This window comes from Rhizobium leguminosarum, assembly GCF_019798305.1.
Lineage (GTDB): Bacteria > Pseudomonadota > Alphaproteobacteria > Rhizobiales > Rhizobiaceae > Rhizobium > Rhizobium leguminosarum_U.
Window position 1 is genome coordinate 1 of the sequence record NZ_JAAXDD010000006.1, and the last position, 56,201, is coordinate 56,201.

The 56,201-nt window shown below is 60.4% G+C and carries 57 protein-coding genes and 3 pseudogenes (1 of these 60 running past the window's edge); 36 read left to right on the forward strand and 24 right to left on the reverse strand.

Features of this window, described 5'->3' with window-relative positions:
- Together HFO99_RS11790 and HFO99_RS11795 are read left to right on the forward strand one after the other, a co-directional pair.
- Positions 1–134 (forward strand): annotated as a pseudogene (locus HFO99_RS11790) (IS6 family transposase); the annotation flags it as partial.
- 83 nt (positions 135–217) lie between these two features.
- A pseudogene (locus HFO99_RS11795) lies at positions 218–420 on the forward strand (hydrogenase); the annotation flags it as partial.
- 253 nt (positions 421–673) lie between these two features.
- Here HFO99_RS11795 and HFO99_RS11800 read toward each other — a convergent pair.
- Positions 674–1,744, reverse strand: coding sequence for a LacI family DNA-binding transcriptional regulator (locus HFO99_RS11800; RefSeq protein ID WP_222334526.1), 1,071 nt, complete (start codon positions 1,742–1,744; stop codon positions 674–676).
- A 222-nt stretch (positions 1,745–1,966) separates the two neighbouring features.
- Here HFO99_RS11800 and HFO99_RS11805 point away from each other — a divergent pair, with 222 nt between their 5' ends.
- From HFO99_RS11805 to ppk2, 7 genes are all read left to right on the forward strand, one after another.
- Positions 1,967–2,917, forward strand: coding sequence for a sugar phosphate isomerase/epimerase family protein (locus tag HFO99_RS11805; protein WP_222361361.1), 951 nt, complete (start codon positions 1,967–1,969; stop codon positions 2,915–2,917).
- Between the two features lie 59 nt (positions 2,918–2,976).
- Positions 2,977–4,209, forward strand: a complete 1,233-nt coding sequence (locus HFO99_RS11810; protein ID WP_222361363.1) for an ABC transporter substrate-binding protein — start codon at positions 2,977–2,979, stop codon at positions 4,207–4,209.
- A gap of 102 nt (positions 4,210–4,311) precedes the next feature.
- Positions 4,312–5,199 (forward strand): carbohydrate ABC transporter permease, encoded by an 888-nt coding sequence (locus HFO99_RS11815; RefSeq protein ID WP_222361365.1) that lies wholly within the window; start codon positions 4,312–4,314, stop codon positions 5,197–5,199.
- Positions 5,199–6,083 (forward strand): carbohydrate ABC transporter permease, encoded by an 885-nt coding sequence (locus HFO99_RS11820; RefSeq protein ID WP_222361368.1) that lies wholly within the window; start codon positions 5,199–5,201, stop codon positions 6,081–6,083. Before HFO99_RS11815 ends, HFO99_RS11820 begins: the two co-directional genes overlap by 1 nt.
- Positions 6,084–6,090: 7 nt before the next feature.
- On the forward strand, positions 6,091–7,173 hold the full coding sequence (locus HFO99_RS11825) for an ABC transporter ATP-binding protein (RefSeq protein WP_222361370.1): 1,083 nt from the start codon (positions 6,091–6,093) through the stop codon (positions 7,171–7,173).
- 83 nt (positions 7,174–7,256) lie between these two features.
- Positions 7,257–8,909 (forward strand): GMC oxidoreductase, encoded by a 1,653-nt coding sequence (locus HFO99_RS11830; protein ID WP_222361372.1) that lies wholly within the window; start codon positions 7,257–7,259, stop codon positions 8,907–8,909.
- Between the two features lie 110 nt (positions 8,910–9,019).
- On the forward strand, positions 9,020–9,934 hold the full coding sequence (ppk2, locus tag HFO99_RS11835) for a polyphosphate kinase 2 (RefSeq protein ID WP_222361374.1): 915 nt from the start codon (positions 9,020–9,022) through the stop codon (positions 9,932–9,934).
- 98 nt (positions 9,935–10,032) lie between these two features.
- Here the strand turns inward: ppk2 and HFO99_RS11840 are convergent, their stop codons facing one another.
- On the reverse strand, positions 10,033–10,908 hold the full coding sequence (locus HFO99_RS11840; RefSeq protein WP_222361376.1) for an aldo/keto reductase family oxidoreductase: 876 nt from the start codon (positions 10,906–10,908) through the stop codon (positions 10,033–10,035).
- 96 nt (positions 10,909–11,004) lie between these two features.
- Between HFO99_RS11840 and HFO99_RS11845 the strand changes: the two genes are divergently transcribed.
- Positions 11,005–11,916 carry a LysR family transcriptional regulator gene (locus tag HFO99_RS11845; protein WP_222361378.1) on the forward strand — a complete coding sequence of 304 codons (912 nt, stop codon included), beginning with the start codon at positions 11,005–11,007 and terminating at the stop codon, positions 11,914–11,916.
- A 49-nt stretch (positions 11,917–11,965) separates the two neighbouring features.
- On the opposite strand, the gene HFO99_RS11850 is transcribed toward HFO99_RS11845, so the two are convergent.
- From HFO99_RS11850 to HFO99_RS11870, 5 genes are all read right to left on the reverse strand, one after another.
- Complete coding sequence (locus HFO99_RS11850) at positions 11,966–12,445, reverse strand: pyridoxamine 5'-phosphate oxidase family protein (RefSeq protein ID WP_128402907.1); 480 nt, start codon at positions 12,443–12,445, stop codon at positions 11,966–11,968.
- 66 nt (positions 12,446–12,511) lie between these two features.
- Positions 12,512–13,090, reverse strand: coding sequence for an alpha-ketoglutarate-dependent dioxygenase AlkB (locus HFO99_RS11855; protein ID WP_128409589.1), 579 nt, complete (start codon positions 13,088–13,090; stop codon positions 12,512–12,514).
- A 12-nt stretch (positions 13,091–13,102) separates the two neighbouring features.
- Positions 13,103–13,297: a hypothetical protein gene (locus HFO99_RS11860; RefSeq protein WP_003538349.1), complete on the reverse strand. Its 195-nt coding sequence runs from the start codon at positions 13,295–13,297 to the stop codon at positions 13,103–13,105.
- Positions 13,298–13,354: 57 nt separating this feature from the next.
- The gene (gene rpsU, locus HFO99_RS11865) at positions 13,355–13,591 is read right to left on the reverse strand and encodes a 30S ribosomal protein S21 (protein WP_128402906.1); all 237 of its coding nucleotides are present in this window, start codon (positions 13,589–13,591) and stop codon (positions 13,355–13,357) included.
- 39 nt (positions 13,592–13,630) lie between these two features.
- Positions 13,631–13,816, reverse strand: a complete 186-nt coding sequence (locus HFO99_RS11870) for a hypothetical protein (protein WP_222361743.1) — start codon at positions 13,814–13,816, stop codon at positions 13,631–13,633.
- Positions 13,817–14,235: 419 nt separating this feature from the next.
- On the opposite strand from HFO99_RS11870, the gene rapA2 reads away from it, so the two are divergent.
- On the forward strand, positions 14,236–14,949 hold the full coding sequence (gene rapA2 / locus HFO99_RS11875) for a calcium-binding lectin RapA2 (RefSeq protein ID WP_128402905.1): 714 nt from the start codon (positions 14,236–14,238) through the stop codon (positions 14,947–14,949).
- 165 nt (positions 14,950–15,114) lie between these two features.
- Positions 15,115–15,303, forward strand: coding sequence for a hypothetical protein (locus tag HFO99_RS11880; protein WP_105010491.1), 189 nt, complete (start codon positions 15,115–15,117; stop codon positions 15,301–15,303).
- A gap of 56 nt (positions 15,304–15,359) precedes the next feature.
- On the opposite strand, the gene tkt is transcribed toward HFO99_RS11880, so the two are convergent.
- The gene (gene tkt, locus HFO99_RS11885; protein WP_222361380.1) at positions 15,360–17,396 is read right to left on the reverse strand and encodes a transketolase; all 2,037 of its coding nucleotides are present in this window, start codon (positions 17,394–17,396) and stop codon (positions 15,360–15,362) included.
- A gap of 454 nt (positions 17,397–17,850) precedes the next feature.
- Between tkt and HFO99_RS11890 the strand changes: the two genes are divergently transcribed.
- The 3 genes from HFO99_RS11890 to HFO99_RS11900 are packed head-to-tail and all read left to right on the forward strand — an operon-like array spanning position 17,851 to position 21,106.
- Entirely contained in the window at positions 17,851–19,341 is a 1,491-nt protein-coding gene (locus HFO99_RS11890; protein ID WP_222361382.1) for a DUF4173 domain-containing protein, read from the forward strand.
- Between the two features lie 47 nt (positions 19,342–19,388).
- A complete protein-coding gene (locus tag HFO99_RS11895) occupies positions 19,389–20,093 on the forward strand; it encodes a response regulator (RefSeq protein ID WP_222361384.1) in 705 nt (234 codons plus the stop codon).
- Entirely contained in the window at positions 20,093–21,106 is a 1,014-nt protein-coding gene (locus HFO99_RS11900; protein WP_222334539.1) for a sensor histidine kinase, read from the forward strand. The genes HFO99_RS11895 and HFO99_RS11900 overlap by 1 nt, the downstream gene beginning before the upstream one ends.
- Positions 21,107–21,179: 73 nt before the next feature.
- Here HFO99_RS11900 and HFO99_RS11905 read toward each other — a convergent pair whose 3' ends face one another.
- Entirely contained in the window at positions 21,180–21,779 is a 600-nt protein-coding gene (locus HFO99_RS11905; RefSeq protein WP_222334540.1) for a TetR/AcrR family transcriptional regulator, read from the reverse strand.
- A 120-nt stretch (positions 21,780–21,899) separates the two neighbouring features.
- Between HFO99_RS11905 and HFO99_RS11910 the strand changes: the two genes are divergently transcribed.
- Together HFO99_RS11910 and HFO99_RS11915 are read left to right on the forward strand one after the other, a co-directional pair.
- The gene (locus HFO99_RS11910) at positions 21,900–22,328 is read left to right on the forward strand and encodes a Tautomerase enzyme (protein ID WP_222334541.1); all 429 of its coding nucleotides are present in this window, start codon (positions 21,900–21,902) and stop codon (positions 22,326–22,328) included.
- A gap of 94 nt (positions 22,329–22,422) precedes the next feature.
- Positions 22,423–22,863 carry a VOC family protein gene (locus tag HFO99_RS11915; RefSeq protein ID WP_222334542.1) on the forward strand — a complete coding sequence of 147 codons (441 nt, stop codon included), beginning with the start codon at positions 22,423–22,425 and terminating at the stop codon, positions 22,861–22,863.
- A gap of 199 nt (positions 22,864–23,062) precedes the next feature.
- Here the strand turns inward: HFO99_RS11915 and HFO99_RS11920 are convergent, their stop codons facing one another.
- From HFO99_RS11920 to otsB, 7 genes are all read right to left on the reverse strand, one after another.
- Positions 23,063–23,827 (reverse strand): SDR family NAD(P)-dependent oxidoreductase, encoded by a 765-nt coding sequence (locus HFO99_RS11920; RefSeq protein ID WP_222334543.1) that lies wholly within the window; start codon positions 23,825–23,827, stop codon positions 23,063–23,065.
- Between the two features lie 55 nt (positions 23,828–23,882).
- Positions 23,883–24,611 carry an SDR family oxidoreductase gene (locus HFO99_RS11925; protein WP_222334544.1) on the reverse strand — a complete coding sequence of 243 codons (729 nt, stop codon included), beginning with the start codon at positions 24,609–24,611 and terminating at the stop codon, positions 23,883–23,885.
- 25 nt (positions 24,612–24,636) lie between these two features.
- Positions 24,637–25,896, reverse strand: a complete 1,260-nt coding sequence (locus HFO99_RS11930) for a sugar ABC transporter permease (protein WP_062940469.1) — start codon at positions 25,894–25,896, stop codon at positions 24,637–24,639.
- A complete protein-coding gene (locus tag HFO99_RS11935; protein ID WP_222334545.1) occupies positions 25,893–26,714 on the reverse strand; it encodes an ATP-binding cassette domain-containing protein in 822 nt (273 codons plus the stop codon). Before HFO99_RS11935 ends, HFO99_RS11930 begins: the two co-directional genes overlap by 4 nt.
- 70 nt (positions 26,715–26,784) lie before the next feature.
- Positions 26,785–27,858 (reverse strand): sugar ABC transporter substrate-binding protein, encoded by a 1,074-nt coding sequence (locus HFO99_RS11940; protein ID WP_222334546.1) that lies wholly within the window; start codon positions 27,856–27,858, stop codon positions 26,785–26,787.
- A gap of 205 nt (positions 27,859–28,063) precedes the next feature.
- A complete protein-coding gene (locus tag HFO99_RS11945; protein WP_222361386.1) occupies positions 28,064–28,948 on the reverse strand; it encodes a helix-turn-helix domain-containing protein in 885 nt (294 codons plus the stop codon).
- Between the two features lie 201 nt (positions 28,949–29,149).
- Positions 29,150–29,929, reverse strand: a complete 780-nt coding sequence (gene otsB, locus HFO99_RS11950) for a trehalose-phosphatase (RefSeq protein ID WP_222361388.1) — start codon at positions 29,927–29,929, stop codon at positions 29,150–29,152.
- A gap of 123 nt (positions 29,930–30,052) precedes the next feature.
- Between otsB and HFO99_RS11955 the strand changes: the two genes are divergently transcribed.
- The 5 genes from HFO99_RS11955 (at position 30,053) to repC (ending at position 36,143) form a co-directional block, all read left to right on the forward strand.
- A complete protein-coding gene (locus HFO99_RS11955; RefSeq protein WP_222361391.1) occupies positions 30,053–31,138 on the forward strand; it encodes an ROK family protein in 1,086 nt (361 codons plus the stop codon).
- Positions 31,139–31,751: 613 nt separating this feature from the next.
- Positions 31,752–32,168, forward strand: a complete 417-nt coding sequence (locus tag HFO99_RS11960) for a hypothetical protein (protein ID WP_222361745.1) — start codon at positions 31,752–31,754, stop codon at positions 32,166–32,168.
- 261 nt (positions 32,169–32,429) lie between these two features.
- The gene (gene repA / locus HFO99_RS11965; RefSeq protein ID WP_064250087.1) at positions 32,430–33,647 is read left to right on the forward strand and encodes a plasmid partitioning protein RepA; all 1,218 of its coding nucleotides are present in this window, start codon (positions 32,430–32,432) and stop codon (positions 33,645–33,647) included.
- Positions 33,644–34,633: a plasmid partitioning protein RepB gene (gene repB / locus HFO99_RS11970; protein ID WP_222361392.1), complete on the forward strand. Its 990-nt coding sequence runs from the start codon at positions 33,644–33,646 to the stop codon at positions 34,631–34,633. Before repA ends, repB begins: the two co-directional genes overlap by 4 nt.
- A gap of 199 nt (positions 34,634–34,832) precedes the next feature.
- Positions 34,833–36,143, forward strand: a complete 1,311-nt coding sequence (gene repC, locus HFO99_RS11975; protein WP_222361394.1) for a plasmid replication protein RepC — start codon at positions 34,833–34,835, stop codon at positions 36,141–36,143.
- 488 nt (positions 36,144–36,631) lie between these two features.
- Here the strand turns inward: repC and HFO99_RS11980 are convergent, their stop codons facing one another.
- The 6 genes from HFO99_RS11980 to HFO99_RS12005 all read right to left on the reverse strand — a co-directional run bounded on the left by HFO99_RS11980 (position 36,632) and on the right by HFO99_RS12005 (position 42,291).
- Complete coding sequence (locus HFO99_RS11980) at positions 36,632–36,970, reverse strand: DUF2147 domain-containing protein (RefSeq protein WP_222361396.1); 339 nt, start codon at positions 36,968–36,970, stop codon at positions 36,632–36,634.
- 182 nt (positions 36,971–37,152) lie between these two features.
- A complete protein-coding gene (locus HFO99_RS11985) occupies positions 37,153–37,956 on the reverse strand; it encodes a transporter (RefSeq protein ID WP_222361398.1) in 804 nt (267 codons plus the stop codon).
- Positions 37,953–39,212 (reverse strand): alpha/beta hydrolase, encoded by a 1,260-nt coding sequence (locus HFO99_RS11990; protein WP_222361720.1) that lies wholly within the window; start codon positions 39,210–39,212, stop codon positions 37,953–37,955. The genes HFO99_RS11985 and HFO99_RS11990 overlap by 4 nt, the downstream gene beginning before the upstream one ends.
- A 129-nt stretch (positions 39,213–39,341) precedes the next feature.
- Positions 39,342–39,554 carry a hypothetical protein gene (locus HFO99_RS11995; RefSeq protein ID WP_222361400.1) on the reverse strand — a complete coding sequence of 71 codons (213 nt, stop codon included), beginning with the start codon at positions 39,552–39,554 and terminating at the stop codon, positions 39,342–39,344.
- On the reverse strand, positions 39,551–40,291 hold the full coding sequence (locus tag HFO99_RS12000) for a DUF2092 domain-containing protein (protein WP_261323137.1): 741 nt from the start codon (positions 40,289–40,291) through the stop codon (positions 39,551–39,553). The genes HFO99_RS11995 and HFO99_RS12000 overlap by 4 nt, the downstream gene beginning before the upstream one ends.
- 191 nt (positions 40,292–40,482) lie before the next feature.
- Entirely contained in the window at positions 40,483–42,291 is a 1,809-nt protein-coding gene (locus HFO99_RS12005) for an adenylate cyclase (protein WP_222361404.1), read from the reverse strand.
- A 347-nt stretch (positions 42,292–42,638) separates the two neighbouring features.
- Here HFO99_RS12005 and HFO99_RS12010 point away from each other — a divergent pair, with 347 nt between their 5' ends.
- The 8 genes and pseudogenes from HFO99_RS12010 (at position 42,639) to HFO99_RS12045 (ending at position 48,891) form a co-directional block, all read left to right on the forward strand.
- The gene (locus tag HFO99_RS12010) at positions 42,639–44,075 is read left to right on the forward strand and encodes a DUF1254 domain-containing protein (protein WP_222361406.1); all 1,437 of its coding nucleotides are present in this window, start codon (positions 42,639–42,641) and stop codon (positions 44,073–44,075) included.
- A gap of 64 nt (positions 44,076–44,139) precedes the next feature.
- Positions 44,140–45,660, forward strand: coding sequence for a DUF1254 domain-containing protein (locus tag HFO99_RS12015; RefSeq protein WP_222361408.1), 1,521 nt, complete (start codon positions 44,140–44,142; stop codon positions 45,658–45,660).
- A gap of 62 nt (positions 45,661–45,722) precedes the next feature.
- Positions 45,723–46,053: pseudogene (locus HFO99_RS12020) on the forward strand (HupE/UreJ family protein); the annotation flags it as partial.
- Between the two features lie 120 nt (positions 46,054–46,173).
- Entirely contained in the window at positions 46,174–46,443 is a 270-nt protein-coding gene (locus tag HFO99_RS12025) for a hypothetical protein (protein ID WP_222334557.1), read from the forward strand.
- Positions 46,444–46,502: 59 nt separating this feature from the next.
- Positions 46,503–46,931: a cysteine rich repeat-containing protein gene (locus HFO99_RS12030; protein ID WP_222361410.1), complete on the forward strand. Its 429-nt coding sequence runs from the start codon at positions 46,503–46,505 to the stop codon at positions 46,929–46,931.
- A 27-nt stretch (positions 46,932–46,958) separates the two neighbouring features.
- A complete protein-coding gene (locus HFO99_RS12035; protein ID WP_222361722.1) occupies positions 46,959–47,528 on the forward strand; it encodes an OmpA family protein in 570 nt (189 codons plus the stop codon).
- Between the two features lie 31 nt (positions 47,529–47,559).
- Complete coding sequence (locus tag HFO99_RS12040; RefSeq protein WP_222334559.1) at positions 47,560–48,252, forward strand: hypothetical protein; 693 nt, start codon at positions 47,560–47,562, stop codon at positions 48,250–48,252.
- A gap of 96 nt (positions 48,253–48,348) precedes the next feature.
- Entirely contained in the window at positions 48,349–48,891 is a 543-nt protein-coding gene (locus HFO99_RS12045) for a potassium channel family protein (protein ID WP_222361412.1), read from the forward strand.
- 106 nt (positions 48,892–48,997) lie between these two features.
- Here the strand turns inward: HFO99_RS12045 and HFO99_RS12050 are convergent, their stop codons facing one another.
- The gene (locus HFO99_RS12050) at positions 48,998–49,321 is read right to left on the reverse strand and encodes a type II toxin-antitoxin system RelE/ParE family toxin (RefSeq protein ID WP_222361414.1); all 324 of its coding nucleotides are present in this window, start codon (positions 49,319–49,321) and stop codon (positions 48,998–49,000) included.
- Positions 49,321–49,602, reverse strand: a complete 282-nt coding sequence (locus HFO99_RS12055) for a type II toxin-antitoxin system Phd/YefM family antitoxin (protein ID WP_003591561.1) — start codon at positions 49,600–49,602, stop codon at positions 49,321–49,323. The genes HFO99_RS12050 and HFO99_RS12055 overlap by 1 nt, the downstream gene beginning before the upstream one ends.
- Before the next feature lie 219 nt (positions 49,603–49,821).
- On the opposite strand from HFO99_RS12055, the gene HFO99_RS12060 reads away from it, so the two are divergent.
- From HFO99_RS12060 to HFO99_RS12085, 6 genes are all read left to right on the forward strand, one after another.
- On the forward strand, positions 49,822–50,814 hold the full coding sequence (locus HFO99_RS12060; RefSeq protein WP_128407504.1) for an LLM class flavin-dependent oxidoreductase: 993 nt from the start codon (positions 49,822–49,824) through the stop codon (positions 50,812–50,814).
- A gap of 24 nt (positions 50,815–50,838) precedes the next feature.
- Positions 50,839–52,188 carry an LLM class flavin-dependent oxidoreductase gene (locus HFO99_RS12065; protein WP_222361416.1) on the forward strand — a complete coding sequence of 450 codons (1,350 nt, stop codon included), beginning with the start codon at positions 50,839–50,841 and terminating at the stop codon, positions 52,186–52,188.
- A gap of 17 nt (positions 52,189–52,205) precedes the next feature.
- The gene (locus tag HFO99_RS12070; RefSeq protein WP_222361418.1) at positions 52,206–53,405 is read left to right on the forward strand and encodes a M20 aminoacylase family protein; all 1,200 of its coding nucleotides are present in this window, start codon (positions 52,206–52,208) and stop codon (positions 53,403–53,405) included.
- Positions 53,402–53,959: a GNAT family N-acetyltransferase gene (locus HFO99_RS12075; RefSeq protein ID WP_222361420.1), complete on the forward strand. Its 558-nt coding sequence runs from the start codon at positions 53,402–53,404 to the stop codon at positions 53,957–53,959. The genes HFO99_RS12070 and HFO99_RS12075 overlap by 4 nt, the downstream gene beginning before the upstream one ends.
- A 37-nt stretch (positions 53,960–53,996) precedes the next feature.
- Entirely contained in the window at positions 53,997–55,772 is a 1,776-nt protein-coding gene (locus tag HFO99_RS33795) for an amino acid ABC transporter permease/ATP-binding protein (protein ID WP_222361422.1), read from the forward strand.
- Between the two features lie 92 nt (positions 55,773–55,864).
- Positions 55,865–56,201: the beginning of an ABC transporter substrate-binding protein gene (locus HFO99_RS12085; protein WP_222361424.1), read on the forward strand. The gene runs 608 nt beyond the window's last position; 337 of the gene's 945 nt are visible here — the first part of the coding sequence; the start codon lies at positions 55,865–55,867; the stop codon falls past the right edge of the window.

Below are 56,201 nucleotides of genomic sequence, written 5' to 3' on the forward strand. Positions count from 1 at the left end.
TGCAGGGATTTCGATCTGCCGGCGGCTTGCAACGTTTCATCTCAGTCTTTTCAGCAGTCCGAAATCTCTTCGTCCCGCCGCACCAGAAACGCTCAGCCCTCGCTACCCACATTCATCGGATCCGCGCAGTGGCATGCCGTGGCCCGCGCAACAGTCTGAGGTCAGACAAAAGCCTTGTCCGGGCGTTGATGAAACAACGTGACATCGCCAACGCCCGCCTGATCCAAAATGGGTTGTCGCTTTGGGTAGCTGCGCGCGCGACGGTGGCTGCTTGCGGATAGCTACGCCGTTGTAGGCTGGGTCTCGGCAGTCATACCGGTAGATCTCCATCTTCCAGGCTGCCCGCCATCACCGACAGACATCCTCAAAGGTTTGCTCGCGCTGCTCGAACATGTGACTATGGGAACCCACGCTTCGTGATGGCAATCTTCAATGGTTCGACTTTTCCAAGCTGGGCTTATCGCAATACGGGCTCGGTTCGTCGCCGCGACAATGACGGTGCTTGCGGCTGTTCGACACCGGATCAATCCACCAACTTCACCACGTCGGTCGCGCAAGAGAGGCTCAATACCTCCGAGTACGCCGAACCGACAGTTATATCTTCCAGAATTGGCCATCTGGCATCGGCGCCTTCGACTACCGGGACCCCCGGCATTCGCCGCGGCCGGCTCCGTCAGCTCTTCGGAGCGGCGATGCTCTCCCTCGGGATAAGGCTGCTGCGGATGACGGTGCGCACCGCCGCCGTAGTCTGCGTCTGGCCAATGGCGCCGAGCAGGAGATCCACCGCCGCGCGCCCCATCTCTTCCACCGGCTGCTTGATCGTCGAGAGCGGCGGAGAGCAGAATTCGCAGACCGGTGAGCCGTCGAAGGAGACGACGGACAGATCACCGGGAATGCTTACGCCTCTCCGCTGGACACGGCTGACAAATGAAATGGCCATGTCGTCGCTGGTTGCGATGACTGCCGTCGGCCTTTCGGTCAACTCGGCGAAATCGTCCGCTGCCTGGACGCCGATGTCGAAGCCGTGCTGGTAATCGAGATGGCCGCCCGAGCGACGCACCGAGCCCTCCGACAATCCTGCCGCCTCGAGCGCCTCGAGCACGCCGCCATAACGCTCGACATCGTGATAGTTGCCTTCAGGCCCCGCAAGATAGAAGAACCGTCGATGACCCAATCGGATCAGTTCGGCCGTGACGTCGCGCACGGCCTCGCGGTCGTTCGTAATCACGCTCTGCAGGCCGGCATCGCTCATGTCGAGCAGCATCGACACGATCGGCAGGCCGGAATTTGCCAGCGAGCGCCCGTCGACCTCCGGAAGCTTCGACGACAGGATGATGGCCCCGCGCACGCTGCCGCCAAAGGCGAGGTCGAGAATATGCCGTTCGGAAATCTCGTCGCGATCGAGGTTGGCGATCATCAGGTTGTAGCCGCCCTGGATCAGCGATTTGTTGATGCTCTGCAGCACCTGCGGAATGATCTGGGAAGCGCCGTAGTAGAGCGATCCCGGCAGGATGATCATGATGATGTTGGACTTGCCGACCCTGAGGCCGCGCGCCATGGCGTTCGGCGTGTAGCCCAGTTGCCTGGCTGCAGCATTGATCTTGGCGCGCGTCTTCTCGTTGACCCGTCCGGGATTGGCGAGCGCTCGGCTGACTGTCGATATCGCAACGCCGGCGAGCCGCGCGACATCGGCCATCAATGCACCCGATGACTCCTCTCCCACCACATCCTTGTTTTTGTTCATGTTTATTTCGGTCTCCCGGATGCTTCGATTTACAACTCTAAGGCAGGCGGCGATGCATAGCAAACGTTTGCCAAAAACCGCTTGCTTAAAAAACCGGCTTGGCTATTATCTAGTCATGGCAAACGATTGCCATTTCTTAATGCGTTGAAAATCCATGGCTTATTGGATGTGGAACGACTGTTCCGCACGCGGGTAGGGCATGCCTCGATAAATGGACAGGTTATGGCTACTGACAGGCTACGCTTCGGCGTCGATCTCGTGACATTCTTCCATCCCGGCTTCTGGGGCGTCGACAGCCATGATGCGATCGTCGGCTATGCCCGCGCCGAACCGCGTGCCTTCTGGGACAAGATACTCGACAGCGTCGAGGCCTCCGGCGTCACCGGCGTCGAGCTGACCTTCTCTCCCTTCAACTGGCAGGACGCGATCAAGACCTATGGTTCCGTCGACGCCTTTGCAGCCGAACTGGCAAGACGGGGCCTGACGCTGTGCAGCGGCTTCTTCGCGGAACTGGAGGCGGCCGGTGACTTCGCTGAGCCCGAGGCCCAGCGCGCGCTGATCGACAAGGCGGAACGATATGCCGATTTCCTGAAAGCCTGCGGCAGCGACATCATGGTGATCGGCGCCCCCTTGCGCCAGACGCTCGGCGCCCAGCCAGTGCAATTCTACGATTTCGACCGCGCCAAGGTGATCGCCGATTTCCTGAACCGGCTCGGCGCGACCCTCTATGCCAGGGGCGTGCGGCTGGCGCTGCACACCGAGGCGCACTCGATCTTTGCCGCCGCGCGCGATGTCGATCTGATGATGCTGCTCACCGATCCGGCCTATGTGCACATGTGCCCGGACACGGCCCATATCATTGTTGCCGGCTCCGATCCAATCCAGCTCGTCGATCGCCATCACGAGCGCATGATCATCGCTCATTGGAAGGATGCAATCGGCCCGATGCCCGCCGACACGCCGATCGACAAGCACATCCATGAACGCCACCAGCCCTATTTCTGCAGCTTCGGCCTCGGACGGGTCGATTGGCCGGCCTGGATCCGGCTGCTGCGCGACCGGGCCTATGAGGGCTGGGCGATCCTCGAACTCGATGCCGCGCCCGATCCCGTCCGCGACATCGCCAACGGGCTCACGCTCGTCCGGCAGGCGCTCCTGCCGATCTATCGCTGACAGTCATCCCTAAGACAACAAAACGCCCCGCAAAGAGGGCATTTTCAAGAGGTGGAACAATGAAGAACATGATGAAGCTTTTTCTTGTCGGCGTGGCATTCGCCGGTCTCTTCGTCTCGGCGCATGCCGAGGACAAGCCGACGATCGAGATCATGTCGTCTTGGACGTCGGGCGGCGAAGCTGCCGCCCTCAACGTCATCAAGACCGAGTTCGAAAAGCGCGGCGGCGTCTGGAAGGATTCCTCGATCGCCGGCTTCGGCGCGGCCGATGCCGCCTTCCAGAACCGTATCGTCGCCGGTGACGCGCCGGGCGCCAAGCAGGGCGTCATCGGTCTGGCTGCCGCCGATTTCATCAACCAGGGCCTGTTCAATCCGATCGACGACGTGGCCGCCGCCGGCAAATGGGCCGATGCTCTGCCGAAATCGATCCATGACCTCATCACCTATGACGGCAAGGTCTATCTCTCGCCGACCGGGGCCCATGGTGAAAGCTGGATCTTCTATTCGAAGGAAGCCTTCGAGAAGGCCGGCATTTCGCAAGAGCCCAAGACCTGGGACGAGCTCTTTGCCGATCTCGACAAGATGAAGGCTGCCGGCATCGTTCCGGTCGCCTGGGGCGGCCAGCCCTGGCAGCAATCCAAGGTCTTCAACATGATCCTGCTCTCGCAGGTCGGGATCGACGGCTTCCTGAAGATCTATGTCGACAAGGACAAGAGCCAGACCTCCGTCGAAGGCGTGAAGAAGACTCTGGAAATCCTCGGCAAGCTGCGTGGTTATGTCGATGCGGGTGCTGCCGGCCGCAACTGGAACGACGCGACCGCCATGCTGATCACTGCCAAAGCCGGCGTGCAGTTCATGGGCGATTGGGCCAAGGGCGAATTCACCGTTGCCGGCAAGGAGCCGGGCAAGGATTATGGCTGCATGATCGTGCCGGAGTCGAAGGGGATGGTTTATATCGCCGACGCCCTCTGGTTCCCCAAGACCGGCAAGGCCGAGACCGACAAGGCGCAGAAACTTCTCGCCGAGGTCGTCATGGATCCGGCCGTCCAGGTCGAATTCGCCCTCAAGAAGGGTTCGGTTCCGATGCGCTCCGACGTCGACAAGTCGAAACTGGACGTCTGCGCCCAGAAGGGTGTCGAGCTGATGGCCGCCGGTGCGATCGTGCCGGATCAGGCGATCGTGCTGACGCCCCAGCAGGTCGGCGCACTCGACGACTTCGTCGACGAGTACTGGAGCGGCGGCTCGAATGATGCGGCCTCCGCAGCCGCGAATTTCTTCGCCATCTTCGAATAGGATAGCGCCTGTGGCGTCGGCCTGATGTCGACGCCACGACTGCCGGCAGCCGCCTCGCGCGGCGGCGCGAGCCCTGCTTTCCACCCGTCAACGAGCTGGCCGATGTCCATCAAACGCAAGCCCAATCTTTCCGCCACCATCGCCCTTTTGCCGACGTGGTTCGTTGCCGTCGTGGTCTTCATCGGCACGATGGGCTGGTCGATCCGCCTGTCCTTCACCAATTCCACGCTTTTTCCGTCCTCGACCTATGTCGGCTTGGCGCAGTATTCGAAGCTCTTCTCTTCCGCCAAATGGCTGGCATCGCTGCAAAACGTGCTGATCTTCGGCGTCCTTTACGTCGCAGGCTGTTTGCTGCTCGGCTTCCTGCTGGCCGCGGCGCTGGACCGCAAGATCCGCTTCGAAAGCGCCTTCAGGACCATATTCCTCTATCCCTACGCCATGTCCTTCGTGGTGACCGGGCTGATCTGGCAATGGATGCTCAATCCGACGCTCGGCATCCAGGCAAGCGTGCGCTCGCTCGGCTGGGAAAGCTTCGTCCTCGACTGGGTGGTCAATCGCGACATGGCAATCTATGCGCTGGTGCTTGCCGGCGTATGGCAGGGCGCGGGGCTCGTCATGGTCATTGCGCTCGCCGGCATGCGCGGCATCGAAGGCGAACAATGGAAGGCGGCGCGGATCGACGGCATTCCCGTCTGGCGCATCTATGTCTCGATCATCCTGCCCCAGCTCGGGCGGGCGCTCGCCGCGGCCGGCATGCTGCTCGCCATGGGCGTGATCAAGACCTACGACATCGTCGTTGCCATGACCAATGGCGGCCCCGGCAATGCGACGGAGGTGCCGGCGAAATTTATCATGGACAATCTGTTCGGGCGCCAGAACCTCGGCCTCGCCACGGCCGGTGCGACGGTGCTTGTCCTCGGCGTGATCATCGCAGTCGCCCCGTTCCGCTATGCGATGCACATGCGAGACAAAGCAAAGGGGGCCGCGTGATGACCCGTTCTCATCCGAATGGCCCGAAGCCGGCACAGATCACCGCCGGGCGCATCGGCCTCTATGCCTTCCTTGTTATCGCCGCGCTTTTCTTCCTTCTGCCGCTCTACACCATGGTCGTCACCTCGCTGAAGTCCATGGACGAAATCCGGCTCGGGCAGATCTTTGCCCTGCCGTCCACGCTCGATTTTTCTGCCTGGGCTACCGCCTGGTCGGGCGCCTGCATGGGAACCGTCTGCGTCGGCATTCGCAGCGGCTTCTGGAATTCGGTGGCGATCACCCTCCCCTCGGTCGCGCTCTCGGTCTTCATCGGTGCCGTTAACGGCTATGCGCTGTCGCTCTGGCGGCCGCGCGGGGCAAATCTGCTTTTTGGCCTGCTGATGGCCGGCGGCCTGATTCCCTACCAGATCTTCCTCTATCCGATGGTCCGGGCGATGGCGAATATCGACCTCTATAATTCGCTCGCCGGTATCATTCTCGTGCATGTCATCTTCGGCCTGCCGCTGGTGACGCTGCTCTTTCGCAACTATTTCGTCAGCGTGCCGGAGGAGCTCTGCAAGGCGGCACGCGTCGACGGCGCGGGTTTCTGGCGCATCTTTTTCGAGATCATGTTGCCGATTGCCGTGCCGATGGTCGTTGTGGTCTCCATGCTGCAATTCACCGGCATCTGGAACGACTTCCTGCTCGGTCTCGTCTTTGCCGGGCGCGACAACCTGCCAATGACCGTGCAGCTCAACAATATCGTCAACACCACGATGGGCGAGCGAACCTACAACGTGAACATGGCGGCGACGATCCTCACCGCCATCGTTCCGCTTGCCATCTATTTCCTGTCCGGCCGCTGGTTCGTGCGCGGCATCGCGGCCGGCGCAGTCAAGGGGTAACGCTTCCATGCAATGTGCCGTCTCCGTCAAGGATCTGAAGATCGCCTATGGCGACCATACGGTGATCGAGAAGATGTCGATCGATATCGCGCCGCGGGAGTTCCTGGTGCTGCTCGGCCCGTCCGGCTGCGGAAAGTCCACGCTTCTGAACGCCATTGCCGGTCTCCAGGACATCACATCAGGCGAGGTCTGGATCTCGGGCAAGAACGTCAGCTGGGAGGAGCCGAAGGACCGCGGCATAGGCATGGTCTTCCAGTCCTACGCGCTCTATCCGCGTATGTCGGTCCGCAGGAACCTCTCCTTCGGGCTTCGCGTCGCCGGCCTGCCGAAGGCCGAAATCGAGGCCCGTGTTTCCCGTACCGCAGCGCTTCTTCAGCTCGACAAGCTGCTCGACCGGCGTCCGGCCGAGCTTTCCGGCGGCCAGCGCCAGCGCGTCGCCATTGGACGGGCGCTGGTGCGTGAAGTGGATGTCTTCCTATTCGACGAACCACTGTCGAACCTCGATGCCAAGCTGCGCAACGAATTGCGCGTCGAGATCAAGAAGCTGCACCAGCGCCTCGGCAATACGATGATCTACGTCACCCACGACCAGGTCGAGGCCCTGACCCTGGCCGACCGCATCGCCATCATGCGCGACGGCGTCATCCAGCAGCTCGCCTCGCCGGCCGAGATCTACCGCCGTCCGGCCAATCTCTTCGTTGCCGGCTTCATCGGCGCTCCGGCGATGAATTTCGCCGAGGGTCGGATCGAGCGCGGCAACGGCGCGCTGGTCTTCAGGAGCAAGGAGCTCACCGTCGATCTCTCCGGTTATTCCTTTAGAGCGGACGCAGCGGAAGGACCCGCTACACTCGGCTTTCGCCCGGAAAACCTTGTGCTCGATGGCGCCACGAGCGGCCTGCCCACCATTCCGGGTCGCGTTTCCGTGGTCGAGCCGATGGGTTCGGACGCCGTCGTCTGGTTCGACTGGGCGGACCGGAGCCTGTCGCTCCGGCTCATGGGCGATGTCACCCTGCAGCCCGGCGATGCCGTGGCTCCCGGGCTCTATATCGCCAAGGCATCCCTCTTCGGCGCTGATGGATCGCGGCTGTGACACGCCATCCCTTTGTTTTCCCGCAATTCCGGACGCGTTTCGCGCCGTTTTGAGGATTGCTCCAGGACAGGATTTGAAAAGACATGTCTGAGATCGTCTATGATGCGCTGGTGATCGGCTCCGGCGCGGCGGGTTCCTTTGCGGTAAAGGAACTGACGGCACAGGGACTGTCGGTGCTGCTGCTCGAGGCCGGCCCCGCCGTCGGGCCGAAGGATTTCGATCCCGCACGCAAGAAGGCGCCGGCAAGCAGCATCAATATCTGGGAGCGCGCGCGGGCCACCCTCAAGGGCCAGCCGATCCAGGCGCGCGCAGCGTTTTTCACCGAGCGCTTCAGCCATTTCTTCGTCAACGACCGCAAGAACCCCTATATGACGCCGAAGGGCGAACCCTTCCTCTGGATCCGCGGCCGCCAGGGCGGCGGACGCCTCCACAGTTTCGGCCGGGTGCTGCTGCGCTGGACCGACGACGATTTCAAGATCCGCTCACGCGCCGGAAAGGGCGTAGACTGGCCGATATCCTATGATGAGTTGGTACCTTTCTACGGCGAGGTCGAGGCTTATCTCGGGCTCTACGGCAACAAGGACAACGTGGCCACGCTGCCGGACGGCATCTATGCGAAGCCGGCAAGCCTGACGCCTGCCGAACAGATCTTCAAGCAGGCGGTCGAAAACCGCTGGCCGGACAGGCACGTCGTCTCCTGGCGCTACATCGCGCCGGACGCTGACCGCATGCCGCGACCGCTGCGAGAAGCAAAGGCGACCGGCCAGTTGACCATCCGCTACGACGCCGTCGTTCGCCGCATCACCACGGATGAGAAGACCGGCCGCGCCACCGGCGCGGAATACATCGATCGCAACACGGGCGCGGTATCGACGGCGCGCGCCGCGACGGTGGTGCTTTCGGCCTCGCCGATCGAGAGCGTGCGGCTGCTGTTGAATTCGGCTTCGGCGAAACATCCAGATGGGCTCGGCAATAGCTCGGGCGCTCTCGGTCGCTATTTCATGGACCAGCTGCCGTGCCTCGCCTTCGGCTCCTTTTCCAAGGCGAAGGGTTGGGCGCCCGACGACTCCGCGCCGACCGACCCCTTCTACAATCCGTCCGGCGGGATCTTCATTCCCCGCTTCGGCGAGGGCGATGCCGCCCGCGGCGATTTCGACTACCAGGGAAGCGTCGGCCGCGCGCCGGTCTCCGAAGATAGAGATGCGCGTCTCGCCTTCTTCGGTTTCGGCCGCATGCTGCCCTATGCCGACAACCGCATCACGCTCGATGTCAGGCGTAGGGATGCCTGGAACATTCCCGTGCCGCATATCCGCTGCGTCATGCAGGAGGAGGAGCAGGCACTGCTCAAGAAGCAGGAGGAGACGCTGATCGCGATGATCAGGGAGATTGGCGGCGACCTCGAATTCATCGGCTCGCCCACCGGCCTCAAGGAAATGGGCAAGGGCGCCTTCCCCGAAGCCGATGTCTTCAGCCGCTTCATGTTCCGCAAATGGTTCCGCAAGACCATGTGCATGGGCGCCGCAATCCATGAGACGGGCGGCGCGCGCATGGGCGAAAACCGGCAAGCTTCTGTGCTCAATCCCTACAATCAGGTCTGGGATGCCCCGAACCTCATCGTCACCGACGCCAGCGCCTTCCCCGGCAGCGGCATCGCCGGCACCACGCTCACCGTCATGGCCCTGACAATCCGCGCCTGCCGGAATCTTGTCGACCAGTACCGGACGGGACGGCTGTAGCCGCGCTTGGAACGAGGGACCCGGGTAAACCGTTTCAGCCTTCGATCAGTGGTCGTCATATAAACTTCGCACTGACATGCTCCTGTCAACAAAAGCAGGAAGGGAAACCCATGTCGCAAACACATCAGGACCAGCTCAACCGGATAAAGGCCGAGATTGCCGACAGCTTCGATGAAGAGCTGGAAATGCAGATGGAGGAAGACCGGCTGGACGATCTGGTCGCCGAAGGAATGTCAGAACCGGCGGAGCAGACGATCGAACGAAAGATCTACTTCCGGGAGCTTTTCCGGCTGCAGCATGAACTGGTGCGGTTGCAAGATTGGGTCCAGCATAAGAAGCTGAAGGTGGTGGTGCTGTTCGAAGGCCGGGATTCGGCCGGCAAGGGTGGCGCGATCAAGCGCGTAACCCAACGGCTCAATCCGCGCGTTTGCCGGACGGTCGCGCTGCCCGCGCCCACCGAGCGGGAACGTCATCAATGGTATTTCCAGCGTTATGTCCCGCACCTTCCGACCGCCGGTGAAATGGTGCTCTTTGACCGAAGCTGGTACAATCGCGCCGGTGTCGAGCGCGTCATGGGATTCTGCACCGAGGAAGAACTCGAGGAGTTCTTCCGCTCGGTGCCTGAATTCGAACGGATGCTCGTCCGCTCCGGAATCGTGCTGATCAAGTACTGGTTTTCGATCACCGACGAGGAGCAGGAATTCCGCTTCAAGATGCGCATCCACGATCCGCTGAAGCAATGGAAGCTCTCACCGATGGATATGGAAAGCCGTGTCCATTGGGAGGAGTACACCAAAGCCAAGGAAGAAATGCTGGCGCGGACGCACACGGAGGATGCACCCTGGTGGGTGGTACAGGCTGTGGACAAGAAACGGGCGCGTTTGAACTGCATTGCCCATCTTCTAGATCAGATCCCTTACGAGGATGTTCCGAAACCTGAGATCCAGTTGCCGGACCGCATCCGTCACGCCGATTACAACAGGGCGCCGGTTCCGCCTGAAATGCTCGTGCCGGAGCGCTACTGACGGCGTAGCCGCAGAGGCCGCCTAAATCGGAATCGATCTAGGGGTTGTTTCGCTACGCCACGGAAGAGTGTGGCGTAGCGTTGGATCGCCGGCGACCTTCAGGCGGCGACGTCAGCCATGCGGTTCAATTCCGAGACGGCGTCATCCGGCAGCACGAGCCCGGCGGCGGCGAGGTTCTCCCTGAGATGGCCGACGGACGAGGTGCCGGGGATCAGCAGGATGTTTGCCGCACGACGCAGCAGCCAGGCGAGCGCTACCTGCATGGGCGTGGCACCAAGGCGTGCGGCGACATCGGACAGAGTGGACGACTGCAGCGGGGTGAACCCGCCGAGCGGAAAGAACGGCACATAGGCGGTGCCTTCGTGCGCGAGGTCGTCGATCAGCCTGTCGTCGGCCCGATGCGCCAGATTGTACTGGTTCTGCACGCAGACGATCTCGGTGATCCCACGCCCCTCGGTGATCTGTTTGGACGTGACGTTGCTCAGCCCGATGTGACGGACCAGGCCTTGCCGCTGGAGATCGGCAAGGACCGTCAGCGGCGCTTCAATCGACCCTTCGGCCGGGCCGTGCACGTCGAACATGATCCTGAGATTGACGACATCAAGCACATTGAGGCCGAGATTGCGGAGATTGTCGTGCACTGCCGCGGTCAGCTCTTCGCGCGAGAAGGCCGGCATCCATGATCCATCCGTGCCGCGCCTGGCGCCAATCTTGGTGACGATAACGAGATCGTCGCGATACGGATGCAGCGCTTCGCGGATGATCTGGTTGGTGACGTGCGGGCCATAGAAGTCGCTAGTGTCAATGTGGTTTACGCCGCTCGCGACCGCGTCGCGCAGGACTGCCAGGGCCGCGGCATGATCTTTAGGCGGGCCAAACACGCCGGGCCCGGCGAGCTGCATGGCGCCATAGCCAAGCCGCTTCACGCTGCGGCCGCCGAGGTTGAACGTGCCGGACTGATCGATAGTGGACATGGTCTAACTCCTTTCAAGAGATGACGCCAAGATAAGCATTGTCGGCGCGTGTGAAAATTGGCTATAATCCGCACGGGCTGTGCGGAGTGGCGAACAGTGAAAGCGGATCTGGGTGATCTCAATGCCTTCGTTGCCGTGGCGCGCGCCGGGGGGTTTCGTGAAGGGGCGCGCGTTAGCGGCAGCAGCGCCTCTTTCCTCAGCGAAGCGGTGCGTCGCCTGGAGGCCCAACTCGGCGTCAGGCTGCTCAACCGGACGACACGCAGTGTCGTGCCGACCGAAGCGGGCAAGGGCTTGCTGGAGCGGCTCGGCCCTGCTTTGAGCGAGGTGGAGTCTGCCCTCGACGTCGTCAACGGTTTTCGCGACAGGCCGGCAGGTGCGTTGCGCCTTAATGTGCCGGTCAGCGCGGCGCGGCTGGTGCTGCCCGCCATCGTTCCACCGTTTCTCGCCGTCTATCCCGATATTCGGCTGGAGGTCGTAACCGATGAGAATTTTGTCGACGTGATCGCGGCCGGCTGCGACGCCGGCATCCGCTATGACGAGCGGTTGGAGCAGGATATGATCGCAATACCGATCGGCCCACGCGTCCAGCGCTTTGCCATCGCCGCCTCCCCCGACTACCTGGATCGCCGTGGCCGGCCGCAACACCCGAGCGAGCTGCTCGGCCATGCCTGCATATTGGGCCGTTTCGACAGCGGCGCGATGACGGCGCCGTGGGAATTCGAGCGGGATGGCGAGATAGTGCGGGTCGATCCAACGGGGCCGTTGATCGTGCGGGTCGGCGGAGCGACCGACCTGGCCGTCGATGCAGCGATATCAGGAACAGGGATCGTCTGCCTCTTCGAGGACTGGCTGCGCCCGCATTTCGACAGCGATGCGCTCGAGCCCATCCTCGAACCGTGGTGGCAGCGCTTCTCCGGGCCGTTCCTCTATTATCCCGGACGGCGTCTGGTGCCGGCGCCGCTGAGGGCTTTCATCGACTTCGTCAAGGCATCAGCCAGTCAGGCTTGATGTTTGTCGGCCAGAGACGCGCCCTCGATCTTCACTGAGCTTCTAGGCGTTAGAGCTTGACGTCGGCATTGTCGCCCATATCAGGTTTGCTGTTCGAGACCGCGGCGGCCGCCATTTTGATATAGCTGATGATCGTGCCCGGGCTGTCCCAATATTCGGCCGACGACGGGATAATCTTGAGGATGCGGATGGAAGGATCGTCAGGATTGTCCCACCACGCCTTTGCCGGCGTGGCCCATAATTCCCTGATCTTCTCGCGATCGTTTTGCACCTCGGCCGCCCCTGACACGGAAACATATTTCTGTCCCTTGGTGTCGGCAAAGGCCAGGCACACGTTTGGCCAACGGGCGATCTCATCGTCCTTGTGACTGCTGACATCCGTCAGAAAATAGATCGCATTCTCGAGCTGCGCGGTATAGGCGGACATCGGGCGAGCTTTAAGATCGCCGCCGCTGCGGGTCGTCAGCATGCAGAACCCGATCTTGTCGACCAACTCCCATACCCGTGTCGCATCGTCATGCTCTGCCATCGTCATCTCCATCTGTGCAAGAGACGAAGTAACCATCTGCCGAGGCCGATGTTCCCAATGGGCGGTCTATTCAGCCAATTCCCTGAAGGTGATGGAATAACGCAGGCGGTCGACGGGCGGGATGGAATGTTGCCAGTGCGTTCTTGAGGCGCCAGCCATGAGATAGGCCGAGCCGGGTTCAAGGACGAGCGACCGCCGCTGCCATTTTGCACCGTCACGCCGCCTGAGCCTGAAGGTGCAAGACGAGAGCAAGGAGACACCGACGACCCGGCCGAAGACGAATTTGTCCTTGTGCCAGCCGATCGGAGCACCCGGGCCATACTCAGTGACCAGCGCCTGCGCGAGCGCATCGGGCTCGATGCCGGCGAAGCGCGCCACCACTTCGCGAATGGGAAGCAGCACCGACGGCATCGCATCGGCTCTTCTGACACGCTGGCTGTCGAAGTCATATTTCCAGCCGAAGGAAACCGTTCTGCGCTTGCCCTCAAACCCATGAAAGTCGAAGGCTTTGAAGGCAAGCGTCGGCATTGCCTCAAGAACCGTGCGCTGAAGATCCGGACGAACGATCTCAGCAGAATATCGGAACCCCTCAGGGAGCGTCCCGTCCGCCGCACGAAAGAGATCCTCCTGCACGATGATGCTCACTGCGCTCGTGCCTCAATGGACGCTTGGGGTTTTCATGACCATTGCGAAGTCTTCGGCGACCAGTTCACTGACGGCGATGAGAACTTCCTCCCGGGAAAAACCCGATGTCAGAGCGCGTTGGATCAGATCCTGCAGATCCGGCTCCACGACATCGCGGCAATCCTCGAGGCGTTCTTCGGAAACGGTGAGGCTATTGAGTTCGTCCATTATCTGTCCTTTCACGGAATGTAGCAGCCGAAGCTCGGGGCTAGTTGGGAATGACTGCTAGCGGGTGGTCGCCACCCGCTTCGATCCGGCGATCAGGCCTTCACGCTGCATCTTCTTGCGTGCGGCCTTGCGGTGACGGCTGATCGCCTGCGCCTTTTCCCTGACGCGCCGTTCGGACGGCTTTTCATAGGCGCGCCGTTCCTTCATTTCACGGAACAGTCCTTCGCGCTGCATTTTCTTTTTCAAGACCCTGAGCGCTTGATCGACATTATTGTCTCTGACGAGTACTTGCATTTCAAGTTCTCCTTGTGTGGGTGGGGCGACGATTGCCGCTCAGCCGAGCTGCTCGTCGATCACAGCCCGCAATTCGCGGCGGGTGAGGAGGCAGGGAAACGGCTTCCAGCTCTGAGCGACGCGGCCGACAGCCTCGTCATTCTCGCGCGATTTCGCCGCCGCAACCGCGGTGGCTTTATTTATGTGGTTCAAAAAAAATCCTTTGCCGATCTCGGCCGGCGTCATCGATTGTTTGTGGGATTGCCCGTCACACAGCCATAACGGCGCGTACGCACACACAAGCGTTTCAATCATGAGCCAGCAACGGCTTAGATTTCCGCTTGATCGGGTATTTCCGCAACATAGGTATCGGCGGGTAAAATTGCAACGGATGGGCCGGATGGCATGGCGCGCGCATCGCTAATCGCGCTCAGATATACTCAGCGCCATTTTATTCAAGTTAACCGGGTATAGTTTTCGCCAAATTTTCTTCAATTTGGCCTGAAAGTGACATTATTCCGCCGAACTGGAAGCAACGGGGAGATTGGCTCCGAAATTAACCTTCTGTTAAATAGACCATTGACTTGTAGTATTAATAGGTTGTTAAAGGACCCGCTCGCTGAGGTCGAAATTGACCCGCCAATAAACAATTTGAGGAGAGTGCAATGGCTTCGCCAATTCATGCAACTGATGATAGTGCAACATTTAAAGAAACTGACGTTATTTCCGGAAATCTGCTTTCCAACGATTCATCCGACAACGGTCACCTGTTCCTGCGCGCCTTTGATGGCGCAAGCGTTGGCGCCAAGGCCGGCAACAGCCAGGTCACCGAGATCCAGGGCGACTACGGCACCTTCTTCGTCAAGCCTGATGGCAGCTACACCTATGTCCTGAGCGATGCGGCCAAGATCGGTTTCGCCAACGGCGAATCCTACCAGGAGAAGGTTTCCTACAAGATCTCCGACGGCAGCGGTCATACCGATGTCGGCCTGTTCACCCTCAACATCCAGGGCGTAACCCAGGTAAAGCCGATCGCTGTCGACGACCACTACAGCTTCAACGAAGGTAGCGCCATCGGCGGCAACGTTCTGGACAACGACATTGCCGGCGACAACGGCAAGCTCTTCCTCCGTCAGTTCGACGGCACGAACGTCAGCGCCAAGGGCGGCCTCGACGCTGTTACCGACATCGTCGGCGACCATGGCGTCTTCCACGTCAAGCCGAATGGTGAATTCACCTACACGCTGACGGAAGACCTGACTGCCGGCCAGAACGTCACGGAAACCGTCCAGTACTACAAGATCTCCGATGGCGAAGGCCACACGGATGTCGGCGTTCTGACGCTCAACATCACAGGCACCGACGCTCATCTCGCTTGATCACTTGCGAGAAATCAGTGAGAGACACCGCCCGCCGCGCAATCGGCGGGCGTTTTCATATATCCACTTGTCATATTCAGCCAGTCTGCAAAGCGGCATAATACTTTTTAGCTAGTTCTTATAAATGCCGGGGCGGCGTAGTCTCGTTGTTCGGAGGACACGCCGTTGACCGAACACATCGAACCCAGGCAGATGGAAACAGACGATCTGACGAAAGTCTGGTCCGTGACCGAGTTTTGCGCGCGTCACCGCATAGATACCGAGGAACAAGCGCTGCTGCTCAAACTTTTCGGGCCGTTCGCGACTGCCTCCGAGCTGATCCACAATGCCAAGCGTGCCCCAAGATTTAGATAAGGGGCGTTCGACCCGGTCGCCTGCTTGGGACCGCCTATGGGCTCCGACTCGCGACGCTAGGCTTGCTTTCCGGCCACCTCACGTCCGGCACGTATCACTGCGTCTGTAGTGATATCGAACTTCTTGTAAACGTCATCGATTTTGCCGGATGCTCCGAATTCATGCATGCCGACGAATACGCCGTCCAAGCCGAGATAGCGGTCCCAGGAATCCTGCACGGCTGCTTCGACGGCGACCCTGGCTCGGCTGCCGCCCAGCACCGATTTCTTGTAGGCGGCATCCTGCTTCTCGAACAGCAGCCTGCACGGCATCGAAACCACGGCGGTGCGAATACCCTCGTCCTGCAGCACCGAGCGGGCTTCGACCGCCAGATGCAGTTCCGAGCCGGAGGCAAGGATCGTCAGTTGCCGCGCGCCGCCTTCAGCTTCCTGGAGAACGTAGGCTCCCCTTGCCGAGCGGTTCTCGTCGGACGGGTCGCCGCGTAAAAGCGGCATTGGCTGGCGGGACAGAGCAATCAGTGCTGCCTGCCGCGGCGCATCCATGATCGCCTCCCAGCACTCGGCCGTTTCGATCGGATCGCCCGGGCGATAGACGGCGAGCCGGGGAATGGCGCGCAATGCGCTCAGATGTTCGATCGGCTGATGTGTCGGCCCGTCCTCGCCCAATCCGATCGAGTCATGTGTCATCACGAAGATCGAACGCACCTCCATTATCGCCGCGAGCCGGATCGCCGGGCGGCAATAGTCGGAAAATGTCAGGAACGTACCGCCATAGGGAATAAGCCCTCCATGCAGCGCCAAACCGTTCATTGTGGCCGCCATGCCGTGCTCGCGGACACCATAGTGGAGATAGGATCCGCCATATTCCCCGGGCTTGATGTCGACCTGGTTCTTGGCCTTGGTGTTGTTCGAAGGAGTCAGATCCGCCGAGCCGCCAAGAAGCTCGGGGATCGCATCGAAGAGATGGTTGAGCACGATGCCGCTCGCCTGACGGGTGGCGAGATCCTTTTCGGAACCTGAAAGTTCCTGCTTTGCTGCAGCAATGGCAGCGCGCCAACCGGACGGCAGTTCTCCGTTCATCCGCCGCTCAAAATCGTCTCGCTTATCCGGCGAAGCGGTCTGGACACGGACCGCCCAGGCCATCCGCGCCGGCCCGCCTTTCGCGCCAATCTTTCGCCAGTCATTGAGAAGCGCTTCCGGTATTTGGAAGGGAGGCGATGTCCAACCGAGGATCTTGCGGGCGCCGGCGATCTCGTCTTCACCAGGCGCGTCGCTATGGGCCTTCTGCGTTCCCGCCCTGGTCGGGAAACCGAAGCCGATGATCGTTTTGCAAGCAATCATCGACGGCCGATCCGTCACCTTCTGCGCTTCGATGATTGCGGCGCGGATCGCATCGGTATCGTGACCGTCGATTCGCTGGACATGCCAGTTCGCCGCGCGGAAACGCGCCGGATGGTCATCGGATTCAGCAAGGCTGGTCGCACCGTCGATCGAGATCGAGTTGTCGTCCCAGAAGGCGATGAGCTTGCCGAGCTTCAGATGTCCGGCAAGCGATATCGCCTCGTGGCTGATGCCTTCCATCAGGCAGCCGTCACCCAGGAAGACATAGGTGTGGTGATTGACCAGATTGTCGCCGAACGAGGCGTTCATGATCCGCTCGCCGAGCGCCAAGCCAACGGAGTTTGCGATCCCCTGCCCCAGCGGGCCGGTCGTCGTTTCGATGCCGGTGGCGTGACGATATTCGGGATGACCGGCCGTGCGGCTGTCGATCTGCCGGAAGCGTTTGATCTCTTCGATGGTCATGTCCTTGTAGCCCGTCAGGTAAAGCAGGCTGTAGAGCAGCATCGAGCCGTGACCGTTGGAAATGACGAAGCGGTCGCGATCGAACCAATAGGGATCGGCCGCATCGAACTTCAGAAACTCGGAGAAAAGCACCGCAGCGATATCGGCCATGCCCATCGGCATGCCGGGATGACCGCTCTTTGCCTGTTGAACCGCGTCCATGGAGAGGAAACGAATGCAGTCGGCGAGATCCCGGAGGTGCTGATCCTTGGGAGCTGGGAATGTCTTCGGAGCTTGTGAGGTGTCCGGCATTGGGAGAAACTCCTCGGGATACGTGGATTGTGAAGGCAGAGACCGTCTGCCTCACTATCTCGTTCACCGTGGTGCTCAGAGCTCGCCACGGCGAATTTGATGGGTCCAGTTGAACCTAGTGCGGAGTTTCCAGTTGTGGATACCATCCGCGCCAGGAAAGACCGATTTCCGGGACCTGATCGTCTCGAATCCCTCAGTGACCTCGCAGGTCAAGGCAATTTTCCTGAATTGCTCCTCACTCTTTGCACAAAATCTGCAATCCGGTCGGGCATCTCTATGCCATGAGCAAGAACGACATCCCGCCCCGCATCACACCGTCCGCCGTGCCGGACCGCCTCCGCAATGACGGATGGTGGCTGACAGAGACGTGCCGACCTCGAGGGACTCCTTTCGAGGAGATCTCCGAAAGCGTGCTCATCGTGACCGAAGGGCGGTATTTACGAGAGGACCAGCAATGGACACTACCAACATTCTGACAGCACCGATGCCCATCAGGCGCTATCCCGGCCGAATAGCCGTGCTGCTTGGCCTCGTGGCGCTGGCAGATTTTCTGATCTTTGGCCAAGAGCCCGGGATAAACTTCTTCCTCTTTGCGCTCGCCATCTGCGCCGGGATTCTGCTCCCGGCCATGAAGGGGCTATCGCCTTCGACGGCGGCTCTCCTGCTGGGCTTGTCGCTCCTGGCTTCGGCGCCTCTGCTCGAAACACCGTCAGCAATGGCTTTTGCCCTTTGCCTCAGCGCGCTGATGTCGGTGGCTCTCGTCAGCGGCAAGCTCATGCCTCGCAACCTTACCGGCCTGCCTTTGGCGCTTTCCCGTTTCGCGCTCGTCATTCCCTTACGGCTTGCCGAGGATGTCGGGAAATATCTTGCGACACCGGCGAAACGGTCCTCCCTTACCGAAGTCCGGCAGAGCGCCGGCCTCTGGGTCATGCCGCTCATTCTCGCATCGGTGTTCTTGCTCCTCTTTGCAGCGGCAAATCCCGTTATCGAGGTCACGCTGCGCAGCATCCGTTTTGACGTTCTGCTGCAGTTCCTCGATCCCTGGCGGATCGGCTTCTGGATAATGATTGCCGCTGTGGTCTGGGCTTTGCTGCGGCCACGCCTGAAGCGTCGATTTGCGAGGCTGCAAGCCAGCAGAGCGTTCATGATCGTGCCGACCAAAAATTCACCGCTCGGCCATGCCTCGCTGTTGCGCTCGCTGCTTCTCTTCAATGCGCTCTTTGCCGTGCAGACGGTTCTCGATCTCGTCTATCTCTGGGGCGGCGCGGATTTGCCCGATCACATGAGCCACGCCGAATATGCTCATCGCGGCGCCTATCCGCTGATTGCGACAGCGCTTCTTGCCGCCGGTTTCGTGCTGCTTGCCATGCGACCCGAGGGCCCCGGCGATAAAAGCCCGCTGATCCGCGGCCTCGTCTATGCCTGGATCGGCCAGAACATCCTTCTCTGCCTGTCTTCGATGCTGCGGCTCGAGCTTTACGTCGAGGCCTATTCGCTGACGGAACTGCGTGTCGCCGCCGGTCTCTGGATGGGTATCGTCGCCACCGGCCTTGCCTTGATTCTGCTGCGTATCGTGCTGCGTCGATCCAACGAGTGGCTGATCGCCACCAACTTCGCCTCCCTGATCGCGGTCCTCTACATCAGCGCCTTCATCGATTTCGCAGCTATGATCGCCCGCTTCAATGTCGCCCACAGCCAGGAAATCAGCCAGGAAGGTCTGCCGCTCGACCTCGATTATCTCTCCTCGCTCGGTCCTTCCGTCATTCCGGCGCTCGATCTCTACCTCCTCAAGCTACCGGATCAGCTGATCGACCAGAGGAGCCAAGCGGTGACAGTTCGGTACTACCTCGCCAGGAATTTTGAGATGCGCCGGCGGGACTGGCGGAACTGGACCTTCCGGGCGGCGCAGCTGGAGAGTTATCTCCTGTCTCCCATTGCAAGATAGAACAAGAACGATAACAACAGGAACGACAACCAAACGCAGGACCGATGATGGCGCCGCGCATTCTCGTCGTCGATGACGAACCTCACATCCGCGACGTGATCTGCTTCGCCCTTGAGCGCGCCAGCCTGGCATCGATGGCCGCCCGCAACGGCACCGAGGCGATGACGGCCTTCCGCCGGGGCAACATCGATCTCATCATCCTCGATATCGGCATGCCCGACATGGACGGCTTGGAGCTCTGCCGCCAGATCCGCAAGACGTCGGCATTGCCAATCCTGTTTCTTTCGGCGCGTGACGAGGAGATCGACAGGGTGCTCGGTCTCGAAATCGGCGGAGATGATTATGTCACCAAGCCGTTCAGCCCGCGCGAACTCGTGGCTAGGGTCAAGGCGATTTTGAAGCGCAGCAGCAATGAAGCGGGGCCCGACAGACGCCACGCCACCCTTGTCGCCGGTGAACTCAGCCTGGATCGGCGTGGCAGGACGGTCATGTTTGGCGAGAGCACCATCGCAATGACAGCGCTCGAATTCGCAATCCTGGACGCATTATTAGCACGCCCCGATATGGTCTTCAGCCGCGAACAGCTGATCGCGGCGGCCTATGGCGCCGGAACCTATGTCGCTGACCGGACGATCGACAGCCATATCCGCAACATCAGGGCCAAGTTCCTGGCGGTCGGCGGTTCCGCGATCATTGCAACCGTTCACGGCATCGGCTTCAAACTCGGCATCGAAAGCGGGAGGAAGGCCTGATGCCGGCACCGAAAGTCAGAACGAAATGGCGGCCGACGCTGGCGCTGATCGTCTATGTCGTGCTTCTCGCGGTCATGGCGCTGCCGATCCTGATCGTCATCTGGTTTCGTGCCGTGGAGGCGAGTTCGAACCGGATGGCACCGGCGGAAATCGGCGCCCTCGTCGTCGCCTTCATCCTGACGCTCGGCGTTGCCTATGTGCTGACGCGCACCATCACCGGGCCTATCGACGCTTTGATCGCCCGGACGGAAGAGATCGCCCGCGGCGGCAAGGGAGCAATCCAGCCGCTGGAAAGCTATGGAACGCGCGAGATCGCCGTCCTGTCGCAAAGCTTCCTCGATCTCGCCGGAAAACTGGTCGATCGCACCGAATATATCAGCTCCTTTGCCGCCCATGTCTCCCACGAACTGAAATCGCCGCTGACAGCCATCCGCGGTGCGGCAGAGCTTTTGCGCGATGACGATGCCGAAAGGCCGATGACGAAGGCGCAGCGTTTGCACTTTCTCGACAACATCGTCGCCGATGCCGTCCGGCTCGATGCATTGTTGCAGCGGCTGAGGGAACTTGCGCAGGCGGAAACGCCTGTCGCCGAGGGCAGAAGCAGCATCACGGACATCATATCCTCACTGCGCGGGCGATTTCCCGCTCTCAATATTTCCGGCGCCGGCGATACGGAAATATCGGTTACTCTTCCCCAGGAGGCAGCCGGCATCGTCTTTGCCAATCTTGCCGAAAACGCTCTTCAGCACGGCGCCACGCTGTTGGAACTCAGAATATCGGTCGATGCCCGAACAGCCGTCATTCTTGTCTGTGACGACGGCAGCGGTATTTCCGAGGCAAATCGCCAACGCATCTTTCAGCCGTTCTTCTCAACCCGCCGCGAGCAGGGCGGTACCGGCATGGGCCTCGGTATCGTCCGCGCCATGCTGAGTTCCCATGGCGGTACGATCTGCCTGCTGCAGACGACCGGCGCCGGCACCGAATTCGAAATCACCCTCCCGGGACCGAGCTGACGTTCCAGAGACCGATCGGGACATTGCGCGGAAAAGCGATCCCCTGACACGGGAATGTCGTCAAGCGACTGGATCAGTTTCCAGGCTCTATCGTCGTCACTGCCGCCTGCGCGATGACATCTGCAATGCGTTTGGACAGCGCCGGGTCGGAAGCAGCGCGGGCGAGGGTCACACCACCACTGAGCATGGCGAGCAGCAAGATCGCCTGATCTTCCCGGCGTCTTTTGGATTGACCCGGTATCTCACCCTCCGGCAAGCCGACCGCAACTTCCTCGATGAGACGTTTGAGTTCTGCCGTATAGGCGCTTCGTGTTTCATCGTCTGCGCGCATGACGTCGGGGGAAAGGCTTGGCAGAGCGCAGCTCTCGCCCAGATCGCAGGTTCTTTTATAGCCGAGATAGTGGCCGACGAATGTCGTCAGCCAGTCTTTCGGTTCACTGGTCTTTAGCGCCGCAATTCCTTGCCGCAGATCTTCGAGGCCGGTTAGCACGGCGGTGCGAAAGGCTTCGCCCTTGGACTTGAAATGTCCGTAGAAGGCACCGTTGGTCACGCCTGCCGCCTTGGTCAATGCATCGATGCCCGCACCGCCATAGCCTTCCTTTCTGAAAACCTGTCCAGCCGCCGCAATGACGCGCGTTCGAGTCTCCTGCTTATGTTCGGCACTGTATCGCATATATGTCCTTTTGGAGAGTGATCACTCTTTATGTCTTGCTAGGAGAGTGATCGATGTGTATGCATAAAGAGTGCTCGGTATATATCAAAAACGGTCACGGTTCAAACAAGGAGACATGCGATGCCCATCACGCTCACCATACCCGAAGGCCTGCTCTCACAGGAGGCCCAGACGCAGGCCTTTGCCGGATTGACGGACGCAGTGCTCGATGCCGCCGGCTTGACCGGCAATGACTTCATGACAGCCAATATTATCGGCACGATCAACGTGCTGCCGCGGGAGCATGTACTTGCGGCGGGAGAGCCGATCGCTGCAGCCTTCGTTGAGCTCAAGCTGCCCGAGATAGCGCTGGTGAGCGCTGAAGCAAAACAGTCCTTCTTCGAAAAAGCGGCCGATGTCATCGAACAGGCCGCCGAAGGCCGGCTCAAGCGCGAGCATATATGGTCGAACATCGTCTACGCGCCTGAAGGGGCCTGGGGTATCGCCGGCCGCAGCTATAACAATGCCGATCTCGTCGGCGCCATCCAGGGTGCGGTTGCTGCCTCGTAACGATCGCGGCGTAAGCTCGGAAATCTCAGACTTGATGCAATGCCGGGCCGGCGATACCAGGCGTCGCGGTCCGGCGCCTTGACGGAGCCAGACCATGCAGCTTGCCAACTATCTGTTCTTTTCCACCGGTTGCGAAGAGGCGCTCGCCTTCTATGCCGAATGCGGGCTTGGCCGGATCACGCAATTGGAGCGCCACGGCGCAGACGGGATGCCCGTTGCCAGCGAAGCCATGCGGGGCAAGGTGATGCACGCTCGTTTCGAAGGACCTGGTATTCTGTTCTTCGCCTCGGACAATCACGATGCCGAGCCGATGCGAGGTTCCGCCCATATGCTGATCATGGACGACCGAGACAGTACCGCCAGCCTCTTCGCACGGCTGGCCGAGGGGGGCAAGATTACGACACCACTCGCCGTCCAGCGATGGGGGAGCTACTACGGCAAGCTCACCGATCGTTTTGGCGTCCAGTGGATGCTCGATTGCGTAGAGCATGATGCCGAAAAGTGTGAGCGGTTTTCGGACGCCATCATGGTCTAACTATATAATGTAGAACAGGATTCAGATTTTAGGCCGACCCGGCCTAAAATCATCCTGTTCTAGCGTGACCATGTGCTGTCTACACGTAAGTGCGAGACGATAATCGCGCCGATACGTGCGAAACCGGCAGGATGGCAGGGGAGAGCCTCGCCCCGACCAAGCGGCCGCGAGCACCCTCCCCCAATCTCGCGTTCGCATCTCAGCGCGTCGTATAACCGCCGTCGATAACCAGCACTTCGCCGGTGACATAACTTGCCGCCGCCGAGCAGAGGAACAATGCGGCACCCGCCACCTCCTCCGGCTGCCCGACGCGTCCCATCGGGGTCATGTTGCGCCAGGTCGGGAACCAGTCGGGATTGTCGATGCCGCCGCGCGACAAATCGGTCTCGATATAGCCGGGGGCGATGGCGTTGACGCGGATGTTTTCAGCGGCAACCTCGCTGGCGAGGCTCTTCGTCATCATGTGGACCGCCGCCTTTGAGGTGTTGTAGGCGACCTGGTTCTGCGGAATGTTGGACACGATCCCCGACATCGAGCCGATATTGAGGATGATGCCGCCGCCCTGGCGCCGCATGGGTGCGAGTGCGGCGCGGCAGGCGCGGAAGACGGCGTCGACGTTGACGGTCATGATCTCGCGCCAGATGGCATCGGAGAACTCGCCGCTGTCGCCATGAATGGCGATGCCGGCATTGTTGACGAGGATGTCGAGCCGTCCCGCCCGTGAGAGGGTCTCAGTGACGAGTTCGTCGGCAGCACTTTCCTTCATCAGGTCGGCAGCGACGAAATCGCAATCGACGCCGGCCTTGGAGAGCCGGTCTTCCGCCGCTGCATTGCGGGTTCGGCCCGTGATGAGGACTTTGGCGCCCGCCTCGCCGAGCGCCTCGGCGATCGCAAGCCCGATGCCACGCGTGCCGCCGGTCACCAGCGCTACCTGTCCGTTCAGGCGAAATCTGTCGAAGATCATGGCCGTTTCCTCTTGAGTAGGCGTTCCGCGATTGTTGAAGGCGATCGCACTTTCGTCAGATGTCGGCGCTCTGCGGCAGAATGACAAGATCGCGGATGGTGATGTTGCGTGGGCGCGTCAGCATGAAGAGCACGGCTTCGGCCACTTCGTTCGCCTCCATCAGGCCACCCGCGGCGAGCGCCTCATCCAGCTTTTCCTGCGGCCAATCGCTGAGAAGGGCCGTGACCACGGGGCCCGGAGCGACGGCGCCGACGCGCAAGCCATGCTTGGCCACCTGACGCCTCAGCGTATGGACGAATGCCTGGACGGCATGTTTCGAGGCCGTGTAGATCGGCTCCCAGACGACTGGGATCATGCCGGCAACGGAACTCGTCAGGATGATATCCCCGGTCTTGCGCTCGACCATGTGCGGCAGAACGGCATGCACCGAACGGAAGGCGGCGTTGATGTTCAGGTTGAGCATCCGGTCCCAGGCATCCGGGTCGCCGTCCAGCACCTCGCCGCCGATATAGGAGCCGGCATTGGCGTGGAAGATGTCCAGTTGGCCGGCTTTCTCCAGTATCTCAGGCATCATGCGTGCGACGCTTTTCGGATCGGTGAGATCAATGACCAAGGGAATGGCGTTGGCGCCGAGTTTCGAGCAGATTTCCTTCAGGGCATCTTCATTTCGGTCGACCAGCACGACCCGGGCGCCCGCGGCAAGCATTGTCTTGGCGCACTCCAGGCCGATACCCGACGCCGCTCCGGTGACGGCCGCGATTTTTCCAGACAGATCCTGTCCCATTTTCTTCCTCTGCTTTCTGATAGGTTTAGGCTCGGCCGTGCGAAATCCGCGATCGGCGTGCCAGCGAGTCGACGATGACGGCGACGGCAAGGACAGCGCCGGTGATCATGTATCGAAGCGATGACGATAGATCGAGAAGCGTCAGTCCACTGGCGATCGACTGGATGACGATGATGCCGAGAAGGGCTGAATAGGCGCTGCCGCGCCCGCCGAACAGGCTCGTGCCGCCGATGACCGCTGCGGCGATGGCGTTGAGATTGACGTCGCCCGTGCCAGCCTGCTGACTTGCCGTCGCCAGCCGCGCGGCGGAGAGAACGCCGCCGGTGGCAGCAAGCAGGGCGCACATGACGAAGGCGCTCGTGTAGATGCGCGAAACGTTGATGCCGGAACGACGGGCAGCCTCCCTGTTGCCGCCGACGGCATGCATCGAGCGTCCCCATTTCGTGCGCGTCAGCGCATAGTTCATCGCGGCGACGAGCCCGACGAAAAGACCGAACATCCAGGGAATGCCGCGCGACTGGTTGAGATAGAATGCGACTGCTTCCAGGGCGACGGTGATGATGACAGCGCGGACAAGCAGTCCGCCGGCCGATTTCGCCGACAGGCCGGCCGCCCGCCGGCGCGCCGAGGTGCGGTAGCTGGAGAAGAAAAAGGCAATGCCGGCAAGGGCCACCAGCAGATAGGCGACCGGGTCCGGCATGACCATGATCTGGCCGAAACTCACGAGCCAGGAACCATAGGGAAGATTGATCGAACCAGTAGCTCCGAGGATATAGAGCTGAAGGCCGAGAACCGCGAGCAGCCCCGACAGCGTCGACACGAAGCTCGGCATGCCGAAGCGGTTGAAGAGAAACGCATAGAGCGAGCCGATCAGGGCGCCGACAATCATGGCGGCGAGGATCGCCAGAACCACCGGCCAGCCCTGGTTGACCCAGAAGACGCCGACCAGCGCAGAGGCGAAGCCACTGACGGAGCCTACGGAAAGGTCGATCTCACCCACCATCAGGATGCAGACGATACCCAGCGAGATGACACCGACGGTCGAGCAGTCGAACAGCATGTTGACGAGGTTGCTGCTCGAGAGAAACACCGGATTGAGCGCCTGGAACACCGTCCAGATGATCGCCAGGCCGACAATGACCGGCAGCGAACCGAGATCGCCGGAGCGGATGCGATCCCCAAAGGCGCGGATCGAGCCGGCAAGGCTATCGTCGTGGTGCACTCTTTCGTCACGTCGGTCGAGGAGCGCAGGTGCTGCCGGTTCATTCTGGATGGTCTTCATCATGGCCTGCCCTCCTCGTTTTGTTGGCTTTGCGCCTTGCGGCGCATCGCGCGGCGGGAGACGGAATTGTTGGATGCGCCGGTGATGGCGCTGACGAGCTGTTCGTTGGATGCGTCGGGCGGCATGGTGCCGTTGTTGCGTCCGAGCCGAAGGACGACAATACGGTCGGCGACGGCGCGAACATCCTCCATATTGTGGCTGATCATGATGACGGCGAGGCCGCGTTCCCGCACACGCTCGATGAGGTCAAGCACTTCAGCGGTCTGGGCGACGCCGAGCGCTGCTGTGGGTTCGTCGAGCATGATCAGTTTCGGCTGGAGCAGCAGCGATCGGGCGATTGCTACCGTCTGGCGCTGTCCGCCGGAGAGCGAGGCGACGGGTTCGCGCACGCTCGGAAGGCGGGCCGAAAGCTCGTTCAAGAGCTTCCAGGCGGCGATCTCCATCTTGACTTCATCGAGCTGATAGGGGCTGAGCTCCTTGCCGAGAAAGATATTGGCGACGACGTCCAGATTTTCGCAAAGCGCCAAATCCTGGAAGACGGTTGCGATGCCGAGGTCGAGAGCGGCGCTCGGGCTCGACAGGTTGACCGGCTTGTCCTCGAAGATGATCGTGCCCGAGCTTGGCTGGTGCACGCCGGCCAGGATCTTGACAAGCGTCGATTTGCCGGCGCCGTTGTCGCCCACAAGCGCCACGACCTCGCCGGCATAGACATCGAGTTCGATATCGGTGAGCGCCGACACTGCTCCGAAGTTCTTCGATATTCCACGCAGACTGAGGACAGGCTGACGGGAAGGGTCAGGAGTATGAGAGGTTTCAGACATCGCCTGGCCTTTCGAAAAAGCAAAAATCGGAAGCGCGACTGGTGGCCGGCCGCGCTTTCCCTTGGCTGGATTACTTGGTGATGCCGAGTTTCTTGCAGCCGTCGGCGTAGCGGCCGGTGCACAGCTCCTCGGCGGTGTTGATCTTCTTGTCGATGATCTCGGCCTTGAGGTTTTCGGCGGTAACGACAGCCGGTACGAAGAGTTGTGCGGGCGTGTCATAGAGCGTCATTTCGGCCTTGATCGTTTCTCCGGCCAGGAGCTTCACGGCGACGTCGGCAGCGGCAGCGGCGACGATTTCGCTCGGCTTGGAAATCGTATTGTACTGATCCCCTGCTATGATCAGCTGTAGCGCGGCGATCGTCGCATCATTGCCGGTGACCGGCGGCACCGGATCGACACCCGCCGCCTTGAAAGCTGCGATGGCGCCGCCGCCGGTGCCGTCATTGGCAGCGACCACCCCGACGATCTGCTTGCCGAAGCGGGTGATCTGCCCGCCCGCCCATTGCTGGGCGTTCGCGGGCTGCCAGTTGGGCGTGTCGAATTCGGCAAGCGTCTTGTATCCGCCGCTCGCCAGACCCTCGTGAATGCCGTCCTTGATCAGTCCGGCAGCCGCATCGGTCGGTGAGCCGTTGATCTGCAGAATGCCGCCGCCTTCGGTCGGCACCTTCTGTGCCTTCAGATGCTGGACAAGCGATTCCGCGATCGCCTTGCCGATCGCCTTGTTGTCGAAGGAGACGTAGAAATCGGCCTTTCCCTTCGGGATCGGACGGTCATAGGCAATGACCTTGACGCCCTGGCTCTGTGCGAGCTGGACGAGCGATGCGGCGGCCGCCGAATCCACCGGGTCCAGCACGATGACCTTGGCGCCTTGCGTGATCGCCGAATTGAACTGTTGCTGCTGTTTTGCGATATCGGCATCGGCGTTCTGGTAGAGAACCTTGCACGACGCGCAAAGCTTCTTCATTTCCGCGACGAAGCCCGGGTGGTCGTGCTCCTCGTAGCGGGTCGAGCCCTGGTCGGGCATGAGGAATGCCACTGTCGCATCCGAAACGGCCGTTTGCGCAAAGGCGGAAGTACCGCCCAGCAAGGACAGGACAAATACCGCGGCGCCTGCCGCCTGTGTTGAGAATTTCATCATTTCCATCTCCTCCCATTGAAAAAATTGTGTCGTGATCGCACTGTTCTGTTGTGACCGTTCGGCTGAAGGAACGGTCGCGCCTGTCCCTGCGGTTTGACGTTTTTAAGGACAAGCATCTCCGACCACGAGCCGCTCATCGCGCGCCCGCGTTCAAGTCAGTGTCAGTTTTCGTTCCTCCTCCTCGTCCCTTGGACGTGCTCTGACGGCTCCTCTAGGCCGCCTTTGCCACGTTGATATTGTCACCCAACAACCGTCGGAAACGGGAAGGCGTCATGCCTTTTTCCGCGAGAAACTGCCGGTTGAAGTTAGACAGATTGTTGAAGCCGACCTCGAAGCAGATATCGGTGATCGACGCGTGGTCATCGCTCATCAGTATCTGGCAGGCCAGGTTGATGCGCAGGCGTTTCACATACTGTACCAGCGACATACCGGTATGGCGGCGGAAGCCGCGCGAAAAGGCGCCTGTCGATTGTCCAGCAATCGCCGCGAGATCGGCTTCGTCGAAGGATTTGGTCAGGTGTTCCCTGATATAGGCGAGCGCTTTGTTGATGCCGGCCGACATGTAACCGGAAGGATCGGGCAGATAGCTCGGGCTGGCGAGAAGCTGCGCATCCTGTGCGCGGCTGAGCATGCCGACGATCATCATGAAAAGCTCGATACGGCGCACACCCTGCGCCTGCTGCACCTCGCTCATCAGAGGTGCGACCTGCCGGCTGGTCTCGGCGCCGAAAAGCACGCCGCGGCGGGAGGCTTCGAGAACAGGTTCGAAGGGGCCGAGTTCGGCCAGCACCTTCATCGTGTCGATGATGAAATTCTCGCTGAACTGGATGAGCTGGCATCGAAGCGGGATGCTCGATCCCGTCGGGACATCGCTGATCCAGTTATGTGGAAGATTAGGCCCGGCAAGCACAAGATTACCAGGCTCGAACTCGCCGATGAAGTCGCCGACGAAATAGCGTCCCGTTGTCGCCACGACGAGATGCAGTTCGTATTCCGGGTGAAAATGCCAACGAACCGTATGATAGGGATAACCATGCGCCTTCGTTGCGAAAGATTCGCCCGGCCTGATCTGAATGACTTCCAAGTCAGGTTCCATTGTTTCCTCCTCCGAGTACGGTTCGAAGCCCGCCAGCCAAATTCTCTTTTTGGCTTTATTGTTGAAGCGGAGTGTAATGGGCTCGTGTCACGCCCGCCACCACGATTCCCGGTCAAAACCGATACTTTTTTGACAATTGACGCGGCGCAGCCGTTGTAAAGACGACAGCAATCCGCATTACACATCGCCCAGGGACCGGCCTCAAGCGGCCAAGGCTGCAATGACGTTTCTGACCAGCGCAGAAGAGGACAGCCGGCTCGTGGCGCAGCTCGGGGCACCGATCGCGCCGACACGCACGGAAACGCCGCCACGCGCATTGGCGATCGCAAACATCGACTCGTCGGTCAGATCATCGCCGATGGTAATCGGGGAGCGGTTCTTGAACGGATCGGACTGGAAAAACCGCTCCAGCGCATCGCCCTTACTTGATCGTGCCGGACGCAGCTCGAATACCATCTTACCGAGCTGCAATGCCCAGTTCGGCCCGGCGAGCTCCGCATAGTGATGCATGCGGTCTTCGAGCACCTTTTCATATTCGGGCGCGAGCCGGTAATGGGCGGCAACAGCCGCGCCCTTGTCCTCGATCAAGACGCCAGGATAGTGCTCGGCTTCCGCGGTCAGGGCATGCTTCAGCGCCTGAAACTCAGCTGTCGCCTCGATCGTCTGCATGCCCGCAGCGTTCCTGATTTCTGCGCCGTGCAGGCCTGCTGTCGGAAATGCAAAGGGTTTGAACAGCGCGTCTGCATAAGCAAGCGATCGTCCGGTGACCAGTGCCAAGGCACCGCCGAGCTTGTTCGACAGGCGATGAAGTTGTCCAGGAAGCTCCTCCGGGACCTCGATCGCATCCGGTGTGGGCGCAAGATTGAGCAGCGTCCCGTCGATATCGAGAAACATCGCCCAGTGGTCCGGCTCCTCCAAGACCATTGAAAGCATTTCCTGAGTAGCGGTGTCGTCCTGCACGGCATTCTCCAAACTTTGCAATCATTGAAGCTAGGTCGCCGGACGACGAGGACAAGGTGACTTTTCAGACTCCGGAACATCGAGAGCTAGTCCGCGTTGTATCTCGCCGCCTGTTCGAGCCCTCGCGCGGCAGAAGGTACATTGATGGCCAAAGGCAGTTCCGAGTCCCGTCATGAGATCAATGCCCCATTAGCACATGGCGCCACGGTTCTGCCGTTGGTGACCATCGATGATTACAATAATGAACTGCGTGACAAGAATGGTTTCGTTGGCGACAACGCCAACAAGAAGACCTTCCAGCAGAAGCTCGATGACTGGAGAAAACGCATCCGCAAGTTTGGCGACGATCCGATCGGCAAGACCGCGACGGCAAAACTTTCAAAGAAAAAGATCGAGGCTCTCTTGAAGGGCGATGACATGGAGGCTGCCGCGTTGATCATGGGAGCGGTGGAGGACTTCGCGCAGGATTTTGCCGAGGTGATCGGAAAGTTTCTCAAGGACGAGCGCTGGTCCAAGACCGAGCGGATCGTCGTCGGCGGCGGCTTCAGGCGAAGTCGCTTTGGAGAACTGGCGATTGCCAGGGCCATGGTTCTTCTCAAGGCGGCCGGCGTCAATGTCGAGGTTGTGCCGATCGTCCACCATCCCGACGAGGCGGGGCTGATCGGGTCAGTCCATCTAATGCCGCGATGGATGTTCAAAGGCTATGAAGCGATCCTGGCAGTCGATATTGGCGGCACGAACGTACGTGCAGGCATCGTCGAGTTTGGAAAGGAAAAGACACCGCATTTTGCGGATGCCAGCGTCTGGGAATCGTCGATCTGGCGCCATGCCGATGACGAGCCGAGCCGCAATGGAACGATAGAGAGGCTGGTGGCTATGTTGCAGGACCTGATTGAGAAGGCCGACAAGGCCAATTTGAAATCTGCCCCGATCATCGGGATCGCCTGTCCTGGCATCATCAAGGCCGATGGCTCGATCGAACGCGGCGGACAAAACCTGCCGGGAGGGAATTGGGAAAGTGACAGCTTCAACCTTCCCGCCGCCCTGATGAAGGCCATTCCCGAGATCGGCGACCACAGCACATTCGTGGTGATGCACAACGATGCCGTGGTGCAGGGATTGTCGCAGATCCCTTTCATGAATGACGTCTCGAGTTGGGCGGTGCTGACCATCGGCACGGGATTGGGCAACGCGCATTTTACCAATCGCGAGGGAGCGAAGAGGCGTTAGTGGAATCCCTGGCCCGCGCAACCCTGCTGGCAAGGAGCGCACGATCGACCGCGATGCGGGCTCGGCCGGCGCCGTGGAGGATTATGGTAAATAGCAGGTAAACAAGAAGGAATTCTCTAGCCGGAAGCGAACTCGCCAATAAGTTCCGCTAGGAAAGATTGTGCTTTGCGGGACATGAAGTGAGATCTTATCGATACGGCTAGCGGCAAAACGTCTGCGACACCAACCAGCACCCGCCGATCATACCCGCCGAGACCTGATTCGCCTAGCATGCGCTGTTGTGATCTTTTGCGGTTGATGACGCATCGGGGTGTCGTCAATCCTGTTCGTGCTTAACTGCCGGCATGTGATTTGGACTGGTGTCAGCGACTTGGCCTGACGATTGATCGGATCTCCGGACAAACGAGCCGCAACCTCTTGGACGCCACCTGCCCCTCAGCATTCCGCCGACTTAGATCGGCAAGAACATTCAGGTGCACGCCCCTCCCCCGATAGCGCGCAGCAACAGCGCTCTCCTGGAGTAAGACCCGCACCGGCATCTCGGAATTCCGGCATGCCGCATGATCGGAGACAGTGCCGGTTCGCCGGTGCCGGCAAAGATGCGGCCTTTCGCATGGCAGGCCGCATCTGCGCGGCACTCCTCGATCTCTGCGCTCAGAAGCGATCTGAGACGGCGAACGTCGCTGTCGAAAGCGGCATTTCAGAGCGGCGCTTGAAAGATGGAGGTCTCCCCTCCCCTTTCCGCATCGCATCGGAAAAGATGGTGATAACGCTGGCGGACAGTTCTCGGCAGGTTCAAATTGCGCTTATCTCTCAGGCTTCACGCAATCGATGCGCAGACGAAAGATGGATCATGAACTTCAAGGGAATAAGCGCTCCGCTCAATGCCGGCCGTCTCGAACAAATGCTTGGCCTTGCTCAGCCACGGCGCGATGCCGAAACCCAGGACGCAAATGACCGGTCCTCCGGCAGTGAACCTGCCCGCGGGTTGGAAGTCGAAAGCCTCTGCCGTTCATCTGCCTATAAATGAGTAGCGGATTGCCTGATCCGACGCGCCCAAGCGGGGGATGTTTTCTCCAGTGAGTCGGCAACGGCGTTGAAGGCCGGCGTCGAGGGACATGGGCACGGCCGCCATTGTCAGCTGACAATCGCGCTAAGATTCCGGAATTCCACATAATTTTCTGGGCGAATCCGGTTTGTAATCCATTGGCTAACCAAGAAATCGCTTGACGGAATCGGCAGACTCACGATCATTTGCGCAAAATGACCCGATTTATCAGGATTTGCGTGAATGCCGACCAAGGCCGCGATTGTTGAGAAAGCCAAGAGAGCGAGTCGAGTCTCGATCGACGAGACGATCGCGCAGGACTCGACGATGCTCAGCAGTCAATTGCAGGTGCTGTTCGAGCGGTTGTTTTCGCCCGATGCCCGCAAATCGCTACGACGGTTCAGCAGCACCGAGACTGCCAAGCTGCTCGGCGTCACCGACAGCTACGTTCGTCACCTCGCTGCCCAGGTGGAAAGCATCAATCCGGAAAAGACGGCGGCCGGTCGACGGGTGTTCTCGCTTGAGGAAATCCACGCGATGCGCCACCATCTCGGGCGCACCAAACCCTCCTATCTGCCGATGCGCCGGCCGGGCGACCATCTCCAGGTGATCGCAGTCACCAATTTCAAGGGCGGTTCCGGCAAGACGACGACATCAATTCACCTCGCGCAGTTCCTGGCCCTTCGCGGCTACCGCGTGCTCGCCGTCGACCTCGATCCGCAGGCGTCGATGTCGGCGATGCTCGGGTATCAGCCCGAATTCGACGTCGGCGAAAATGAGACGCTTTACGGTGCCATCAAATATGACGAAACGCGCCGCGACGTAGCCGACATCGTCCGCCAGACCTATTTTCCGGGGCTCGATCTCATCCCCGGCAATCTCGAACTGCACGAGTTCGAGCACGATACTCCAAAGGCGCTCGCCGACACCAACCGCGACGACAAGGACATGTTCTTCATGCGGGTCGGCAATGCGCTGCATTCGCTGGAGCAGAGCTACGACGTCGTCATCATCGATTGCCCGCCGACCCTCGGCTTCCTGACGCTGTCGGCTCTCTGCGCTGCCACCTCCGTCTTGATCACCGTCCATCCGCAGATGCTCGACGTCGCGTCGATGAACCAGTTCCTGACGATGACCTCCGACCTTCTGGCCGTGGTCAAGCAGGCAGGCGGCAATCTCGATTATGATTGGATGCGCTATCTGATCACCCGCTATGAGTCCAATGATGGACCGCAGGCGCAAATCGTCGCCTTCCTGCGCAGTCTGTTCGGCGAGCGCGTGCTGACCTCGATGATGGTCAAGTCGACAGCGGTCTCGGACGCGGGCCTGTCCAAGCAGACAATCTACGAGGCGGGACGCGAGACGATGCATCGCCAGACCTATGACCGCGGGGTGGAATCCGTCGACAGCGTCAATGCCGAGGTCGAGCAACTCATTCGCAGCGCATGGAGCAGGACATGAGCCCAAAAGGACGCGATATCCTGAAGAGCATGGTCGGTGCGGTCGAGCCGACACGGCCGGAAGTTCCGAGCGTCCAACAGCCGCATCGGCCATCGGGAGCTGTCAAGGCGATGAACCTGTCGCTTGGACGGCTGGGAGAGGAAGCCGCCGCCGCCAAGGCGCTGCGCGATTCGCTGGCCTCCGGCGACAAGGTGCTGGAGATCGATCCGGCTGCCGTCGAAATGTCCTTTATCCGCGACCGTATCCCGGTCGACAAGGATGCCGAGTTCGAGCGATTGAAGCAGTCCATCGAGGAAAGCGGACAGCAGGTTCCGATCCTGGTGCGGCCGGACCCGGCAAGGGCCGGGCACTACCAGGCGGCCTATGGCCACAGGCGCCTGCGGGCTGCCGCAGAGATCGGGGTTCCTGTTAAGGCCGTCGTGCGAAAGCTCACGGATGAAGAGCTGATCGTTGCACAGGGTCAGGAAAATGGCCCCCGTGTCGACTTGAGTTTTATCGAACGGGCACTGTTTGCACGCCGCATGGATGAACATGGCTTCAGCCGCGACATGATTGCCAAGGCGCTGGCGACAGACAAGCCGGAAACGTCAAGGCTCCTGCAAGTGGCGCAAACGATCGACCCCGAGATCATTCTCGCCATCGGGCCGGCCCCCAAGGTCGGTCGTCCACGCTGGTTGACGTTTGCCGAGAAATTCAGAGAGACGGGCGGACAGAAGAAGGCGCGGGCTGCAATCAGTGCCGCCGGTTTTGACGCGTTGGAGACCAACAGCCGCTTCGATGTCATCTGGAAGGCGCTGGAGGAGAAGAGCGCACCGCAGCGGGCCGAGCAGACGCTCCGGAGCCAAGGCGGCGCGCCGCTTGCTTTGGTGGCCCGTTCCGGCAAAACCTTTCGCATCACCGTCAAATCGGCGGCGTTTTCGGAATTCCTGGCTCAGCGGTTGATAGGCCTCGCCGCTGAGTTCGAAGAGGAAAATGAGGGAAAATGAGGCAATTAGACTGATTGTCAGCTGACAATCCGGATAGGAGATAACGCGCAAAAGAAAAAAGCCCCCGAACGTCACCGTCACGGAAGCTTTCCTCGTAGTCTTGAACACCTCCGAGAATCGCACTTCCGAGAATCGCTGTCAAGAGTTTTTGGCGCCGTTTTGGTGAGTGGATTTCTTTTGCCTCGTTGAGGTGGAAGATATGGAAACCGGGAATGTAACGACGCCCTTCGGGCGGCGGTCGATGACGCTTGGCATGCTTGCAAATCAAGTCATGGCCGGAGAGATCAAATCGGACCAGTCGGTCGATAAGTGGAAACTGTTTCGCGCGCTATGCGAGGCAAAGCCGCTGCTCGGCATCGGCGATCGAGCGCTTGCCGTGCTCAATGCGCTTTTGAGCTTTTATCCGAAGAACGAGCTGGCCCAGGAAAACGGCTTGATCGTATTCCCGTCGAATATCCAGCTTTCGCTCAGAACGCATGGCATGGCCGAACAGACCGTCCGGCGCCATCTCGCCGCGCTGGTCGAGGCAGGCCTTCTGCTGCGCAAGGATAGTCCGAATGGCAAGCGTTATGTCCGCAGAGACAGGGCAGGGGAGGTCGACGAGGCTTTCGGTTTCTCGCTGGCGCCGCTGCTTGCCCGTGCCGAGGAGATCGAACAGCTTGCGGCCGAGGTGATGGCTGAGCGGCTACATGTCCAGCGTCTGCGTGAACGCATCACTCTCTGCCGCCGTGACATTGCAAAATTGATCGAAGCGGCCGTTGAAGAAGACATCCCTGGGGATTGGCAAGGCCTATACCGCGAATTCCGGGACCTGATCGAAGGCCTGCCGCGATCGCCGACAGCAGCGCAGCTTGAACTGTTGCTGGATGAATTGACGGGCCTGCGCACAGACATTCTTAACCAGCTGGAAATTCGGGTTAAATCAACAAAACAGCGCGGCAATGCCGATTATATCGAGCGTCACATACAGAATTCAAATCCCGACTCCATCTCTGAACTTGAACCAAGCTTCGAAACGAAGCAGGGCGCGATAGCTGAGCAAGACAACGGCCGAGGGGCCGTAACGCCAGAGAAGGGTAGGGGTGAGACAGCCCATCCGCACGGTCAGAAGACGGAGGAAGAGCAAAGTCGACGGCCGGGCGTCCGCAATTATGGTGGCGGACTGAAATCCTTCCCACTCGGCCTGGTTCTGCAAGCCTGCCCGGAAATCCTTACCTATGGGCGGGATGGCGTGATCCGCAACTGGCGTGATCTGATGGCCGCAGCCGTCATCGTTCGATCGATGCTGGGCGTCAGTCCGTCGGCCTACGAAGAGGCCGCCAATGTGATGGGTCCGGAAAACGCTGCGACCGTTATGGCATGCATCCTGGAGCGCGGCGGCCACATTAATTCGGCCGGTGGCTATCTTCGTGGCCTGACGCGGCGAACCGAAAAGGGCGAATTCGCGATCGGCCCGATGCTGATGGCGCTTCTGCGGGCAAATGCGCCGGCCGGGCGGAAAGTTGGATAGGTCCTCGGCTCCGTGCGGCGGCGCCTGCAACTCGTGGGTTTGAGCGGCCGGATAGCGATGTCGACCTTAATCTTCAAGCGCCATCGGAATGGCAGGCGCTCGCAGGCGACCGGATGATCGGAGCGATCATGAGGGAGGAGAGGAGGGGCCTTGATCCAATGACGCTACTCGTCTGACGTTTGAAGGCACGGAATCCGCCCCCAGCATCGATCGCCTTCCGTACGGTTCATGCGTTCGCTAGACGACGACTCGATCTTGCGAATCTCGCTCCCGCTCATGGTAGCCGTCCAAGGGGCGGGTGTCTTCGCGGTGATCGGGTTAGGAGGCCTCCTGGAACCGTTGGCGGAACCGGGCCGACATTGAGGTAAGTGATGAGGAAACGACGGAGAATCTCGCTCTGCTGGTCCGGCGAGAAACACGTGCTAAGCCACGTCTTCATCAACGTTAAGTTGCGACATCGTCATCGATGCCATCCTGTTGTGCAGTCGTCAAAGACGGGGCCATGTCTGCGACTCACAGACGACCTTAAGGACGCAGCCCTTCATCTTCAGCGCGTTGCCGGAGACCGTCAGGGAGCCGTCGTAAGTCTTTTTCGCATCTGGATCGGTGATCTTGCCCTCGTAGCTTCCGTCCTTGCCATTGAAGTTCCCGATCTGCTCGCCGGCATGCTTGCCGCACTTCAACGTGATGCAGTAGCCACTGCCACAGGGAGCGATGGCGGCGGTATCTCCAAGTTCGGTCTTCCAGTTCCCGACGATCGGGTCTTGTGCATAGGCGATGGCTGCGGAGACTGCGAGTGCGGCGGCAGCGAAAATTATGCGGTTCATAACGTCCTCCTCGGTTGAATTGGCCCTAAGTCTACGTCTTTACGCCATGCGAGGCTCGTAGCTTCTGGTATGCTCTGTTCGGTTGGACCTGCACTTTTGCGAAAGGAACGCCCCGAGCCAATCCGGAGAGGCATTGCCGGTTCGTCTTGAATACCACGACGTTCCTTTACGATGATGGACGTTCACTTCGGAAAGAGGAACGTGACCGCGACGCGGAAGCCCAGTCCTTCCGGGCCATTGTCGGGAGCCGCCGCCCAATACCGGATCCCGGCCGTCAGGCTGATTGGCTGTTTGTCGATGGTGATCAGCTTGGCGACCGTGACGTTGATCGGCACCGACCAGTCGTTCGTTTCCCAGTTATAGGTCGACTCCGTATTCAGCGAGAACGTCCAGGCGTCTTTGGTCGTGTAGGAGAGGAACGGCTGGAGGAACGTCGAACTCACATCCTCCCGGTCGTTTTGACCAGCGAACGACCAGATGTGGTTGCCGAGAAAGCCGATCGTCCATGGGCCGTCCTGCTTGAGGACGACCGCTGTCGGACCCGCACCCCACTTGCCGCTTCCGAGGAGCTCGTCCGTCGCCGTCGGCAGCAGGAACACCGGGCCGACGCCCCAGACGATGCCGCTCTCGGTCGGCTTCGACGGCGAGAAGAAGAAGCTTTGCGTGGTGTCGCCCAGACCGAACTGCGTTCCCGACGGTCCGGCAATGTCGTTCTGCCATGTCACGGGTAGGATGGTGCGCGAGATGACGTTCCAGTCCTCGTTTATCTTGAAGGGAATGACCGGCTGAATGTTCAGCGTCGCCTTGTCGCCGTCGTCTGGACCATAGCCGTGATCGTAGTTGAACTGGAACGGGACGCTGATGAGCGAGGCTATCGGATTGGAAAGCTTCTTCGCCAGGTCCTCACTCGACTGGGCGGCTGCCAGCTCAGTACCGAGCCCCAGCGCCGTGAGGAGCATCACCGTTCGATAAGCTATACTATTCATTTGATGCCATCCCCTGAAGGCCTTGGATATTGCCGTCCGCAGTTCGGCGTCGGTCGTCCTTCCTCGCAGTGTTTGACTGCTGGCTGCGCCCCATTCGTGCCCGCCAGGTTGTTGACGTGGCTCGCATAGTTGTCTCGCGTATCCTGATCGAGCACGGCAACGGGCGCGGCTAGAACCAGACCAGCGACGTTGCCCGCGGCGGTCGCCGCCCCGGTGGTCGCAACCAAGATCTGATCGCCAAGTCCGACGTGACTGTCGGTCAGCGTCTGCCCCTCCGAAATGCGCTGGCCAATGAGCTGCACGATTTGTGGCGATTCCGCGAACTTGCCATGGTTCATGCTGTCGCCGGATTTGATCTTGGTAAGGTCGATCACCATGATCTTGTTGTCCGCGAGCTCCTTCTTATACGGGGCCTGCTCCGGGTCGATGGCGCCGAGCCGGGAGACGTCGCCCCAGACCCGGCGCGAAAACGCCAGCGCCTTGTCGTCACGGGAGACAAACAGCGTGAACTGTGGGTGCTGCTTTCCCATATCCGCAATTTGCTGCCGGAACACGTCGACGTCGACGTCGGGAGCCGCCAGCATGACGTTCTTGAATTTCTCCGGCAGCCGGCCGTTGCGGATCGCCATCTGGCGCAATGATTCCAGAGCCAACCAGTTGCCCATCGAGTGCGCGAGGATCGAGACTTCCTTCACCTCGGGATCCTTTGCCAGATACTGGAAAAGCGTCTCGAGGGCGTTGCGGGTATAGTTGGTGCTCTCACGGTCGTAGCCGTAGGCGAGCAGGCTGCCGCGCGACGGCCATGTCACCAGGATGGGCGCACTATGGACGCCGGAGTCGTGAACGATCTGCGCGAAACGGTAGACCGCATCCTCGAACCGGTTGTTGAAACCGTGAATGAACACGAGAACGCTGCCGTCAGGAGTCTTCCTGACGGTCGCGCTCAGCCACTTCTTGGCTTCGTCGACATTAAGGTCGTCGGCCTTCACGGTTGCGAAATCCGTCGCCGGATTGGACGGCAACCTCTTCGGCCAGGCGACCTGTCCTTCCTTGCGAACCTTGCTGGGCGGAATCGAGATCGTCATGTCGGCGAAGGCCGGGGCCAGCGCACGTTCTCCGTTGAACATCTCACCTGGAACGGTCGACCGGGTGCGGGTCGTTGCGATCAGCATGTCGACCTTCGATGACTGCGGCCACGTGTCGGCCACGGGTGTCAGCACGTCCTTTGGATGGCCGCCACATCCGGGTAGTGCCATGATCATTGAACATACAAGAAACCAACGAAGCCAGCTTATTTGAGCCGACGCCCACCCTACGCTACTCTGACTGCCCACAGATCGCCCTCATCAAAAAATGCCTACCGACAGCCCCTCGCTCGCCTCGTCCTAACAGTAGTAGACGCCCACCGCGCAGCGCCGGACCGTGCGCCGTGCCACTCCGGCGACGCTGACTGGCGTCAGTGGTCGGCCGATCCGGGCTTCGGCCGGGGTTACTATGCCGTCCGGCACAGGTATTGAAAATTTCTCGGCGACCTCAAGCCCGGAAATGCCAACGACCGCGGCAATCAGGAGCACTCTCACGCGTCTGAACAGGATCATTGTTTCGCTCCTTTTGCGAGGTGATCGGGAAGCTCGTCGGTGTCCTTGAGCTTCGACAGCTCGACCTTCTTGGCGTCCGTCGTATTTTTGAACGTGTAGTCCGCTGCCACGACGTCGGCGCCCGTCTTCCAGTCGCTGATCTGGATGCTGTACTGCGGCCCCTGGTCGACCTGGTTCGCGGTGATCACGTAGCGGCAGGGATAGGGATGGTCGCCCTGGGCGATCCAGATTTGCCAGTCCACCTCCTTGGTGCGAAAGGCCAGGTGATCGCATTCGACGCCGCCGATGACCCCGCTGCCGAGATCCTTCACGTCGCTCACGCCGTCCATCAACGTGCCGTAGACGTCGGGCATCAGGAGGTCTGCACCGGGAACGGGCCGATGCAGCTTGTCCCGCATTTCGTCCACCAGGTGATCGATCGTGCCTGGCACCTCGGCTTGCGCATAGAGATTGGCGTCCTTGCCGAACATGGTCGCCGTCTTGCCATCGAATGTCATCTCGACATTGGCAAACCCGCCATGCCGGGTGACGCGGAGCTTGTCGGGTCGGCCCATCTCCATCTTGCCGGAGCTTGCAAGCAGGATCTTCTGATGGTCCTGGGTTACGACCTCGAGATTGGTGTCGTAGTCGAATGAGATCGCCTTCTGAGAGGCGAGATAGTCGGACATCGCCTTCACCAGCTTCTTGGCATCGGTTTCGTCGGCACGCGTTGCCGACAAGGACCCGGACACAAACATGGCGAGCGCCCCGGCCGCGAGTACGATCGCGAACTGACGCTGAGATCTTCCTGATGGTCTGGTCATCGATGCATGCCCTCCCGAGTGGATCTTTGCAATCCGACGAACTCTACAGTCGGGCGACGGCAAACGCCCGTAACATCTGGTAGCATCTGTGCCGAAACGGCTCGGTGCACGGCCCTCTCGCGGCGCTACCGCGGCACAAGCACGGGCGATCCTTGAGGCCGCCAGAGCATAGAGGCCTCCACCTCGTCGGACGCGGGAAGGCCAGCCTTTCTGATATCCGCGATCAGTCTTGCCCTGTCGGCGGGTCGGAAGTTTCTCGCCTTGAGTTCGGCCACCACGTTGGGAATGAAATCCGGCTGCATCGCGTCGAAACTGGAAGCCTCGCGGCGGGCGTCGTCCATCATCCCCGCATTCACGTAAATGACCGCGGCGACGGCATGGAAGAGCGGAAACTTCTGTAGATTCGCCTGCTTGATCTCGATGACCGCAGTCTCGTCGTCATGGAGCATGTAGGCGGCGAGCGCGCGGGTGCCATGGTAATACCCGCCGCCGCCGGGGTTGAGGGCAAGAGCGCGGTCGAGCAGTTCGGCACCACGTTGCCATTCCCCACTCATCGCGACACGCGTACCAAACTCTCCGAGCAGTTCGGTATCGTTTGGATTGGTCGCCAATGCCTGTTCGCCGACGTGGAGGGCTTCGGAAACCTCCTGATGGAAGAACAACGCCGTCATCAGCGCCTGATGGGCGCGGGTGTTGTCCGGATCCAGTTGCACGGCGCGACGGGCCGCCTGCAGGCTGCGATCAATCGGAGCCGACCCGTTGGTGCTCGGATTGAACCGGAACCGGTCCTCGTCGAGATAGATGATGGAAAGCATCGCCCATGCGGTGGCAAAGGATGGATAGCGGGCGACGGCGCTTTCGAGGCACTGCCGGACGTCCAAGTGCCGTGTGGCACTCAATTCCGCACGGTATCCATAGAAGCTCAGCGTGCAGGCGTAGGCGCCAAGATCGTCAGGGGGCGGATTGGAGACGTCAGCCTGAGCCATGATGCCGTAGGGCTGGGCCACTGCGCTCGCCACCTTGTTTGCGACATCAGACTGAATGCCGAACAGATCGCCACTCTTGATGTCGTCGTCGTAGGTCTGCGACCACAGGATTTCGTCATTGTCGGTATCAAGCAGGCGCGCAGTCACGCGAATGCGGTCACCCGAAACACGAACGCCGCCCGCAAGGAGGAAGCGGGCGCCCAGCTCGCCACGGACCTGGGACGCCTCGACGCCGGAGGGCAAAGACTTCGATGTCTCACGACCAAAAACCCTGATTTCCTTGAAGCGAGGAAGGGCGGTCAGAAGCTCCTCGGTCAGCCCCGCCGTATAAAGGGCAGCCTGCGGCCCGTCTCCGAGATTGGCGAACGGGGCGATGACGAGCGTCGGACCATCCTCGACGGATCCCTGCGATGTAGAGCCCAACCTTATGGGTAGCAAGTAGGCAGAAACGGCCAGCGCCACCATGACCACACCGAGCATGCTGCCAGCTCCAAGACCGAACGGCATCAATTTCTGAAATCGCTGACTCAGTGTCGCAAGCCGGTCGTCAGAAGACGCCGGGACCTCTTCATTCCAGACGAAAGATGGCGCGTAACCGCCTTTGGGGATGTCGATCCTGATCGGATCATTTTGTCCGGCGACCAAATAGTAGCGCTCCAGCGTGCGGCGCAGCCGACCAGCCTCTATACGGACTACGGGATCGTCCTGCTTGAACCCTTCGCGCCGCTTGAACACTTCGATGGCAATCGAGTAGCCCTTGATGCGCTCGGCGCGCCCCGCAAGCGCCTCCTCCGTGACATAGGTAAGGAAGGCGGCGCTTCGGCCCACCTTCGGAAATTCATGACTGCAAAGGATATGTTCGAGTTGCGCGCGAATCTCGTCCTGGTCCGGTGGAGCACGCGACAAACCCGGCGCTGCATCGCGCGCCGGTGGCGATTGATTCTGCATGGCCTTCTCCTCACCCGCTCTTGAGGCCGCGTATGCACGAAGTGGCTTTATTTCCCCAACGGACCGGAACCTACACTAGAAATTGAATGTCGTCCACAGATGTAGGACCGTCGGGTGTAAATCACCCACGTCGAACCGATCTATCCAGGTAGATATTGTCTAGTACTGCCCCGATCGCCCGCACCATGTGTCCGCGCCGCCCCGCGCCATACTGGTATGTTACAGTTACATACTTGCGCTTTTACAGTGCCTGGCGACGATCGCGGTCGCAGGCAACCCTGGTTGGATGGGGCGGAGGTGCTGCCGAAGGGGATTCGACAACTCATCGAACAATAGGAGTACGGCAAATGTTGACGAAGCGAGATCTACTTCGCTCCGCCGCGGCGATCGCCGCCGGCGCCGCGATTGCAAGGCCAAGCCGGCTGATGGCGCAGGGCTACCCCGGCATCATCGAGGCCAAGGACATCGCCGAGGAAGGCTTCATCTACGGCCTGCCGCTGGTGATGAACTATGCGGTCATGAACGAGTTCGCCGTTGACAGGAATTCCGGACAGTTCAAGGCGCCGTTCAACGAGATCAACAACATGCATCAGGTCGCCAGCCCGGCGGACACGGCAATCATCACGCCGAACAGCGACACGCCCTACTCGATCCTCTGGCTGGACTTACGTGCTGAGCCGATGGTGATCTCCGTGCCGGCGGTGGAGAAGAAGCGTTATTATTCGGTGCAATTGATTGACGGCAACACCTACAACTTTGGCTATATAGGCAGCCGCGCTACGGGCAACGACCCCGGCTCCTATCTCGTTGTCGGTCCCGACTGGAAGGGCGAGAAGCCCGACGGCATCAAGCAGGTCTTCACCTCGAGCACCCCGTTCGTATTCGCCAACTTCCGGACCCAGCTTATCGACGCCGACGATATGGCGAACGTGGAAAAGGTGCAGGCCGGCTACAAGGCGCAACCGCTTTCCGCCTTCCTCAAGCAACCCGCCCCGCCCACCGCACCGGCGATCGAGTTCCTTCCCGCCACCACCGCCGGCATCAAGAAAAACTTCTTCGAATATCTCGACGTGGCTCTGCGGTTCGTTCCGGAGACGTCAAGAGACAAGGACATCCGTGCGAAGCTTGCAAGGATCGGCATCGGTCCCGGCAAGACCTTCGAGTTCAAGGATCTGCCGCTCGAGCATAAGGCCGAGTTGCTGGTCGGCATGAAGCAGGGCGACGACAAGATCGACAAGTGGCTGGCCAGCGGAAACAAGCCCATCAACGGCTGGAACGTCAGCTCGCTTCTTGGCGACGAGGCCTTCTTCAACGGCGATTGGTTGATGCGCTCAGGCGCCGCCAAGGCGGGCCTCTATGGCAACGATGCGGCAGAGGCTATGTATCCTTTCACCAGAACGGATGCGGCGGGGGAACCGCTCGACGGCAGCAAGCACAAGTACACGATCACCTTCCCGCCAGGCCAGTTGCCGCCAGTGCATTCGTTCTGGTCCGTGACCATGTACGACGGCAAGAGCCAGTTCCTGGTCAAGAACCCGATCAATCGCTACCTCATCAACTCTCCAATGTTGCCGGGCATGAAGAAGAACGAGGACGGCTCGCTCACCCTCTATATCCAGAAAGACAGCCCCGGAGCGGACAAGGAAGCCAACTGGCTTCCGGCCCCGGACGGCACGATCTATCTGGTGATGCGCTTGTACTGGCCGAAGACCGAAGCGCCTTCCATACTGCCGGCCGGCCAAGGGACGTGGCAGCCGCCCGGTATCAATGTTGCGCAATACTAATCCAGACCATGAATTATCTCGACCAGGCTGACGCGTGGCGTCGGATGTCGATGAGGAGAAAATAATGATACGCACGACAACGCTGGTTTGCGCCACCGCTGCGGTTATGCTGATGGGCGTAACCGCTGCTTCCGCCGATACGGCGCCGAAGATGAAAATGGCGACGCCGATACCGGATTCGATCATCACGCCAGAGAGTTTAGACACCAGACTTGGCAAGCTGAGGTTTTTCGATGGCTTCCCGGACGACGCCACGTCGGAGAAGATCTACGACAATCTCGATTTCATGCGCGGCGTCGACGCTTTTCTCAACGCCATGCCCGGTGCATCCGTCGAAGCGATACGGGTTGGACTGGCAAGCCAGGGCGCCGACAACAACCAAACGATCCTGATCTTCGAAAACCTGATGGACTCGCATTCGTTGTACCTGACGGGCAACACTGAAAGCATCTACAATCTCATGTGGCTGGACACCAAGGCCGGCCCGCTGGTCATCGAGACACCACCCAACATCCTGGGCATGATAGACAACCACTGGTTCGAATATGTCGGTGATGTCGGCAATGCAGGTCCGGACAAGGGCAAGGGTGGAAAATACCTCCTCTTGCCCCCAGGCTACGAGGGCGAGGTCCCCGAAGGCTATTTCGTATTGCGGACTTCGACCTACGGAAACCTCTTCTTCTGGCGCGGCTTCCTCGAAAACGGCAGCACCGCAACCGCGGTCGAAAACACCAGGAAATTCGCCAAGGTCTATCCTCTTTCGGAAGCCGGCAAGCCGCCGCCGATGAAGATCATCAATACCTCTGGCAAGGAGTACAACACCATTCATGCCAATGACTTTCATTTCTACGAGGAAGTGAACGACATTGTCCAATACGAGCCGAACGAGGCCTATCACCCGGAAGTGCTAGGACAACTCGCTGCCATCGGCATCGAAAAGGGCAAGCCCTTTGAACCCGACGAGCGAATGAAGAAGATCCTTACCGAAGCCGTGGCCGTCGGCAACGCGACGGCGCGCACCATCACCTTCAAGACCCGCATGAAGGATGCCTATTATTATCCGGGCAGTGCCTGGTTCACCGGCTTTGTCGGCGGCAGCTACGAGTTTCTTCTGCAGCCCGGCGTTCGCTATCTGGATGCCCGTGTTCTGTTTCATTACTACGCGACCGGCATCACGCCGGCCATGGCGATAAAGCGCGTCGGCATCGGCTCGCAATATGCCGGCGCCACGACCGATAAGGACGGTAAGCCGTTCGACGGCAGCAAGACCTATAAGATTCACCTGCCGCCAAACATTCCGGCAAAGGATTTCTGGTCATTCGTCGCGTATGACAATCAGACGCGTTCGATGCTGCAGACGGACCAGCAATTCCCTAGCATCGGCAGCGACAAGAAAGACATTGTGATCAACGCGGACTCCTCGGTCGATGTCTGGTTCGGTCCGACGGCGCCGGAAGGCCATGAGGCCAACTGGGTCCAGACGGTGCCCGGCAAAGGCTGGAACGTTCTTCTCCGCCTCTATGCCCCACTGGAGTCATGGTTCGACAAGAGTTGGAAGCCGGGCGAATTCGAACTGGTGCAATAGTTGAGCAGATCGAGCGGATGGTTCTCCATCCGCTCGATCTTCAGAAAATAGGCATAATGCAGATTCGGATCCATAACGGTCAGTCGGGCATCACGGCCGACCGGCCTTGGATGGTTGCCCTGCGCGTTCGGACTGCTGCACGGACTGGGCTCCGCAGGGGCGTTTTCGGCGCTGGCACTTCCAGCCGGAGGCATTCCACTCGCCCTGCTGTTCTTCAATGTCGGCGTCGAGGTCGGCCAGTTGATGTTCATTACCGTGGCAATCGGCCTGATCGCAGTTGTGAGGTTGGCGAAATATCCGGCTTGGCTTGGTCGTCATGCCTTCACGACGGCGACCTACGCGATCGGAGCGGTGGCGGCCTTCTGGTTCGTGGAGCGCGTAGCGGCGTTCTAGCAGGTGCGTCGGCCACGGGGCCGTTGGTTACAGTAACATACGCTCCGATACGAGAGATTTGTATCATCATGCCCTGGGATCGACTGCTGTCAGACGATCCACGCGAATGGATGAAACCGGATGGCAAACGGTGTTGGTTTCGTAAAGAGCGGCTTCAAGGACCGCGCTGATGCGATCGAGGAGCTCGCTTTGCGCAGCGAGGGGTTTCGCGACCTTTGCGACGACTTCGAGATCGCGAACAACGAGGAAGTGAGATGGCAACAGTCAACCGCTCCAGAGCGCGACGAGCGCCTCGCCGAATATAGGGAGCTAATCGACAGCATGCGGACCGAGATCGAGCAGTCCCTCGATAGAGCCGCAGTCGTCCCATTCAAACCGCGACGACGATAACCGCCGCCAAGCATTCGACGTAAATTCACCACTTCAGATCAATCGCTTCAGGAGGGACAATGATGATGAACAGACTTGGTATCTTCGCAGGCGCGGCGCTCGCCGGCTTCCTCGCGCTCACCACGGTCGGGCGCGCCGACACCATGAGCTACGCCGATGCGGTCACGACTCTTGCCAAGGAGTGTGGGCCGGACATCAAGAAGCTCTGCAACGGCGAGAACCTCGGGAACGGCCGCATACAGGCCTGCCTCGAGAAGAATGCGTCGAAGGTCTCCCCGACCTGCACGGCGACCCTTGGCAGCGTCATGTCATCGATCGCCCAGCGCCAGGAGGCGCAGGCGTCGGCGTTCAAGGTCTGCCAGCATGACATCTCCCAATACTGCAACAGCGTGAAGGGCGACGGGAACATCCTCTCCTGCCTCGTCGAGACGAAGCGGGTGGACAACAAGGCTTGCAACCAGGCAATCACCGACGCTGGATGGCGGTGAACCATGATCGGAAAAAGGAAGAACAAGATGATCGTTCACGGCCATCGCATTTCGCTGGCACTCGGCCTGCTAATGGCTCCGTGCATCGCCTCGGCCCAGCAGCTCGACAACACGCAGATCATGACCACTCTCGGACAGGTCAAGGCGGCGGCTCCCGCCGTCGACGTCGCTCTGCTTGTGGAGGAAGCCAACGCCAATGTCGGGAAGGGCGTCGCCACCCTGCCCAACTGGAACAAGTTGTCAGAGCTCTCGCAGTTGATCGTCGAGATCGACTTCGAAAACAACTCGACTGCCATCGAGCCAAAATCCTACCGCACTGTTGGGCTCATCGCCGACGCCCTGCACCATCCGGACCTGTTCCGGTACAAGTTCCTGATCGTCGGACACTCGAGCGCAACGGGAACCGCCAAGCACAATCTCGAACTCAGCCAGAAACGCGCCGACGCGATCAACGAAGCGCTGTCGACCACCTTTGCGGTTTCGCCGGATCGCCTTTTTTCAGTCGGAGCCGGCGAGGAATGGCCGATCGATCCGGGTCACCCGGAGTCGGCAGATAACCGACGTGTTCAACTGATCAATCTGGGACTGTTGAAATAACGCCACTCAGTGGAAAAACGGGAGGAAGCATATGCTTAGAATCTCCGATATGTGCTTGATCGCAATCGCAGCAGGTCTTCTATCGTCAACGCCGGTTCTCGCGCAGGACGCCATCTCGGCGCCCGCTCAGAAGACCATCGGCGCGCCTAAGTCAAAAATGGTGCCGTCGCTCGCCGTCCTCAACTCCGGAGGGGCGAGGCTCGAGAACGGCAAACTGACGATGAGCGGCATCTCGGCCGTGTCTATCGTGTTTGCCGACCGCCCGGTGCGCTCCGCCGGTCATGTGCTGACCTCCGAGTTCATCAAGCAGTGGGGCGAGGGGGCAGATAGCTTTGCCAAGGATCCTCCGAACGCGACGATATCGGTCCTGAGCGGCAAGGGCGACACAGTCGCTGATGCGGTCGTCGTCTTGAAGACACCGAAGCTCGAGGGAACAAATCTCATCTTCGAGGTGGCTGTGCTCGAAGGTGATCTCGCCGGAGCCGACGGCCCCGCATCGCTGTTCATCGACTGGTTTGCGGCCCGCGGTCCTTACGGGGGCGTCGCCGTCGGGGGCGCTGGTTTTCGCGCCCCCGTCTGGCGCGGCGGATGGTACGCACATCCGGGCGCCTATTACGGAGCGGGCGTTGTTGCGGGGGCGGCAATCGGTGCCGCAGTCGCCGAGGATCGCCGCTATTATCCGCCTCCGGCTTGCGGATATTACCCGTATCCACCCTGCTACTAGCGCCAGGGTATAGCAACAACATGCCAGTGCTGGTTTCGGCGCGTTGGAAGGTTGACGGCCCTTCCAGCGGGCGTTGCAAGACCGAGGACGTCGCAATTGGACCATCTATCGAATCCTGATCCAGTTCTGGAAATACTCGTCGGCACTGTGTTTCTGGTTGTGGTCATCTTCGTACACGGCGCTGGTATCCGGAGCATCAGCCTTCAATTCAGCAAGTCATGGGCAGGCGTCACGAAGGCCACGCCGCACTGGCGTCTGAACTTGATGCTGGCCGCGACGATCGCCGCGCTGGCGATTCTGCATTTCGCAGAAACGCTGATCTGGGCGATGCCTCTCTATGTCAGGGCCATCATCCCCTCGATGCGTGACAGCTACTACTACGTGCTTGAGTGCTATACGACGCTGGGCGAGGGAACCGTCACCCTCCCGGATCGCTGGCGTCTGCTCGGCCCGATCATTGGCATGTCGGGCCTCTTCACCTTCGGTTGGACGGGTAGCGTCCTCGTCAGCGTCATGACCGACTTCGGCAAGTTCGACCGCCTGCGGGCGAGGCAGGAGCGTGTGATAGAGGCAAAAGCGGAGCATCAGGATGCTCGCCCTCTCGATCACGACGTCGCGAGATTTCCAGAAGGCGGGTAAATCTGCCGGGCCGCGTCTTCCCAGACCTGTATACGGGCAAGATTATGGCAGCGCTTGACCGGCATAAGCCGTAGATCCGAAGCGCTCAACAACGATATGCCGGACATCAGCGGATAAGCCTTCGCTCCAGAAAACTCTGCATGTCGCGACGTCCGTCTACCACGCAGTAGACGACGACGTCCGTGCCCAGGATGCGATAGATCATGCGCCACGGCTTATGGTGCAGTTCCCGATATTCCGAAATTCCGATCCCCGCCAACTCCTTCGGAATATTTCCGCGGGCGGGGAATTCTTCAAGCTCGGCACATGCGCTCTCGATGTCCGTCAGGATGCGCTCTGCCGTCTCGGCGCCGTCACGGCTAGCGATGAAGCGATAGAGATCCTCGATGTCGCGTTCCGCATCCTCGGCGAAAAGAACACGATATGGCATCAGGATTGGCTGTCCGCCAGACGTTTGCGGATACGCGCGAAGGATTCTGCAGCGGGGCGCAGTTTGCCCTCCTCGACTTGCCGGTTGGTGAGCGCCAGCACTTTCAGGAGCGCCAATGTCTCCTGGGTTTCTTCGTATTGGCCGACGTCCTGAAGGATGGCTTTCGCCTCGCCGTGAAGCGTAATGACGACCGGCTGCGGGTTATCCTTCAATGTCCGGATGATCTCCGGCGCGTGCGCCTTGAGATAGCTGATCGGCTTCACCTGTTCTGACAGCTTCATGCGGTTACTCCCTTTCGACCAGAATATAGACCATCAAGTGGTCGATTGAAAGAAGCCTTCGGTGGCGTCGGGCACGTTTCCGGCATCCGATTTTCCATCTTAGGTGCGGCCGCTTTTTTTCACTCAGCGTGTTCGAAAGAGAATGTCATTTCTTATAATGAAGTTTGTCTACTGATTTTATAGACTAGACTTTGCAACCAAGGATCGGATCGTGGTGCCATGACCTACCTCCTCAGTCTTCTCGACAAAAGCCCGATCGAACAGGGTCTCACCGCGGCGGACGCGCTGCGGGCGACGGTCAAGATTGCCGCCCGGGCCGAGGAACTCGGTTATCACCGTTTCTGGGTCGCTGAGCATCATAACATGTCCAATCTGGCGAGCTCCGCGCCGGAGGCACTGATCGCCTATCTTCTCGCCAGGACCTCGAGGATCCGCATCGGCTCCGGCGGCGTCATGCTGCAGCACTACAGTGCGTATAAGGTTGCCGAGACCTTCAATCTTCTGGCATCGCTTGCGCCCGGTCGCGTCGATCTCGGTGTCGGCAAGGCGCCGGGCGGCTTTCCGCTCTCGACGCGCGCCCTGCAGCTTGCCGTCGATCCGGCCAGGAAGCCCGATTTCGCGAGCCAACTTTCCGATCTCAACACATATCTCGCTGCCGACCCGAATTACGAGGGGGCGCAGGCAACGCCTTTCCCGCCGACTGCTCCCGAACGTTTCCTGCTCGGCGCCAGCGTCGAAAGCGCCGAGCTCGCTGCCGAGAAGGGTTGGGAACTCGTTTTCGCCGGTCACCTGAACGGCGATCCTGACAATTTGCGCAGAACCTTCGAGGCCTATGAGCGGGCATCCGGCGGCAAGCGCCCGATCCTGGCGCTCGCAGCCTTCGCCGCCGAAAGCGAGGACTATGCCCGCGAGCGCGTCGGCAAGCTGCGCATCGTCAAGGTGTTCCTGCCGAACGGCCAGACCGTTAATGTCGGCAGCGAGGAGCAGGCGGCCGAATTTGCCCGCCAGGCCGGCGTCACCGATTACCGCATCGAGGAAAAGGTGCCGAGCGTGCTGCATGGCACGGCGGAGCAGATCCGCAAGGAGCTGGACGAACTTCACCGCCGCTACGGGGTCAAGGAGTTCGTGCTCGACACGCCGGCGCTTTCGGCCGCCGAGCGCCTGGCCTCCATCGAGCTGCTCGCCAAAGAGCGGCTTTCCCTCGTCGCCTGACCGTTTCCAAAAAGGATTGATCCCATGGCTCAAACACACGTCACGTTCGGCATCATGCTGCAGGGTCCCGGCGGTCACATGAATGCCTGGAAGCATCCAAGCGGACCGGCCGATGCCAGCGTCAATTTCGATTTCTTCGTCAAGACGGCGCGCAAGGCGGAGGCGGCCGGCATCGCTTTTGCCTTCGTTGCCGACGGGCTCTACATCAACGAGCAGTCCATTCCGCATTTCCTCAACCGGTTCGAGCCGATCGCCATTCTCTCGGCGCTCGCCGTCTCGACCTCGAAAATCGGCCTCGTCGGCACGGTTTCGACCTCCTACAGCGATCCCTTCACCATCGCCCGCCAGTTCGCCTCGATCGATCTCATCAGCGGCGGCCGGGCAGGGTGGAATGCGGTGACCTCGCCGCTCGAGGGTTCCGGGCGCAATTACAGCCGTGAACATCCCGAACACGAACTGCGCTACGAGATCGCCGAGGACTATATCGATGCGATCAAGGGCCTGTGGGATTCCTGGGACGACGACGCCTTCGTCCGCAACCGTGAGACCGGCGTCTTTGTCGACAAGACGAAGATGCATCGCCTCAACCACAAGGGCCGTTTCTTCCGCGTCGAGGGGCCGCTCAATATCGGCCGTTCCAAGCAGGGCCAACCCGTCGTTTTCCAGGCGGGCGCCTCGGACTCGGGCATCAGGCTTGCCGGCAAGCATGCCGACGCGGTCTTCACCAATGGCGGGCCATTCGAGGAGGCGCAGGCCTTCTACCGCCAGCTCAAGGACAGCGTAATTGCCCATGGCCGCAGTGCCGCGGAAGTCGGAATCTATCCTGGTATCGGACCGATCGTCGGAGCGACGCAGGAAGAGGCGGACGCCAAGTATCAGGCGATCCGCAACCTCGTCACCATCGAGGAGGCGCTGCTCTATCTCGGCCGCTTCTTCGATCATCATGATTTCAGCGTCTATCCGCTCGACGCGCCGTTCCCCGAGCTCGGCGATATCGGCAGGAACAATTTCCGCGCCACCACCGACCGCATCAAGAAGACGGCGCGGGAGAAGGACCTGACGCTCCGCCAGGTCGCGCTTGATTCCGCAACGCCGCGCACCGCCTTCATCGGCACGGCGGAACACATCGCCGACGAGATCATCCGTTGGGTGGATCATGGCGCCGCCGACGGCTTCATCCTCGGTTTCCCTGTCATCGCCGAGGGCTTCGACGACTTCTCCAGATACGTTCTGCCGATCCTCACGGAACGCGGCTATTTCGATCCGGTCCTGAAGGGCGAGACGCTGCGCGACCATCTCGGCCTGCCCTTCCGCGAAAGCCGCTATGCGGCTGGCGCGGACCAGGTCGAGCGCGGAAAGGCTGTCGGCGCCTGAGGCGCTGACGAACCGCAATGAACATCATCGCTCAGAACTCGCACAGCAACGATCCGGTCGAGAAAGGTATCGCCGCCTATCTCGACGAGATCATCGCGCTTCGCCACGACCTGCACCAATATCCGGAGCTCGCGTTTCAGGAGCTCAGAACCAGCAAGCTTGTGGCATCCCACCTTTCCTCCTGGGGCTATGAGGTGGCGACGGGCATTGCCGGAACCGGCATCGTCGCCACCCTCAAGCGCGGCGATGGCAAAAAGCGGATCGGCATCCGCGCCGACATGGACGCGCTGCCGATCGAGGAGGCGACCGGCCTTGCCTATGCCAGCAGCAATCCTGGTGTCATGCATGCCTGCGGCCATGACGGACATACGTCGATCCTGCTCGCCGCCGCCCGTTATCTCGCCGAAAGCGGCAATTTCAGCGGCACGCTGCGGCTGATCTTCCAGCCCGCCGAGGAAATCGGCGCCGGCGCCCGCAAGATGATCTCGGAAGGCCTGTTCGAACGTTTTCCTGTCGACGCGGTCTTCGGGCTCCACAACTGGCCGGGTGTTCCCGCGGGTCAATTCGGCTTCGTTAGCGGCCCCGCCATGGCTTCGGTCGATCAGGCGGTAATCAAGATCATCGGCAAGGGCGGCCACGGCGCCGAGCCGCACCGCGCCGTCGATCCGGTGCTTGCCTCGGCCTCCTTCATCACCGCCTTGCAGAGCGTCGTTTCCCGCAATGTCGACCCGCAGGACATGGCGGTCGCCACCGTCGGCTCGATCCATGCCGGCTCCGCCTCGAACGTCATCCCTGAGAGCGTCGAGATGAAGCTCACCATGCGGGCCTTCAGTGAAACGGTCCGCCAGCTGTTGCGAGAGCGCATTCCCGCCCTTGCCCGCGCCCAGGCCGAGAGCTTCGGCGCCGAGGCGGACGTGAACTACCGCCTCGGCTTTCCGGCGCTGGTCAATCACGCAGCCGAGACGGCCTTTGCCCGCGATGTCGCCTATGACGCACTCGGCCCGGCGGCGATCGAGAAGGGTTTCCGGCCGAGAACGGCGAGCGAGGATTTTGCCTTCATGCTGCAGGCAAATCCCGGCAGCTACCTCTTCGTCGGGAATGGTGACAGTTCTCCTCTCCACAGCGCCCACTACAATTTCAACGACGCGATCATTGCGCCCGCCGCCCGCTACTGGGTCCGGCTCGCCGAAACCTTCCTCACTGATGACAACGGGTGATGAACGATATGAGCGATACGTTTCTCTATACCAGCCCTCTCGACCCGCGCGCCAAGCCGCTGATCGATGAATTGATCCACGAATATGACAGCCGCTACGGCAACTATTTCAATGCCGAAGGGGCCGCAGCCGAGCTCAACCGCTATCCTCCCGAAGCCTTTGCGCCGCCTGACGGCAATTTTCTCCTGTTGATCCGTGGTGGCGAAACCATCGGCGGCGGGGCTTTCAAGAACTATGACGAACGCACGGCCGAGTTCAAACGCATCTGGACGCGCTCCGATCTGCGCCGTCAGGGCCTTGCCCGCCAGGTGCTGGTGGAATTGGAGGCCCAGGCCGCCCGCCAAGGTTATTTCCGCATCTACCTGACGACCGGCTTTCGCCAGCCCGAAGCCGTCGGCCTCTATCTGAACTACGGCTACACCGCTCTCTTCGACACCTCCGTTGATCCCGAGATCTACAAGAGCCTGCCCTTCGAGAAGGACATCACCCATCTCGCTGAGCCTGCTCACGAAGATGCCGAACCGCGCCTGCGGGTGGCCGGCGCAAATTTCTGAAAACGGCAAAGACCGACAATCATAAAAGGGAAGCACAATGGCGCTGACAACGGATTTCGCCGGCATCGACCCCGGCAGCAGGACGGCAGGATCGAAGGATTACTCCCGTTACCGCATCGTGCCGGCGCGTCATCCGGGCCGCCTGGCAGGCACGATCTTTGCCGCCGTCGTCATCATCGCCGTGCTCTATTCCATCTTCACCAATCCGCGCTGGGGCTGGGGCGTCTTTGCTGAATGGTTCTTTGCCGAACCAGTGCTCGTCGGTCTCGGCAGGACGCTGCTTTTGACCGTGCTTGCCGCCATATCCGGATCCATCCTCGGAACCGCTCTGGCGCTCGCCCGCGTTTCCAGGTCGCCGCTGCTCTCAGGTCTTTCCTGGGGCTATATCTGGTTGCTGCGCTCGATCCCGGTCATCGTGCTGCTGCTGATCTTGAACAATCTCGGCTACCTCTACGAGACGATCAAGATTGGCATTCCGTTCACCGATACCGTTTTCCTCGACTATCCGACAGTGCAATTGCTGACGCCCTTTGCCGCCGCCTTCCTCGGCCTCACGCTCAACCAGTCTGCCTTCTTCGCCGAGATCGTGCGCGGCGGTATTCTCTCGGTGGATCATGGTCAGCTGGAGGCGGCCGCCGCACTCGGTCTGCCGCGCCGCCGCCAGGCCTTCCGCATCGTGCTGCCGCAGGCCATGCGCTCGATCCTGCCGACCGGCTTTAACGAACTCATCGGACTGGCGAAGAGCACCTCCATGGTCTACGTGCTGGCGCTGCCGGAGCTCTTCTATACGGTCCAGGTGATCTACCGCCGCAATCTCGAAGTCATTCCGTTGCTGATGGTCGCGACCGTCTGGTACCTGATCATCATGACGGTGCTGTCGATCGCTCAGCGCTATATCGAACGCTATTTTTCCAAAGGCGCCGTGCGCAACCCGACGCCGTTGCCCTTCCAGGCATTTTTCGAGCGTTTACGCCGTCCGCTGCCTGTCCTCGAGACGGCGACCGACACCGTGCGCAAGATCGGCTTCCAGGATGCGGCGACGCTGCGGGCCGCTGGCGGCGCGGTGCGCATCCACGGCATTTCCAAAAGCTTCGGTTCGCTGAAAGTGCTCGATGACGTCGAGCTCAGCCTTCCCTCCGGCAGCGTGACCGCCATCCTCGGCCCGTCCGGTTCCGGCAAGTCGACGCTGTTGCGCGCCATCAACCATCTGGAGCGTGTCGATGAGGGCTTCATCTCGGTCGACGGCGATTTCGTCGGTTACAACAGGAAGGGCGACACACTCTATGAGCTCAAGGAGAAGGATATCCTCAAACGCCGCGCCGATATCGGCATGGTCTTTCAGAGCTTCAATCTCTTCCCGCATCTGACCGTGCTCGAAAACCTCATCGAAGCACCGATCCAGGTTCGCGGCATTGGCCGCGAGGACGCCGTGCAACTGGCGCAGGAGCTGCTGGCACGCATCGGTCTCAGCGACAAGATCAACGCCTATCCGCGCCAGCTTTCCGGCGGCCAGCAGCAGCGTGTGGCGATCGCCCGCGCACTGGCGCTCCGCCCGACGGTGCTGCTCTTCGACGAGCCGACCTCGGCGCTCGATCCGGAGCTCGTCGGCGAAGTACTCGACGTCATCAAGGAACTTGCCCGCACCGGCACGACGCTCGTCATCGTCACACATGAGGTCGGTTTTGCCCGCGAAGTCGCCGACACGGTCGTCTTCATGGACAGCGGCCGCATTCTGGAGGCTGGCCCGCCGGCCCGCATCTTCACACAAGCGGAACATCCCCGCACGCGGGAATTCCTCGCCAAGGTTCTCTAGCGCGAAACAGCGCTGGTGAAATGCCGGGCCGCGACGGGCTGCTCCGGCCGAATAACAATAACCACAACCTTAAGATGAAATGGAGAAGGGGCATGACATTTACAGATAGGGCAAGGCTTCTGATAGCGGGAGCCGTCACCATGGCTGCGATCGGTTTCGGTTCCGCGCAGGCGCAGCAGAAGTTCGATCTCAGCCCCGAGCAGCCGAACCGGCTGCGGGTTGAAAAGAACGAGAAACGCGTTGCCGAAATCAAGGATTTCAAGTTCGTCGAAAACGGTGTCTTCACCGTCGGCATCAGCTCGAGCGGCAATCTGCCGCTGCATGATTATGCCTCCGATTCCAAAACCGTCATCGGTTACGACGTCGATCTGGCGCAGGCCATCGCCGACAGCCTGGGTCTGAAGCTTGAACTCGTTTCCGTTGCCTGGG

Bases quoted from the DNA above. Each gene is read 5' to 3' on its own strand.
- HFO99_RS11800 (WP_222334526.1), bottom strand. From the start codon at position 1,744: ATGAACAAAAACAAGGATGTGGTGGGAGAGGAGTCATCGGGTGCATTG.
- HFO99_RS11805 (WP_222361361.1), top strand. From the start codon at position 1,967: ATGGCTACTGACAGGCTACGCTTCGGCGTCGATCTCGTGACATTCTTC.
- HFO99_RS11810 (WP_222361363.1), top strand. From the start codon at position 2,977: ATGAAGAACATGATGAAGCTTTTTCTTGTCGGCGTGGCATTCGCCGGT.
- HFO99_RS11815 (WP_222361365.1), top strand. From the start codon at position 4,312: ATGTCCATCAAACGCAAGCCCAATCTTTCCGCCACCATCGCCCTTTTG.
- HFO99_RS11820 (WP_222361368.1), top strand. From the start codon at position 5,199: ATGACCCGTTCTCATCCGAATGGCCCGAAGCCGGCACAGATCACCGCC.
- HFO99_RS11825 (WP_222361370.1), top strand. From the start codon at position 6,091: ATGCAATGTGCCGTCTCCGTCAAGGATCTGAAGATCGCCTATGGCGAC.
- HFO99_RS11830 (WP_222361372.1), top strand. From the start codon at position 7,257: ATGTCTGAGATCGTCTATGATGCGCTGGTGATCGGCTCCGGCGCGGCG.
- ppk2 (WP_222361374.1), top strand. From the start codon at position 9,020: ATGTCGCAAACACATCAGGACCAGCTCAACCGGATAAAGGCCGAGATT.
- HFO99_RS11840 (WP_222361376.1), bottom strand. From the start codon at position 10,908: ATGTCCACTATCGATCAGTCCGGCACGTTCAACCTCGGCGGCCGCAGC.
- HFO99_RS11850 (WP_128402907.1), bottom strand. From the start codon at position 12,445: ATGGCAGAGCATGACGATGCGACACGGGTATGGGAGTTGGTCGACAAG.
- HFO99_RS11860 (WP_003538349.1), bottom strand. From the start codon at position 13,297: ATGGACGAACTCAATAGCCTCACCGTTTCCGAAGAACGCCTCGAGGAT.
- rpsU (WP_128402906.1), bottom strand. From the start codon at position 13,591: ATGCAAGTACTCGTCAGAGACAATAATGTCGATCAAGCGCTCAGGGTC.
- HFO99_RS11870 (WP_222361743.1), bottom strand. From the start codon at position 13,816: ATGACGCCGGCCGAGATCGGCAAAGGATTTTTTTTGAACCACATAAAT.
- rapA2 (WP_128402905.1), top strand. From the start codon at position 14,236: ATGGCTTCGCCAATTCATGCAACTGATGATAGTGCAACATTTAAAGAA.
- tkt (WP_222361380.1), bottom strand. From the start codon at position 17,396: ATGCCGGACACCTCACAAGCTCCGAAGACATTCCCAGCTCCCAAGGAT.
- HFO99_RS11890 (WP_222361382.1), top strand. From the start codon at position 17,851: ATGGACACTACCAACATTCTGACAGCACCGATGCCCATCAGGCGCTAT.
- HFO99_RS11895 (WP_222361384.1), top strand. From the start codon at position 19,389: ATGGCGCCGCGCATTCTCGTCGTCGATGACGAACCTCACATCCGCGAC.
- HFO99_RS11900 (WP_222334539.1), top strand. From the start codon at position 20,093: ATGCCGGCACCGAAAGTCAGAACGAAATGGCGGCCGACGCTGGCGCTG.
- HFO99_RS11905 (WP_222334540.1), bottom strand. From the start codon at position 21,779: ATGCGATACAGTGCCGAACATAAGCAGGAGACTCGAACGCGCGTCATT.
- HFO99_RS11910 (WP_222334541.1), top strand. From the start codon at position 21,900: ATGCCCATCACGCTCACCATACCCGAAGGCCTGCTCTCACAGGAGGCC.
- HFO99_RS11915 (WP_222334542.1), top strand. From the start codon at position 22,423: ATGCAGCTTGCCAACTATCTGTTCTTTTCCACCGGTTGCGAAGAGGCG.
- HFO99_RS11920 (WP_222334543.1), bottom strand. From the start codon at position 23,827: ATGATCTTCGACAGATTTCGCCTGAACGGACAGGTAGCGCTGGTGACC.
- HFO99_RS11925 (WP_222334544.1), bottom strand. From the start codon at position 24,611: ATGGGACAGGATCTGTCTGGAAAAATCGCGGCCGTCACCGGAGCGGCG.
- HFO99_RS11930 (WP_062940469.1), bottom strand. From the start codon at position 25,896: ATGATGAAGACCATCCAGAATGAACCGGCAGCACCTGCGCTCCTCGAC.
- HFO99_RS11935 (WP_222334545.1), bottom strand. From the start codon at position 26,714: ATGTCTGAAACCTCTCATACTCCTGACCCTTCCCGTCAGCCTGTCCTC.
- HFO99_RS11940 (WP_222334546.1), bottom strand. From the start codon at position 27,858: ATGGAAATGATGAAATTCTCAACACAGGCGGCAGGCGCCGCGGTATTT.
- HFO99_RS11945 (WP_222361386.1), bottom strand. From the start codon at position 28,948: ATGGAACCTGACTTGGAAGTCATTCAGATCAGGCCGGGCGAATCTTTC.
- HFO99_RS11955 (WP_222361391.1), top strand. From the start codon at position 30,053: ATGGCCAAAGGCAGTTCCGAGTCCCGTCATGAGATCAATGCCCCATTA.
- HFO99_RS11960 (WP_222361745.1), top strand. From the start codon at position 31,752: ATGGCAGGCCGCATCTGCGCGGCACTCCTCGATCTCTGCGCTCAGAAG.
- repA (WP_064250087.1), top strand. From the start codon at position 32,430: ATGCCGACCAAGGCCGCGATTGTTGAGAAAGCCAAGAGAGCGAGTCGA.
- repB (WP_222361392.1), top strand. From the start codon at position 33,644: ATGAGCCCAAAAGGACGCGATATCCTGAAGAGCATGGTCGGTGCGGTC.
- repC (WP_222361394.1), top strand. From the start codon at position 34,833: ATGGAAACCGGGAATGTAACGACGCCCTTCGGGCGGCGGTCGATGACG.
- HFO99_RS11980 (WP_222361396.1), bottom strand. From the start codon at position 36,970: ATGAACCGCATAATTTTCGCTGCCGCCGCACTCGCAGTCTCCGCAGCC.
- HFO99_RS11985 (WP_222361398.1), bottom strand. From the start codon at position 37,956: ATGAATAGTATAGCTTATCGAACGGTGATGCTCCTCACGGCGCTGGGG.
- HFO99_RS11990 (WP_222361720.1), bottom strand. From the start codon at position 39,212: ATGGCACTACCCGGATGTGGCGGCCATCCAAAGGACGTGCTGACACCC.
- HFO99_RS11995 (WP_222361400.1), bottom strand. From the start codon at position 39,554: ATGATCCTGTTCAGACGCGTGAGAGTGCTCCTGATTGCCGCGGTCGTT.
- HFO99_RS12000 (WP_261323137.1), bottom strand. From the start codon at position 40,291: ATGTTTGTGTCCGGGTCCTTGTCGGCAACGCGTGCCGACGAAACCGAT.
- HFO99_RS12005 (WP_222361404.1), bottom strand. From the start codon at position 42,291: ATGCAGAATCAATCGCCACCGGCGCGCGATGCAGCGCCGGGTTTGTCG.
- HFO99_RS12010 (WP_222361406.1), top strand. From the start codon at position 42,639: ATGTTGACGAAGCGAGATCTACTTCGCTCCGCCGCGGCGATCGCCGCC.
- HFO99_RS12015 (WP_222361408.1), top strand. From the start codon at position 44,140: ATGATACGCACGACAACGCTGGTTTGCGCCACCGCTGCGGTTATGCTG.
- HFO99_RS12025 (WP_222334557.1), top strand. From the start codon at position 46,174: ATGGCAAACGGTGTTGGTTTCGTAAAGAGCGGCTTCAAGGACCGCGCT.
- HFO99_RS12030 (WP_222361410.1), top strand. From the start codon at position 46,503: ATGATGATGAACAGACTTGGTATCTTCGCAGGCGCGGCGCTCGCCGGC.
- HFO99_RS12035 (WP_222361722.1), top strand. From the start codon at position 46,959: ATGATCGTTCACGGCCATCGCATTTCGCTGGCACTCGGCCTGCTAATG.
- HFO99_RS12040 (WP_222334559.1), top strand. From the start codon at position 47,560: ATGCTTAGAATCTCCGATATGTGCTTGATCGCAATCGCAGCAGGTCTT.
- HFO99_RS12050 (WP_222361414.1), bottom strand. From the start codon at position 49,321: ATGCCATATCGTGTTCTTTTCGCCGAGGATGCGGAACGCGACATCGAG.
- HFO99_RS12055 (WP_003591561.1), bottom strand. From the start codon at position 49,602: ATGAAGCTGTCAGAACAGGTGAAGCCGATCAGCTATCTCAAGGCGCAC.
- HFO99_RS12060 (WP_128407504.1), top strand. From the start codon at position 49,822: ATGACCTACCTCCTCAGTCTTCTCGACAAAAGCCCGATCGAACAGGGT.
- HFO99_RS12065 (WP_222361416.1), top strand. From the start codon at position 50,839: ATGGCTCAAACACACGTCACGTTCGGCATCATGCTGCAGGGTCCCGGC.
- HFO99_RS12070 (WP_222361418.1), top strand. From the start codon at position 52,206: ATGAACATCATCGCTCAGAACTCGCACAGCAACGATCCGGTCGAGAAA.
- HFO99_RS33795 (WP_222361422.1), top strand. From the start codon at position 53,997: ATGGCGCTGACAACGGATTTCGCCGGCATCGACCCCGGCAGCAGGACG.